General features: G+C 61.2%; 50 protein-coding genes (1 of these 50 running past the window's edge). 38 read left to right on the top strand and 12 right to left on the bottom strand.

The features are described 5' to 3' along the window. Window positions 1–366, top strand: the final stretch of a protein-coding gene (locus tag WA943_RS01660) for a class I adenylate-forming enzyme family protein (RefSeq protein ID WP_424468056.1). The gene continues 1,389 nt to the left of window position 1, outside the view; only the last 366 of its 1,755 coding nucleotides appear in the window; its start codon lies off the left edge, out of view; it ends in the stop codon at window positions 364–366. Window positions 367–372: 6 nt separating this feature from the next. Here WA943_RS01660 and WA943_RS01655 read toward each other — a convergent pair whose 3' ends face one another. Beyond that, on the bottom strand, window positions 373–1,989 hold the full coding sequence (locus tag WA943_RS01655; RefSeq protein ID WP_424468054.1) for an FMN-binding glutamate synthase family protein: 1,617 nt from the start codon (window positions 1,987–1,989) through the stop codon (window positions 373–375). A gap of 305 nt (window positions 1,990–2,294) precedes the next feature. Between WA943_RS01655 and WA943_RS01650 the strand changes: the two genes are divergently transcribed. The 6 genes from WA943_RS01650 (at window position 2,295) to WA943_RS01625 (ending at window position 9,629) form a co-directional block, all read left to right on the top strand. Beyond that, a complete protein-coding gene (locus WA943_RS01650; protein ID WP_424468052.1) occupies window positions 2,295–2,879 on the top strand; it encodes a bactofilin family protein in 585 nt (194 codons plus the stop codon). A 221-nt stretch (window positions 2,880–3,100) separates the two neighbouring features. After that, window positions 3,101–4,228 carry an acyl-CoA dehydrogenase family protein gene (locus WA943_RS01645; RefSeq protein ID WP_424468050.1) on the top strand — a complete coding sequence of 376 codons (1,128 nt, stop codon included), beginning with the start codon at window positions 3,101–3,103 and terminating at the stop codon, window positions 4,226–4,228. A gap of 28 nt (window positions 4,229–4,256) precedes the next feature. Continuing rightward, a complete protein-coding gene (locus WA943_RS01640) occupies window positions 4,257–5,501 on the top strand; it encodes an acyl-CoA dehydrogenase (RefSeq protein WP_424468048.1) in 1,245 nt (414 codons plus the stop codon). Window positions 5,502–5,528: 27 nt separating this feature from the next. Then, a complete protein-coding gene (gene gabT, locus WA943_RS01635; protein WP_424468046.1) occupies window positions 5,529–6,815 on the top strand; it encodes a 4-aminobutyrate--2-oxoglutarate transaminase in 1,287 nt (428 codons plus the stop codon). A gap of 253 nt (window positions 6,816–7,068) precedes the next feature. Then, entirely contained in the window at window positions 7,069–7,899 is an 831-nt protein-coding gene (locus WA943_RS01630) for a sensor histidine kinase (protein WP_424468044.1), read from the top strand. Beyond that, entirely contained in the window at window positions 7,896–9,629 is a 1,734-nt protein-coding gene (locus WA943_RS01625; protein ID WP_424468042.1) for an ATP-binding protein, read from the top strand. The genes WA943_RS01630 and WA943_RS01625 overlap by 4 nt, the downstream gene beginning before the upstream one ends. A gap of 18 nt (window positions 9,630–9,647) precedes the next feature. On the opposite strand, the gene WA943_RS01620 is transcribed toward WA943_RS01625, so the two are convergent. Continuing rightward, window positions 9,648–9,929, bottom strand: coding sequence for a general stress protein (locus WA943_RS01620; protein ID WP_424468040.1), 282 nt, complete (start codon window positions 9,927–9,929; stop codon window positions 9,648–9,650). A 368-nt stretch (window positions 9,930–10,297) separates the two neighbouring features. On the opposite strand from WA943_RS01620, the gene WA943_RS01615 reads away from it, so the two are divergent. The 8 genes from WA943_RS01615 (at window position 10,298) to WA943_RS01580 (ending at window position 17,551) form a co-directional block, all read left to right on the top strand. Next, window positions 10,298–11,212 (top strand): ABC transporter permease subunit, encoded by a 915-nt coding sequence (locus WA943_RS01615; protein ID WP_424468038.1) that lies wholly within the window; start codon window positions 10,298–10,300, stop codon window positions 11,210–11,212. A 3-nt stretch (window positions 11,213–11,215) separates the two neighbouring features. Next, window positions 11,216–12,511: a high-affinity branched-chain amino acid ABC transporter permease LivM gene (gene livM, locus WA943_RS01610; RefSeq protein ID WP_424468036.1), complete on the top strand. Its 1,296-nt coding sequence runs from the start codon at window positions 11,216–11,218 to the stop codon at window positions 12,509–12,511. Continuing rightward, entirely contained in the window at window positions 12,508–13,341 is an 834-nt protein-coding gene (locus WA943_RS01605; RefSeq protein WP_424468034.1) for an ABC transporter ATP-binding protein, read from the top strand. Before livM ends, WA943_RS01605 begins: the two co-directional genes overlap by 4 nt. Beyond that, entirely contained in the window at window positions 13,341–14,072 is a 732-nt protein-coding gene (locus tag WA943_RS01600; RefSeq protein ID WP_424468032.1) for an ABC transporter ATP-binding protein, read from the top strand. Before WA943_RS01605 ends, WA943_RS01600 begins: the two co-directional genes overlap by 1 nt. Then, the gene (locus tag WA943_RS01595; RefSeq protein ID WP_424468030.1) at window positions 14,069–14,422 is read left to right on the top strand and encodes a DUF6867 family protein; all 354 of its coding nucleotides are present in this window, start codon (window positions 14,069–14,071) and stop codon (window positions 14,420–14,422) included. The genes WA943_RS01600 and WA943_RS01595 overlap by 4 nt, the downstream gene beginning before the upstream one ends. Window positions 14,423–14,540: 118 nt before the next feature. Next, the gene (locus WA943_RS01590; RefSeq protein WP_424468028.1) at window positions 14,541–15,644 is read left to right on the top strand and encodes a branched-chain amino acid ABC transporter substrate-binding protein; all 1,104 of its coding nucleotides are present in this window, start codon (window positions 14,541–14,543) and stop codon (window positions 15,642–15,644) included. A 26-nt stretch (window positions 15,645–15,670) separates the two neighbouring features. Further along, window positions 15,671–16,456, top strand: a complete 786-nt coding sequence (locus WA943_RS01585) for a hypothetical protein (RefSeq protein WP_424468026.1) — start codon at window positions 15,671–15,673, stop codon at window positions 16,454–16,456. Between the two features lie 15 nt (window positions 16,457–16,471). Then, window positions 16,472–17,551 (top strand): DUF2855 family protein, encoded by a 1,080-nt coding sequence (locus WA943_RS01580; RefSeq protein WP_424468024.1) that lies wholly within the window; start codon window positions 16,472–16,474, stop codon window positions 17,549–17,551. Window positions 17,552–17,564: 13 nt separating this feature from the next. Here WA943_RS01580 and WA943_RS01575 read toward each other — a convergent pair whose 3' ends face one another. After that, complete coding sequence (locus tag WA943_RS01575) at window positions 17,565–18,248, bottom strand: lysoplasmalogenase (protein ID WP_424468022.1); 684 nt, start codon at window positions 18,246–18,248, stop codon at window positions 17,565–17,567. Window positions 18,249–18,285: 37 nt separating this feature from the next. Continuing rightward, a complete protein-coding gene (locus tag WA943_RS01570) occupies window positions 18,286–19,500 on the bottom strand; it encodes a TIGR03862 family flavoprotein (protein WP_424468148.1) in 1,215 nt (404 codons plus the stop codon). Between the two features lie 104 nt (window positions 19,501–19,604). On the opposite strand from WA943_RS01570, the gene WA943_RS01565 reads away from it, so the two are divergent. From WA943_RS01565 to WA943_RS01535, 7 genes are all read left to right on the top strand, one after another. Then, window positions 19,605–22,889, top strand: coding sequence for a carboxyl transferase domain-containing protein (locus WA943_RS01565; protein ID WP_424468020.1), 3,285 nt, complete (start codon window positions 19,605–19,607; stop codon window positions 22,887–22,889). Between the two features lie 138 nt (window positions 22,890–23,027). Continuing rightward, entirely contained in the window at window positions 23,028–23,480 is a 453-nt protein-coding gene (locus WA943_RS01560; protein ID WP_424468018.1) for a MarR family winged helix-turn-helix transcriptional regulator, read from the top strand. A gap of 111 nt (window positions 23,481–23,591) precedes the next feature. Continuing rightward, entirely contained in the window at window positions 23,592–25,316 is a 1,725-nt protein-coding gene (locus tag WA943_RS01555; RefSeq protein WP_424468016.1) for an N-acyl-D-amino-acid deacylase family protein, read from the top strand. A gap of 22 nt (window positions 25,317–25,338) precedes the next feature. Continuing rightward, window positions 25,339–26,376, top strand: a complete 1,038-nt coding sequence (locus WA943_RS01550; protein WP_424468014.1) for a TauD/TfdA family dioxygenase — start codon at window positions 25,339–25,341, stop codon at window positions 26,374–26,376. Between the two features lie 147 nt (window positions 26,377–26,523). Next, window positions 26,524–27,690 (top strand): acyl-CoA dehydrogenase family protein, encoded by a 1,167-nt coding sequence (locus WA943_RS01545; RefSeq protein ID WP_424468012.1) that lies wholly within the window; start codon window positions 26,524–26,526, stop codon window positions 27,688–27,690. 11 nt (window positions 27,691–27,701) lie between these two features. Beyond that, window positions 27,702–28,484: an enoyl-CoA hydratase/isomerase family protein gene (locus tag WA943_RS01540; protein WP_424468010.1), complete on the top strand. Its 783-nt coding sequence runs from the start codon at window positions 27,702–27,704 to the stop codon at window positions 28,482–28,484. A 12-nt stretch (window positions 28,485–28,496) separates the two neighbouring features. Further along, a complete protein-coding gene (locus tag WA943_RS01535) occupies window positions 28,497–29,258 on the top strand; it encodes an alpha/beta fold hydrolase (RefSeq protein WP_424468008.1) in 762 nt (253 codons plus the stop codon). A 209-nt stretch (window positions 29,259–29,467) separates the two neighbouring features. Here the strand turns inward: WA943_RS01535 and WA943_RS01530 are convergent, their stop codons facing one another. Next, window positions 29,468–31,561, bottom strand: coding sequence for an autotransporter outer membrane beta-barrel domain-containing protein (locus WA943_RS01530; RefSeq protein ID WP_424468006.1), 2,094 nt, complete (start codon window positions 31,559–31,561; stop codon window positions 29,468–29,470). A 198-nt stretch (window positions 31,562–31,759) separates the two neighbouring features. Here WA943_RS01530 and WA943_RS01525 point away from each other — a divergent pair, with 198 nt between their 5' ends. Further along, the gene (locus WA943_RS01525) at window positions 31,760–33,355 is read left to right on the top strand and encodes a tetratricopeptide repeat-containing sulfotransferase family protein (RefSeq protein WP_424468004.1); all 1,596 of its coding nucleotides are present in this window, start codon (window positions 31,760–31,762) and stop codon (window positions 33,353–33,355) included. On the opposite strand, the gene msrB is transcribed toward WA943_RS01525, so the two are convergent. Next, window positions 33,342–33,833 (bottom strand): peptide-methionine (R)-S-oxide reductase MsrB, encoded by a 492-nt coding sequence (msrB, locus tag WA943_RS01520; RefSeq protein ID WP_424468002.1) that lies wholly within the window; start codon window positions 33,831–33,833, stop codon window positions 33,342–33,344. The genes WA943_RS01525 and msrB overlap by 14 nt on opposite strands. An 11-nt stretch (window positions 33,834–33,844) precedes the next feature. Continuing rightward, window positions 33,845–34,462, bottom strand: coding sequence for a peptide-methionine (S)-S-oxide reductase MsrA (gene msrA, locus WA943_RS01515; RefSeq protein ID WP_424468000.1), 618 nt, complete (start codon window positions 34,460–34,462; stop codon window positions 33,845–33,847). Window positions 34,463–34,726: 264 nt separating this feature from the next. Between msrA and WA943_RS01510 the strand changes: the two genes are divergently transcribed. Both WA943_RS01510 and WA943_RS01505 read left to right on the top strand, forming a co-directional pair. Further along, entirely contained in the window at window positions 34,727–35,161 is a 435-nt protein-coding gene (locus tag WA943_RS01510) for a hypothetical protein (protein WP_424467998.1), read from the top strand. Between the two features lie 183 nt (window positions 35,162–35,344). Continuing rightward, on the top strand, window positions 35,345–37,705 hold the full coding sequence (locus WA943_RS01505) for an efflux RND transporter permease subunit (RefSeq protein WP_424467996.1): 2,361 nt from the start codon (window positions 35,345–35,347) through the stop codon (window positions 37,703–37,705). A 285-nt stretch (window positions 37,706–37,990) separates the two neighbouring features. Here the strand turns inward: WA943_RS01505 and WA943_RS01500 are convergent, their stop codons facing one another. Both WA943_RS01500 and WA943_RS01495 read right to left on the bottom strand, forming a co-directional pair. Further along, a complete protein-coding gene (locus WA943_RS01500; RefSeq protein WP_424467994.1) occupies window positions 37,991–41,089 on the bottom strand; it encodes an efflux RND transporter permease subunit in 3,099 nt (1,032 codons plus the stop codon). Beyond that, the gene (locus tag WA943_RS01495; protein WP_424467992.1) at window positions 41,086–42,183 is read right to left on the bottom strand and encodes an efflux RND transporter periplasmic adaptor subunit; all 1,098 of its coding nucleotides are present in this window, start codon (window positions 42,181–42,183) and stop codon (window positions 41,086–41,088) included. The genes WA943_RS01500 and WA943_RS01495 overlap by 4 nt, the downstream gene beginning before the upstream one ends. A 90-nt stretch (window positions 42,184–42,273) precedes the next feature. Between WA943_RS01495 and WA943_RS01490 the strand changes: the two genes are divergently transcribed. Continuing rightward, window positions 42,274–43,014, top strand: coding sequence for a TetR/AcrR family transcriptional regulator (locus WA943_RS01490; RefSeq protein WP_424467990.1), 741 nt, complete (start codon window positions 42,274–42,276; stop codon window positions 43,012–43,014). On the opposite strand, the gene WA943_RS01485 is transcribed toward WA943_RS01490, so the two are convergent. Next, entirely contained in the window at window positions 42,987–43,781 is a 795-nt protein-coding gene (locus WA943_RS01485) for a dioxygenase (RefSeq protein ID WP_424467988.1), read from the bottom strand. The genes WA943_RS01490 and WA943_RS01485 overlap by 28 nt on opposite strands. Window positions 43,782–43,969: 188 nt before the next feature. On the opposite strand from WA943_RS01485, the gene WA943_RS01480 reads away from it, so the two are divergent. The 10 genes from WA943_RS01480 to WA943_RS01435 all read left to right on the top strand — a co-directional run bounded on the left by WA943_RS01480 (window position 43,970) and on the right by WA943_RS01435 (window position 54,431). After that, window positions 43,970–44,659: a TetR/AcrR family transcriptional regulator gene (locus tag WA943_RS01480; protein ID WP_424467986.1), complete on the top strand. Its 690-nt coding sequence runs from the start codon at window positions 43,970–43,972 to the stop codon at window positions 44,657–44,659. Then, complete coding sequence (locus tag WA943_RS01475) at window positions 44,656–45,576, top strand: VOC family protein (protein WP_424467984.1); 921 nt, start codon at window positions 44,656–44,658, stop codon at window positions 45,574–45,576. The genes WA943_RS01480 and WA943_RS01475 overlap by 4 nt, the downstream gene beginning before the upstream one ends. 199 nt (window positions 45,577–45,775) lie before the next feature. After that, entirely contained in the window at window positions 45,776–46,645 is an 870-nt protein-coding gene (locus WA943_RS01470) for a fumarylacetoacetate hydrolase family protein (RefSeq protein ID WP_424467982.1), read from the top strand. A 27-nt stretch (window positions 46,646–46,672) separates the two neighbouring features. After that, a complete protein-coding gene (locus tag WA943_RS01465; protein ID WP_424467980.1) occupies window positions 46,673–48,184 on the top strand; it encodes a bifunctional 3-(3-hydroxy-phenyl)propionate/3-hydroxycinnamic acid hydroxylase in 1,512 nt (503 codons plus the stop codon). Between the two features lie 230 nt (window positions 48,185–48,414). Next, window positions 48,415–48,864, top strand: coding sequence for an RrF2 family transcriptional regulator (locus tag WA943_RS01460; RefSeq protein WP_424467978.1), 450 nt, complete (start codon window positions 48,415–48,417; stop codon window positions 48,862–48,864). 66 nt (window positions 48,865–48,930) lie between these two features. After that, window positions 48,931–49,950, top strand: coding sequence for a sulfate ABC transporter substrate-binding protein (locus tag WA943_RS01455; protein ID WP_424467976.1), 1,020 nt, complete (start codon window positions 48,931–48,933; stop codon window positions 49,948–49,950). Window positions 49,951–50,034: 84 nt separating this feature from the next. After that, window positions 50,035–51,369, top strand: coding sequence for an OprO/OprP family phosphate-selective porin (locus tag WA943_RS01450; RefSeq protein ID WP_424467974.1), 1,335 nt, complete (start codon window positions 50,035–50,037; stop codon window positions 51,367–51,369). Between the two features lie 221 nt (window positions 51,370–51,590). Further along, window positions 51,591–52,451: a sulfate ABC transporter permease subunit CysT gene (gene cysT, locus WA943_RS01445; protein ID WP_424467972.1), complete on the top strand. Its 861-nt coding sequence runs from the start codon at window positions 51,591–51,593 to the stop codon at window positions 52,449–52,451. An 11-nt stretch (window positions 52,452–52,462) separates the two neighbouring features. After that, a complete protein-coding gene (gene cysW, locus WA943_RS01440) occupies window positions 52,463–53,326 on the top strand; it encodes a sulfate ABC transporter permease subunit CysW (protein ID WP_424467970.1) in 864 nt (287 codons plus the stop codon). Next, a complete protein-coding gene (locus WA943_RS01435) occupies window positions 53,298–54,431 on the top strand; it encodes a sulfate/molybdate ABC transporter ATP-binding protein (RefSeq protein WP_424467968.1) in 1,134 nt (377 codons plus the stop codon). Before cysW ends, WA943_RS01435 begins: the two co-directional genes overlap by 29 nt. A gap of 127 nt (window positions 54,432–54,558) precedes the next feature. On the opposite strand, the gene WA943_RS01430 is transcribed toward WA943_RS01435, so the two are convergent. After that, window positions 54,559–54,840, bottom strand: a complete 282-nt coding sequence (locus WA943_RS01430) for a cytochrome P450 (protein ID WP_424467966.1) — start codon at window positions 54,838–54,840, stop codon at window positions 54,559–54,561. Beyond that, the gene (locus WA943_RS01425; protein ID WP_424467964.1) at window positions 54,840–55,103 is read right to left on the bottom strand and encodes a hypothetical protein; all 264 of its coding nucleotides are present in this window, start codon (window positions 55,101–55,103) and stop codon (window positions 54,840–54,842) included. The genes WA943_RS01430 and WA943_RS01425 overlap by 1 nt, the downstream gene beginning before the upstream one ends. A gap of 279 nt (window positions 55,104–55,382) precedes the next feature. Between WA943_RS01425 and WA943_RS01420 the strand changes: the two genes are divergently transcribed. After that, entirely contained in the window at window positions 55,383–56,555 is a 1,173-nt protein-coding gene (locus WA943_RS01420; protein WP_424467962.1) for an acetyl-CoA C-acetyltransferase, read from the top strand. Between the two features lie 68 nt (window positions 56,556–56,623). Continuing rightward, the gene (locus WA943_RS01415; RefSeq protein ID WP_424467960.1) at window positions 56,624–57,469 is read left to right on the top strand and encodes a MerR family transcriptional regulator; all 846 of its coding nucleotides are present in this window, start codon (window positions 56,624–56,626) and stop codon (window positions 57,467–57,469) included. Window positions 57,470–57,671 lie beyond the last annotated feature (202 nt).

Below are 57,671 nucleotides of genomic sequence, written 5' to 3'. Positions count from 1 at the left end.
GCGCGTCTCGATGAGGAAGGCTTCTGCTACATCATCGACCGTGCCAAGGACATGCTCATCCGCGGCGGCGAGAACATCTATTGCGTCGAGGTCGAGAACGTTCTTTACGAGCATCCGGCGGTCATGGACGCGGCGATCGTCGCCGTGCCGCATCGCACGCTCGGCGAGGAGCCCGGCGCTGTCGTTCACCTGAAGCCCGGCGCGACGGCGACCGAAGAAGAGCTGCGTCATTTCGTGGCCGCTAAACTTGCGGCCTTCAAGGTGCCGGTGAAGGTTGTCTTCTGGCCGGAAACCCTGCCGCGCAATGCCAATGGCAAGATCCTGAAGACGGAACTTAAGAAGGTTTTTGCCGACGCGACGGCGTAATCGAACTCAAGCCCTGAGCGGGTCGAAACTGTCGGCATGGGCCATGGCCCAGCTTGCCTTGTAAAACTCGCTCAGGCTTTCGCCGCCATTCAGCAACTCGCCTTCGCCGACGAAGTAGTGGAGTTGCGAAAAGAGTTTGACCTCGGTCGAGCTGACGCGGCGAACGAGATGATGCGCCGCCAGCTGGTCCGGGTGATCGAGACCGGCGGCGGCGAGCATCTCGGCAAGCGCTTTCAACGTGTTGTGATGGAAATTTGCCACGCGCGCCGCCTTGTCCGGCACGTCGAGGGCGCGCTGGCGCAGGGGGTCTTGCGTCGCGACACCGGTCGGGCATTTGTTTGTGTGGCAGCTTCGCGACTGGATGCAGCCTATGGCGAACATGAAGCCGCGCGCGGAGTTCGCCCAGTCGGCGCCGAGCGCCAGAATGCTTGCCATGTCAAAGGCGCTGATAATCTTGCCGCTGGCGCCGATGCGGATCTTGTGGCGCAGATTGGTGCCGACCAGCGTGTTGTGAACGAGCAGCAGGCCTTCGCGCAGCGGCATGCCGAGATGGTCGGAGAATTCGACAGGTGCTGCGCCTGTGCCGCCTTCGCCGCCATCGACGACGATGAAGTCCGGCAATATGCCGGTTTCGAGCATGGCCTTGACCATGCCCATGAATTCCCACGGATGGCCGATGCACAGCTTGAAGCCGATGGGCTTGCCGCCTGACAGTTCGCGCAGGCGGGCGATGAAGCGCATCATGGCGACGGGCGTGTCGAAGGCGCTGTGGCGCGCGGGCGAAACGCATTCCTCGCCCTCGGCGACGCCGCGCGCATGGGCGATTTCGCTCGTCACTTTCGCGCCCGGCAATATGCCGCCATGGCCGGGCTTAGCACCCTGGCTCAATTTGATTTCGATCATCTTCACCTGATCGCTCGCAGCGTTTGCCGCAAAGCGTTCGGGATCGAATGTGCCGTCCGACGCGCGGCAGCCGAAATAGCCGCTGCCGATTTCCCAGATGAGATCGCCGCCGAATTCGCGGTGATGCGCGCTGATGCCGCCTTCGCCTGTGTCATGGGCAAAGGCGCCGAGCATGGCGCCCTTGTTCAGCGCGCGAATGGCCGCGCCGCTCAGGGAGCCGAAGCTCATGGCCGAGATGTTGAGGACGGAGGCGGAATAAGGCTTCTTGCAGTCCACGCCGCCGATTTCGATGCGGAAGGTTTTCGGGTCGGTCACGGGCATGGCGCGGTTCGAGTGGCCGATGAATTCGTAACCGGCGCGATAGACATCCATCAGTGTGCCGAAGGGTTTTTCGCCGCCTTCATTCTTGGCGCGTGCGTAAACGAGCGAGCGCTGGCTGCGCGAGAAGGGCAGCGCATCGTCGTCGGCTTCCAGCAGGTATTGGCGGATTTCCGGCCTGATGTCCTCCATCAGATAGCGGATATGGCCGATGATCGGATAGTTGCGCAACACGGCGTGCTGGCGCTGCGTGAGGTCGATCAGGCCGATGACGCTCAAGAGCCCGCTTATGGCAGCGATGGGCCATAGCCAGGCCCAGTGGCCGATCAGGCTCGCACTGACAATGGCGATCAACAGGCAGGCGGTCAGCGTCACGTAACGATTGAGGAGCGAAAACGTCATGGGAAAAGCATCTCCGGCATCGCCGTGAAAACGCAACGGCCGACGCGGCGGGAAAAACTGCGGTGCCGAGTCTAGGGCGAAGTGTGCGTCTGCGCCAGCCCTCCATCGGGGTTTGCAAGGCGCAAACCGGCACGGTGCGCCCGCTCGCTCCAATTTGGAGAAAATGCCCGTGGCGGATTTCGCGGCTTTTTGGTGCTCGCTCCGAATTGGATGCAGCTTCACTTGTCCATAAACGAGCATCGGATGCAGCTTGCGCTTCGGACGTGTGCCGGTGGATCGATGACGGCAAAACATAGGAGTCGAAGATGAAGAGCGATCAGATCGAGAATTTCCCCGGCATGCCGGCGTCCAGCCCCGCCAAGGAGACACCGAGAAAAAGCCCGGCCTCCACCATGCGCATGATGCGCGCGGGCAGCGAGGACATTGTCGTCGGCGAAAACAGCTCGCTTGAAGGTTCCTTCGAAACGCAAGGCTCCATGTTCGTCGATGGTCATCTGACGCGGGCGGATCTCAAGACCTCGCTGCTGTCGATCGGCACATCCGGCTCCGTCGAGGGAAGCGCCAGCGTGTCGCGCGCGGAAATCGCCGGTTCCTTCGACGGGAAACTGATCGTGAGCGGCGAAGTCATTCTGCGCTCGTCGAGCCATATCACCGGCGAAATCCAGTGCGGCAAGCTCATCAGCCATCGCGGCGCGACGGTGAAAGCCCATGTCGCGGTGGTGGATGACGAGGTCGATCCGACTTACACGACCGATGAGGCCAGGCCGTCGCGGGCCATTGCATTGCAGCGTAAAATAACGCCCGCCTTCATTCGCCGCGCCACGACATTCTGCTACGGCGTCTTCTGCACGCTTGGCACGATCGGGATCGTTTCGCTCCTCTCGCGCTAGGCGCGGCAAGGTGCCCGACAAGGGCTGAAGTTCCCCGATTTAGGGCCGGATCGCCAAGCGCGGTCCGGCCTTTTGCATTTGCGCTTTTGGAAGCCCGCGCCGACGCTACGTTCGCGCGGGCGCGCTCGCGTTTCGGCAAAACGCGCGCTAGGCTCCCTCATCAAAATCAGCAGGCCGGACGGCGCACACGCCGAACCGGCGAGTTTTTCGGGGAAGCTTTAATGGATTTCGATTTTTCGGACGATCAGAAGCAGTTGAAGGATCAGGCGCGACGCTTTCTTGAAGCGAAATCCTCGCCCAAATCCGTGCGCGTCATTCTCGAAGGACCCGAGCCTTACGACAAGGCGCTGTGGAAGGGCCTTGCCGAGATGGGCTTTATGGGCACGGCGATCCCCGAAGAGTTCGGTGGTCTCGGCGCAACCTATCTTGAGCTTTGCGTGATTGCCGAAGAGCTTGGCCGCGCGGTGGCGGCTGTGCCGTTCTCGTCGTCGATCTATCTGGCTGCGGAGTTTCTGCTTGCCGCGGGCACGCAGGCGCAGAAGGAAGCCTATCTGCCGAAGCTTGCAAGCGGCGAACTCATCGGCTGCCTCGCGCTGTCGGAAGGCATCGGCAATCCGACGCCGAAGACCATTCAGGCAAGCGTTGCAGGGGCCAAGCTCACCGGCACGAAGCTGCCGGTGCTGGACGGCAATGCGGCCGATTTTGCCGTCGTTGCGGCGCGCACGGGTGCAGGCAATGACGAGCGGGCGATTTCGCTTTTCCTCGTCGATCTGAAAGCCGCCGGCGTCAAGCGCGAAAATGTCGAGACGATCGATCCGACGCGCAAGCAGGCGAAGATCGAATTTTCCGGCGCGGCGGTCGAGCCGCTCGGCGCGGCAGGCGAGGGCTGGCGCATTCTGAACGAAGTGCTCGACCGTGCAGCCGTGCTGACCGCTTTCGAGCAATTGGGCGGCGCAGATCGCGCGCTTGAAATGGGCCGCGACTATGCGCTCGATCGCATGGCCTTCGGGCGGCCCATTGGCTCGTTCCAGGCCGTGAAGCACATGCTTGCCGACATGTATGTCTCGGCGACGCTGGCGCGCTCCAATTGCTATTACGGCGCATGGGCGCTTTCCACCGGCTCGGCGGAACTGCCGGAAGCGGCGGCGACGGCGCGCGTCAGCGCCACGCAGGCCTATCAGCATTGCTCCAAGAACAACATCCAGGTCCATGGCGGCATGGGCTTCACCTGGGAGTTCGACTGCCATCTTTTCTATCGGCGCTCGAACCTGCTCGCCCTTTCGCTCGGTAGTCTTTCCGTCTGGGAAGACAAGCTCATCGAGCGTCTGCGCGCGAAGAACGCCGCCTGATCGCCATCTGGATTTGAAGGAATAGAACATGAATTTTGACGACACACCGCAGGAAGCCGCTTTCCGCAAAGAAGTTCGCGCATGGCTCGACGCCAATGCGCCCAGACAATATGAAGCCGGTTTGAAGTCTTCGGGCTTCGGCCATACGGCGCTTGAAGGCGTCGATGTGATGAAGGCATCGAAGGACTGGCAGAAGAAGAAATATGATGCCGGTTGGGCTTGTCTGCATTGGCCCAAGGAATATGGCGGCCGCGGCGCGACGCCCATCGAGCGCGTCATCTGGCAGCAGGAAGAGGGCATCTATGCCGCGCTCTCCTCGCTCTTCATCATCGGCCACGGCATGTGCGGCCCGACGATGATGGCCTATGCGAGCGAGGAGCATAAGAAGAAGTATCTGCCGCCGCTTGCTGCTGGCGAAAACATCTGGTGCCAGCTTTTCTCCGAGCCTGCGGGCGGTTCCGATCTTGCGGGTCTGCGCACGAGGGCGGAGAAAGACGGCGATGACTGGGTCATCAATGGCCAGAAGATCTGGACGTCTGGCGCGCATTATTCCGACTACGGAATTCTGATCACGCGCACAGATCCGACTGTGCCGAAGCACAAGGGCCTCACCATGTTCTTCCTGGACATGAAGTCGCCCGGCATCGAGATCCGCCCGATCAAGCAGGTGAACGGCCAGTCGGGTTTCAATGAGGTTTATTTCACCGATGTGCGCATTCCCGACAGCCAGCGTCTTGGCAAGGTTGGCGAGGGCTGGGCCGTGTCGTTGACGACGCTGATGAATGAGCGTCTGTCGATTGGCGCAGGGATGCCGACGGGTTTCCCGGAGCTTCTGGATTTCTGCACGAAGCTCGAAACGGCGGATGGCCCGGCGATTGACAATCCGGCTGTGCGCTCCAAGCTCGCAACCTGGGCGGTTCGCACCAGCGGCCTCAAATATACGGCTTTCCGTTCGATTTCCGCGCTTTCCAAGGGCGAGACGCCCGGGCCGGAAAATTCCATCGGCAAACTGGTCGCCGGTCCGACCATGCAGGAAATCGCGACTTATGCGCTGGACCTGCAGGGCGAGGCCGGGGCGCTTTTGAGCCCCGATCAGGCAGCGGCCAATGCGCGCTTCCAGGCCATGCTGCTTCGCTCGCCTGCAACGCGCGTTGAAGGCGGCACGGACGAAATTCTGCGTAACATCATTGCCGAACGGGTTCTCGGTTTGCCGGCGGATATTCGTGTCGACAAGTCGGTGCCGTTCAATCAGATTCCTACGAAGGGCAGATAACCCCTACGTCAAACATGGGAGCCGTCGATGACGAAGAACAGCGATCTTCTCGCCCGCCGCGAGCGGGCGGTGCCTCGGGGCGTCGCGACGGCTTATCCCATCTTCGCTGCGCGAGCGGAGAATGCCGAACTCTGGGACGTTGACGGCAAGCGCTTCGTCGATTTTGCGGGCGGGATTGCGGTGCTCAATACGGGGCACCGGCATCCGAAGGTGATTGCCGCCGTTGAAAAGCAGCTTGCGCTCTATACGCATACGGCGTTTCAGGTTGTCGCCTATGAGCCCTATATCGAACTTGCCGAGAAGCTGAACGCGCTTGCGCCCTTCAAGGGTCCGGCGAAAACCATTCTCTTCACGACCGGCGCGGAAGCGACGGAAAATGCCGTCAAGCTCGCCCGCGCCGCGACCGGACGCTCGGCAGTCATCGCCTTTGCGGGCGGCTTTCATGGCCGCACCATGATGACCATGGCGCTGACCGGCAAGACGCTGCCTTACAAGAAGAAGTTCGGGCCGATGCCCGCCGAGGTTTTCCATCTGCCGTTCCCGGTTGCCGAGCATGGCGTGACGGTGGCCGAGAGTTTGCGCGCGCTGGAGTTTCTGTTCCGCGCCGATGTGGAGCCTGATCGCGTCGCCGCCATCATGATCGAGCCGGTGCAGGGCGAGGGCGGGTTTTATGAAGCGCCGACAGAGCTTCTCGTGGCGCTGCGCAATATCTGCGATCAATACGGCATTCTTCTCGTCGCAGACGAGGTACAGACGGGTTTTGCGCGGACCGGCAAGATGTTTGGCATCGAACATTCGGGCGTCGAGCCGGACATGATCACGATTGCAAAATCGCTGGCGGGCGGCTTTCCGCTGTCCGGCATCATCGGCCGCGCGGCGATCATGGATGCGGCGGAGCCGGGCGGGCTTGGCGGCACCTATGCGGGCAGTCCCATCGCCTGCGCGGCGGCGCTTGCCGTGCTCGACGTGATTGCGGATGAGAAGCTGCTGGCGCGGTCCAATGCCATGGGCGAGCGCATCAAGGCGCGGCTTGCCAAGATCGCGGCGCGCAATGACGTCGTGCCGATTGCAGCCATACGCGGCAACGGCGCGATGATCGGTTTCGACATTGTGAAAAGCCGCGGCGCATATGATCCCGATGCCGACGCGACGAAGCGGGTGACGACGGCGGCGCTCAATGAAGGACTCATTCTTCTGTCCTGCGGCGTGTTCAGCAATGTGATCCGCATTCTCGTTCCGCTGACGGCGTCGGATGCAGTTCTGGATGAGGGGCTCGACAAGCTCGACAGGGCGCTTGTTGCCTCGCGTCTCTAGCCGGCGCGACGCTTGCTCACACGGCAGGTGCGACAGATTGGTTCGTTAACCGAACAATCCAGCATGAAAGCGCGGTTTCTCTGCGTTTTCATTCAATATTAAGCATAGAGAGCAGGCGTTGTTTACGCTGCCTCAATGTTCGTGACCATATTCTGCAGCCATAAGAGGCATGCAGACGATCATGAATGCGCGGCGCGATCCCCTTAGAAAGACCGGACTTCTCTCCCGATATTCATCGAATCTCGGGGAGTTGATGTCACGCAGGCAATCGGAGCACGCGCTGCGCGCCGCGAAAGTTGAATCCGATCTTGCCAACCGGACCAAATCCGAATTCCTCGCCAATATGAGCCATGAGCTCAGGACGCCGCTCAATGCGATTATCGGCTTTGCCGATCTGCTGCGCCATTTCGCCAATGAGGGGCGCGATCTCGGCAAGAGCATGGAATATGCCGACCATATCGCCGGTGCCGGTCGTCATCTGCTCAACATCATTTCCGACATTCTCGATATTGCGAAAATCGAGAGCGGTACGTTCGATCTGAATTTCGAAGAACAAAGCGTGCGCGAGACGATCGACGCCAGCCTCATTCTGATCCGCGACCGCGCGCGGGCAAAGAAGCAGTCGCTCGAATTCAGGGCCGCGTCCGATCTACCCATATTGTATGTGGACGGACAGCGTCTGAAACAGATCCTCATCAATCTTCTTTCCAATGCCTGCAAGTTCACGGATGAGGGCGGGCGCATTCTCGTTGTCGCGCAGCGCAGCGCCGCGGGCGGTGCAACAATTGCCATCGCCGATACGGGCGTCGGCATGACGGATGAGCAGCTTGCTCTCGCGCTGAAGCCTTTCGGCCAGGTGCAGTCGGCTTATTCACGCTCGCATGAGGGCACGGGTCTGGGGCTGCCGATTGCGGCCGCACTGACGCGCCAGCATGGCGGCGAGTTTCACGTGTCGAGCAAGCCCGGCGCGGGAACGACCGTCGTCATCACGCTTCCGCCACTGCTTGCGAAGGCGGTGGCCAATGATAGTCAGACCACGATTATTTCGGGCAAGGGCGCCCAGCAACCAGGTCAAATTCAATGACGCAGAATGCAATTCCTTCGCCCAACGGCCTTCCTTCAAAGCCGTCGCCGCTTGCGCCCTTGACGCAACTGATCGAACGACGCGGCACGCCCGCCGCCGTGCCGCATCGCATAGCGCATATCGTTTCCGTGTCTGGCTCGCAGGCGGTTGCCGTTCTGGAGCGCCCGATCGGGGATGTGAATTCCGAACGCGATCCGCGCATCCAGATCGGCGCGCTGGTCAAGATCACGACGCCATCGACATCGGTGGTCGGGCTTATTTCCGCCGTCAGTTCGCCAACGCCGACGATGGATGCGGGCAGCCCTGAGATCGGTCTTATCGAACTCAATCTTGCAGGCGAGCTTGTGGTCGATCCGGAGACGAACCGCCTTGCCTTTCGGCGCGGCGTCGCCTGTCTGCCCAGCCTCGGCGATCCGGTTCTCTTTGCCGACCGGCACGATCTGACGCGCGTCTATGCGCAGCCATCCGTTGCAAGTATCAAGGTGGGGTCGCTCTATCAGGACCCGGCCGTTCCCGCGCGTCTGCTGATCGACGATCTGCTTGCCAAGCATTTCATCGTCGTCGGCACGACGGGCTGCGGAAAATCCTCAGCGCTTACCTGCATCCTGCAGCGTGTGCTGGCCGAGCATCACTATGCCCATATCGTGGTTCTCGATGTTCACAATGAATATCCCAGCGCCTTTGGCGATGAGGCGGAGCTTATCGATCCGAGCAATCTCAATCTGCCGATCTGGCTTCTCAATTTTCAGGAGCTGACGGAGGCGCTGACCAGTTCGGATGCCTATCGCGACGCCGAGGCGGAAATTCTGAGCGATGCAGTTGTCATCGCCAAGCGGCGTTTTCTCGATGCGTCGTCGGTGCGCAGCACAAGCCTTGCGCGCCGCAGCTCGGAATCCAGTTCCGTCACTGTCGATACGCCGACGCCCTATCGCCTTTCCGATGTGGTCGCCTATATCGACGAACAGCTCGGCAAGCTCGAGCGCACGCAGTCGACGGTTCCCTATCGCCGGTTGAAGGCGCGGATCGAAACGCTTGTCAGCGACCAACGCTACAGCTTCATGTTCGGCAGTCTGACGGTTCAGGACACGATGACCGAAACGCTCGGGCGCCTCTTTCGCGTGCCGAGCGACGGGCGACCGATCACGGTCATCAATCTTTCGACGGTGCCTGCCGAGATTCTCGACGTTGTCATTTCGGTGATATCGCGCATTGCCTTCGATCTTGCGGTCTGGAGCAAGGGCGGCTTGCCGATGCTTCTCGTCTGCGAGGAGGCGCATCGCTATGCGCCTGCGGGCGCGTCGGACAAATTCGCGCCGACACGTCAGGCCCTGTCGCGGATCGCCAAGGAGGGCCGCAAATACGGTCTTTCGCTTGCGCTTGTCACCCAGCGCCCGTCGGAGCTTGATCCGACCGTGCTTTCACAATGCAGCACCGCCATTGCGATGCGGCTTTCGACGGAAAAGGATCAGGCCGTCATGCGCGCCAACACGCATGACGGGGCGCTTGATCTGCTGGATTTCCTGCCATTGCTCAGCGACCGTGAAGCCATTGCCTTCGGGCAGGGCGTCTCCATGCCGATGCGCATTCGCTTCGACGATCTCGGTAGCAGCGCCAAACCGCGAAATCAGAGCGCCGGCTTTTCGGCACATTGGAAGTCACCGAACATGGACCGCGAGCAACTGGAAGCGATCGTCTCGCGGTGGCGTCTCAGCGGCCGCGAGCGCAGCTAGGGAGCATGAGGCCCCGCATCATTCCTTGCTCGGGGTGTCTTCATTTTCTTCGGGCGCGGCGTCCGCGCTCTGGTGGCTTTCATGCCCGCCCTTGCGGCCTGCCTGAGCGGCGCGTTTGGGATCGTTCTTGAAGTTCCCGCCGCTGGCCTGACCGCCTTTCTGGCCCGCAATCGCCGCGCGCTCGGGATTATTGCGGAAATTGCCGCCGCTCAGTCGCCCGCCTTTGCGGCCCGCCTGCGCGGCCCGCTCCGGATTGGCGGCGAAATTTCCTGAACCGCCGCGATGAGGTGTGGTCGTCATCAAACTTGTTCCTTTCAGCTCTCACTGGCTCGTGTGGGAATTGAAGGCGCCACGCGAGCGTGAAGGCCCGGCGCAGTTGCCTGTAGTTTGAACAGGTCGTGGCGGGAAAGGTTCCTGCATTTGGCGCGATGAGGGGCGCAATGGGCCCGCAAAGCGCAAAATTTCCGTTTTAGCGGCTGAACTGCGCATAACATCGGTTGTCGCGCACGGCTCTGCATGCGGAATGCTGCGCCGCATGCTGCCGCCAAGCCATTGAATCGCTTGTTCTATCGGCCATTGAATGGCAGTGTTTGCGCGCTGGCGCCTTCCGCTTTACGCGGAATGTGCGGCGGGGGGCAGACAGGCGAACGGGGAGCCCGACAGGGCAGATGGCCTATTTTCTACAGCAGCTTATCAACGGCATAACGCTCGGCGCGACCTACGGGCTCATCGCAATCGGTTACACGATGGTCTACGGGATCATCGGCATGATCAATTTTGCGCATGGCGACATCTATATGATCGGCGCCTTCATCTCGCTTGTCGGCTTCATGCTGCTGGCGGCCTTCGGCATTACGAGCGTGCCGCTTGCCTTCTTTCTTGTGCTCATCTTTGCGATGTTCTTCACGGCCGTTTACGGCTGGACGGTCGAGCGTATCGCCTATCGCCCGCTGCGTCGCGCGCCGCGCCTTGCGCCCCTCATCTCGGCTATCGGTGCGTCGATCGTGTTGCAGAACTTCGTCCAACTGTCGCAGGGCGCGCGGGTGAAACCCTTGCAGCCGATGGTGCAGGGCTCGTTCCAGCTTTTCTCAGACGGCGATTTTCAGGTCACGATTTCCTATCTGCAGATCATGATCATCGCGCTCACCGTCACGCTGATGGCGGTTTTCACCTTCATGATCCGCTACACGAGCCTTGGCCGCGCGCAACGCGCCGCCGCGCAGGACATGACCATGGCCTCGCTGCTCGGCGTCAATGTCGACCGAACCATTTCAGCGACCTTCATCATCGGCGCGATGCTTGCCGCCGTCGCCGGGCTGATGGTGACGCTCTATTACGGCGTCATCGATTTCTATATCGGCTTCATCGTCGGCATAAAGGCCTTCACGGCGGCAGTGCTGGGCGGCATCGGTTCGCTGCCGGGCGCGATGCTTGGCGGCATGCTGATCGGCCTCATCGAAGCCTTCTGGTCGGGCTATTTCAGCATCGAGTACAAGGATGTCGCGGCCTTTTCGATCCTCGTTTTCGTTCTGATCTTCCGTCCGACCGGCCTTCTCGGCAAACCCGAGATTGAGAAGGTCTGATAGATGGACGCAAGTGCCGCACGACCGGACATGGGCGCGCTGTTGCGCGATGCGACTGTGGCATCGGTCGTTGCCGCGCTGCTTGCCTTTCCGCTGCTCGGCTTCCAGCTCGATGCCTCCGCGCAAGGCCTCGCGCTCAATGTTCGCCTGATCTGGGTCGTTTATGCCGCCGCCGCTGTCTTTGCAGGGCGGCTTGTTTTTTCGCTGGGCGGGCATTTTCTCGCACCGAGGATTTCCGCGCGCTTTGCGCCGCGCGTCAGGGCAAAGCCTGCGGTGCCGGGCCTCACGCGATTTTATATTGGCGCGGGCATGATGGCGCTGGCGCTCGTGCTGCCATGGCTTCCCTTTTCCGACCGCAACCTCATCGACAAGGCAACGTTGATCCTCATCTATGTGATGCTTGGCTGGGGTCTCAATATTGTCGTCGGCCTCGCCGGGCTTCTCGATCTTGGCTATGTCGCCTTTTATGCGGTCGGCGCTTATTCCTATGCGCTGCTCTCATCCTATTTCGGCTTGTCGTTCTGGATCTGCCTGCCGCTGGCGGGGCTTTTTGCGGGCGCGTTCGGCGTCGCGCTCGGATTTCCGGTGCTGCGGTTGAGAGGCGATTATCTCGCCATCGTCACGCTCGGCTTCGGCGAGATCGTGCGCGAGGTTCTCATCAATTGGGGAGAACTCACGGGTGGACCGAACGGTATTACAGGCATTCAGCGGCCGAGCTTTTTCGGCCTGCCCATGGTGCCTGCAACACCGGGTGGCGGCGTCACCTTTGCCGATTTCTTCGGCATTCCATTCTCGCCCTATCAGCGCATTATTTTTCTCTATTATCTGATCCTCATTCTGGCGCTGGCGACCAATCTCTTCACCATGCGCATCCGCCGTCTTCCCATCGGTCGCGCCTGGGAGGCGCTGCGTGAAGACGAGATCGCCTGCCGTAGCCTCGGCCTCAATCCGACGATGATAAAGCTCTCGGCCTTTGCCATCGGCGCGTCCTTCGCCGGTTTCGCAGGCTCGTTCTTTGCGACGCGGCAGGGTTTCATCAGCCCGGAAAGCTTCACCTTCATCGAAAGCGCGATCATTCTCGCGATCGTCGTGCTTGGCGGCATGGGCAGCCAGATCGGCATCGTGCTTGCCGCGCTTATTCTTGTCGGATTGCCGGAGTGGTTCCGCGAGCTGGCGGAATTCCGCATGGTCGCCTTCGGCGCGGCGATGGTGCTCATCATGGTGTGGCGTCCGCAGGGGCTTCTCTCGCATCGCGAGCCGACGCTGCGACTTGGCGTTCCAAAGGAGGGCGGCGCGTGAGTTCGGAACCGCTTCTCTCGGTCGAGCATCTCACCATTCGTTTCGGCGGGCTTGTCGCGATCAACGATCTTTCGTTTTCGGCGCGGGCGGGCGAGATCACTGCACTGATCGGGCCGAACGGCGCGGGCAAGACGACCGTCTTCAATTGCATAACCGGCTTCTACAAGCCTGATATCGGCCGCATCGCTTTCAATCGCGAGGATGGCGAGCGTTTCTTGCTGGAGCGGCTGGACGGGTTTCGCATTGCGCAGGCGGGCGTCGTGCGCACGTTTCAGAACATCCGGCTTTTTCCGGGCATGAGCGTCGGCGAAAATCTGATGGTTGCGCAGCATGTGGCGCTGATGCGCGCATCGCTTTTTTCGGTCGCGGGATTTTTGCGACTGCCGCGCTATATCAATGCCGAGCGTGCAGCCATTGAGCGCGCGCGCTACTGGCTCGACAAGATCGGTCTCGCGCGTGATGCAGATACGCTTGCGGGCAGCCTGTCTTACGGCTCGCAGCGCCGCCTCGAAATCGCGCGCGCCATGTGTGCGGAGCCGCGTCTTCTCTGTCTCGATGAGCCTGCCGCAGGTCTCAACCCGAACGAGTCTCTGGCGCTGAACGATCTGCTGTTGAGCATTCGCGACGAGCACAAGATCAGCATATTGCTCATCGAGCATGACATGAGCGTCGTCATGCAGATTTCCGACCGCATCAACGTGCTGGAACAGGGACGCCTCATTGCCGAGGGGACGCCTGCCGATATTCGCGCGAATCCGGAAGTCATCCGCGCCTATCTCGGCGTTGAGGATACGTCGGATGCCGTTGCCGCCATCGAGGGGGGCAACTGATGCTGAAGCTTCGCGGGTTGCGTTCGGGCTATGGCCGCATCGAGGTTCTGCACGAAATCGATCTCGATGTTCCTGAAGGCGAGATCGTGTCGTTGATCGGCGCCAATGGCGCGGGCAAGACGACGCTGCTGATGACGATCTGCGGCCAGCCGCAGGCGCGGGCGGGGCAGGTGCTTTTCGATGGACGCGATATTACGCGGCTTCAGACCTTCGAGATTGCGCGGGCGGGGATTGCCCATTCGCCGGAGGGGCGGCGTATTTTTCCGCGCATGAGCGTTCTTGAAAATCTGCAGATGGGCGCGATCGTTGCCGATCCGCGGCACTTCAACGACGACCTTGAGCGCGTGCTTGGGCTTTTCCCGCGCCTCAAGGAACGCATTGATCAACGAGGCGGCACGCTGTCGGGCGGCGAGCAGCAGATGCTTGCCATTGCCCGCGCGCTGATGAGCCGCCCGAAGCTTCTGCTTCTCGACGAGCCGTCGCTCGGCCTTGCGCCGCTTGTGACGAAACAGCTTTTTGAAAATATCGCCGAGATCAATCGCGCGCAGAAGATGACGATCCTTCTCGTGGAACAGAATGCGTTTCAGGCGCTAAAGCTCGCTGCTCACGCCCATATCATGGTCAATGGACGCATCGAGCTGAGCGGTTCGGGCGCGGCATTGCTGAAGGACCCTGCCGTTCGTGCCGCCTATCTGGAAGGCGCGCGTCCGCAGACGGAGGTGCGCCCATGAGCGACTATGCGCTCATCTTCGGCACCTCGCCGCTCGTTTCGCTGGGCATCACGCTGGTCCTTGGCGGCGGCTGCGCCGTGATGACGGGCCGGGCGCTGGCGCTGAACTGGCGGCCTGACTGGCAGCTTGTCGTCTATGCGCTTCTGCTCGGCGTTGCCGATCGTTTCCTCATTTTCGCGCTTTTTCAGGGCGAGCTGCTTTCGCTGTCGGGCTATTTCGCCGATGCGCTTGCCCTTGTGCTGATCGCGGCCACCGCTTTCAAGGCGACACGGGCGCTGCAGATGGTGCGGCAATATCCATGGCTCTATCGCAGGCGAGGGTTTTTGAGCTGGGAAAAAATCGGCGGATAGAGCCAATTGGCGCCGATGGCGGTCGAGACGGGCGTCTGCGGACGAAATGTCGTTTCCGCCCGGGCTTTCTTGTGTTTAGTCTGGCCGCATAATTTCGGGGATTGTTCAGGGGACACTTATGAAACGCTTGGCTTTGGTCGCTATCGCCGCCTTGTCGGTTGGTCTTTTCGCCTGCGGCAAGGATAAGAACACAACGGTCATCGGCGTTGCCGGGCCCGTGACGGGCAGCGAGGCGGTTTTCGGCGAGCAGTTCATTCATGGCGCGCAAAAGGCTGTGGCCGATATCAACGCTCGCGGCGGCGTGCTCGGCAAGCAGCTTGAACTCGTCATCGGCGACGATGCCTGCGACCCCAAGCAGGCGGTGAGCGTCGCCAACGACATGGCGTCCAAGGGTGCGGTCATGGTGGCGGGGCATTACTGCTCCGGCTCTTCCATTCCGGCGTCGGACGTCTATGCGGAATCGAACATCATCCAGATCACGCCTGCGTCGACCAATCCCCAGTTCACCGAACGCGGCTTGAAGAATGTCTTCCGCGTCTGCGGTCGCGACGATGCGCAGGGGCCGACGGCGGCTGCTTATGTGACGACGCATTTTGCGGGCAAGCGCATTGCCGTGGTCGACGACAAGTCGACCTATGGTCAGGGGCTCGCCAGCGAATTTGCCAAGGCGCTGAACGCCGCCGGCACGCAGGAAGTGCTGCATGAATCGATCACGGCAGGCGAGAAGGATTACAGCCCGCTGATTTCCAAGCTGAAGCAGGCCAAGGCCGAAGTGCTTTATTTCGGCGGCTACAAGACGGAAGGCGGCCTCATTGTTCGCCAGATGCGCGAGCAGGGCCTCTCCACCATTCTGATCGGCGGCGACTCTCTCGTGACCGATGAATATTGGTCGATCACGGGTGCTGCGGGCGAGGGTACGCTGATGACGTTCGGTCCCGATCCGCGTCTCGATCCGGCAAATGCCACGCTTGTGGAGCAGTTTCGCGCAGACAAGTACGAGCCGGAAGCCTATACGCTCTACACTTATGCTGCGATCCAGGCCTGGGCGCAGGCGGCGGAGAAGGCAGGCACGACGGACAGCACCAAGGTTGCAGAGGCGCTCAAGTCAGGCCACTTCGACACGGTGCTCGGCAAGGTCGGCTTTGACGCCAAGGGCGATATGGATGCGCCGGGCTATGTTTTCTACGCCTGGAAAAACGGCAAGTATGCTTACGCCAAATAATAACTGCCGGGGGGCAGAACTTCTTCATGTCAAAACTTCGTCTGCCTGAACTATCGCGCCGCAATCTCGTGCTGGGCGGCGTCGGCCTTCTTGGCGTGCTTGTCGTCGGTTTTCTTATCTGGAGGTTCGCTGCGTCTGGCGCGGTTGAGGCTCCTGCAGTGAGCGCAGTGCAGGAGCCCTATATCGTGACGGGCTTTCGCTCCGCGCAATTCGGTGCGGATGAGGATGGCGTGCGTGCGGCCATTGCCAAGGATTTCGGGCTCAGCGGCGATGCCGTCAAGACGGGCACGAGCCCGGTCGAGAAGACGAGGCTTCTGGCCGTCCGGGTCAAGGATGTGCTGCCCGAAAGCGGCGATGCCGAGGTCGTCTATATTCTCGGCCACAAGTCGAAGACGCTGATTCAGGTCAATATTATCTGGGGCTCTCAGCTCACGCCGAATGTCACGGCTTCCACGCTTGGCATCACTGCGACGGTTCTCAAGCAATATTTTGCCAAGCAGGCTTTCGTGCCGGACAGCATTAAGAGTGGCGTGAAGCTGCCGAACGGGGCGCTGCTTGTCTTCTCGGGCCTCGACACGCAAGGCCATCTCGTCAATCTCGTGTTTCAGGAAGCATTGCTGAAGCCTGCCGAAGAGGCGAAGTCCGGCGAGCCTGCAAAACCCGCCGCCAAGGGTAAAGGCAAGGCGAAAGACGATGCGGCCGCGACAGCGGAGACGGCGACCGCGCCTAAAAAACTCGTTGCACTCCGCCTCTCCTACATCAAGGATGTTCGTCAGCCCGACATCTTCAAAGTCGAAAAAGGCCAGTTCTGACGCGCGGGATGCACCATGCCGGATACAGCCGCTGATTTCATTGTCGGGCGCAACAATCTGCGCCAGCACAAGCTTCTCAACACGCCGGTACCTGCGATCAGGCAGGGAGAGGTTCTGCTGAAGGTCGACAAGTTCGCCTTCACATCGAACAACGTCACCTACGCCGCCTTTGGCGATGCGATGAAGTATTGGGATTTTTTTCCGGCGCCGGAAGGCTGGGGGAAGGTGCCGGTCTGGGGCTTTGCCGATGTGGTCGCGTCAAAGCATGACGAGATTGCGGTGGGCGAGCGCGTGTTTGGCTATCTGCCCATGTCGAGCCATGTCGTGGTGGCGCCTGCCCATGTGAAGCCTGCCGGTTTCATCGATGCGTCCGCGCATCGTGCGGAGCTTGCGCTGGTCTATAACCAGTATAATCGCGTCGCGGGCGATCCGGGTTATGTCGCGGCTTATGAAGATCAGCAGGCGCTTCTGCGTCCGCTTTTCATGACCGCATTCTTCATCGACGATCTGCTGGCCGATAATGATTTCTTCGGCGCGAAGGCTGTGGTGCTTTCAAGCGCGTCGAGCAAGACGGCGCTTGGCGTCGCCTATCTCCTGTCGCAGAACCGCGATGTGGAAGTGGTCGGCCTCACCTCGCGAAGTAATATCCCCTTTCTCGAAAGCACGGGCTATTACGATCGTGTCGTCGCCTATGACGATATTGCGTCGCTGCCTTCCGATCTGCCGGTCGTCTTTGTCGATATGGCGGGCAATGCGAAGGTGATCGCCGACCTGCACAATCATTTCCGCGATGCGATGACCTATAGCTGCGTCGTCGGCGGCACGCATTGGGAAGCGCGCGGCGTCGGCAAGGCGCTGCCGGGGCCGAAGCCGGTTTTCTTTTTCGCGCCGACGCAGATTGCCAAGCGGACGAAAGACTGGGGTCCGGGCGGCATCGAAAAGCGTTTCGCGGAAAGCTGGAAGGCTTTTCTGGGCTCCGTCGCCAAGTGGATGCGTGTCGTCAAAGGCAGCGGCGCAAAGAGCGTCGAGAGCGTTTATCTCGACATGCTCGACGGCAAGGTGAAGCCCGACGAGGGGCATATCCTTTCTCTGTGAAGGCCCGCTGCAACTAGCCCAGCATCGCCAGCAAGCTCGCCGCGATCAGCACCTGACCCGCGTAATACGTCACCCAGATGATCGGCCCCCGGAATGGCACCGGCTGGCGGAACTTGTCGACGGCGATGACGGCGTCGGAAAACACAAAGAGCAATGCGCCGAGCCCGGCAAGCGGGGCAGGGAGCGCGAAGGCGGCGAGCGCCATCAGGGTGATCACGCCCATATAGGCGACGACAGGCGGCAGGTAGCTGCCGAGCTTTGGCTTCAGCCAGAGCAGTGTGCCGATGGACAGAGCGATGAGCGCCACCATGCCGGCGATCTGCGCGCCATCCGGCTCGCTCACGCGCGGCAGCATGACGGCCAGATAGAAAAAATGTCCGATGAGGAAAGCGATCAGCCCGCGCTGAAAGTTTTTCGTGTCGCCTTTCAGTGCGAGGAAATAGTCGCCGGTGCTTCCCAGCGCCAGTGCGGCGGTGAGGCAGACAAGCGCGAATGTGGGCGCATTCTCATGGCCAAGGCTCAGCAGCGGCAGCGGCGCGAGTGCGGCGATCGAGATGGTTTTCAGGCTGGTGCGAAGTGGCCCGGCAGGTGTCGCGACCACGGCTAGATAGCCAAGCGATGCAATGGCTGAAAGTGCCGCAAGCGCCCATCTGATCGTATCCAGCTCGTCGCCAAATGTGAGCGCAGCGTTCAGCATCGTCTTCCCCCGTCGCAATTTTTCCGATGATAACCGCTCAGCGCGATGCGAGCCAGATGCTTGCGCCCGCGCCTGCCGAGCGACCGGTGGCAAAACAGGCTGTGAGGAGATAGCCGCCGGTCGGTGCTTCCCAGTCGAGCATTTCACCGGCGCAGAACAGGCCGGGCTGCGCCTTTGCCATGAAGTGCTCGTCCAGCGCGTCGAAGGAGACGCCGCCAGCGCTTGAAATGGCTTCGGTGATGGGGCGTGGACTGATGATTTTCAGCGGAAGCGCCTTGATGCCGGCGGCAAGGCGCGCGGGATCGTTGAAGGCGTCGGGGGCAAGGCATTCGCGCAGCAGTGCGGCCTTTACGCCGTCGATGCCTGCCACCTTGCGCAAATGGTTTGCCATGGAGGTCTTGCCGCGCGGGCGCGACAATTCACGGGCGAGGCGTTCTTCGCTGCGGTCGGGCGCGAGGTCGAGAGTGAGGGTTGCGGTGCCGTCGCGCTCTATCGCGTCGCGCAGTGCCGCTGAATGGGTATAGACGACGCTGCCTTCGATGCCGTGTTCGGAGATGACGAATTCGCCGCGATGGGTTTCACCATTAAATGTCAGCGCGACGGATTTGACGGGCGCGCCTGCGAAGCGCTCCTTCACATAGGCGCTCCATTCGACATTGAAGCCGCAATTTGCCGGACGGAGCGGGTTCACGGCGATGCCGCGTGCCGCAAGCCAGGGCGCCCAACCTCCATCCGAGCCGAGCTGTGGCCAGCTTGCGCCGCCAAGCGTCAGCACGGTCGCGTCGCTCGTGAAGCGGACTTCGCCTGCGGGCGTGTCGAAGATGAGCGCGCCGTCGTCAGCCCAGCCTTTCCAGTGGTGGCGCACATGGATGGTGAGGCCCGCCGCGCGCAGGCGCTTCAGCCAGGCGCGCAGCAGGGGCGCTGCCTTGAAGTCGGTCGGGAAGATGCGGCCCGAGGAGCCGGTGAAGGTTTCGACGCCCAGATCCTTTGCCCAATCGGTGATCTGGCCCGGTGTGAAGGCGCGCAGCGCGGCCTCAAGTTGCGGGCGATCATTGCCAAAGCGCGTCAGAAGCGTTTCAAAGTTTTCCGAGTGAGTGATGTTCAGGCCGCTTTTGCCTGCCATCAGGAATTTGCGGCCGAGCGAGCGCATGGCGTCGAAGAGATGCACTTGCGCGCCTGCCGCCAATAGCGCCTCGGCGGCCATGAGCCCTGCGGGGCCGCCGCCGATAATCGCTACGGTTTTTGCCGAAATTGCCAAAGTCTGTTTCCGTTCCTGCCAATAAGGCTAGCGTGTAGCGTGTTGTACGTTACGTTAAGACACGCAAAAATTATGTATCGAGAAGTACCGGGGAGCTCATGACTATCACTCATTTGCTGATCGCCAATAGGGGCGAAATCGCCATCCGCATCGCGCGCGCCGCCGCTGAGCTTGGTTTGAAGACCACCTCCGTCTTTTCCGAAGATGACGCGCTGTCGCTGCATACGCGCGCAACCGACGATGCGCATGCGCTGAAGGGTCATGGGGCTGCGGCCTATCTCGACATTGCGCAGATCGTGGCAGCGGCGCGCGAGGCGAAATGCGACGCGGTACATCCCGGTTATGGGTTTCTGAGCGAGAACGCCGATTTCGCCCGTGCCTGCAAGGAGGCCGGTCTTGTTTTCGTCGGGCCGAATATCGAGGCGCTTGAGCTTTTCGGCGACAAGATCAAGGCGAAGACGCTGGCGCTCAGCGTCGGCGTTCCGCTGCTTCCCGGCACGACGGGGCCGACGAGCCTCGAGGCCGCGCGGGCTTTCTTCGAGGCGAATGGTTCGATGATGATCAAGGCGGTCGCCGGTGGCGGCGGTCGCGGCATGCGGCCCGTGCGCGCGGCCTCTGAAATCGACGAGGCTTATGCGCGCTGCCAGTCGGAAGCGAAGGCGGCGTTTGGCAGCAGCGATGTTTATGTCGAAAAGCTGATCGAGAAAGCACGGCACATTGAGGTGCAGATCGTCGGCGATGCGACGGGCGAGATTTCGCATCTTTATGAGCGCGAATGTTCGATGCAGCGCCGCAATCAGAAGCTGGTCGAGATCGCGCCGAGCCCGAGCCTCAGCGCATCCTTGCGCGAGAGGCTTTATGCCGCCGCTGTCACGCTCGCCAAGGCTGCCGGTTATGACAATCTCGGGACTTTCGAGTTTCTGGTCGATGCCGCCGACATGGAAACCTTCGCCTTCATCGAAGCCAATCCGCGTCTTCAGGTCGAGCATACCGTCACGGAAGAAGTGACCGGCGTCGATCTTGTGCAGACGCAATTGAAGATCGCGGGCGGTGCGAGCCTGAAGAAGCTCGGGCTGACGCAAGCCGAAATTCCCGCGCCGCGCGGCTATGCGATCCAGCTTCGCATCAACATGGAAACCATGGATGCGGAAGGCAATGCAAAGCCCGCGGGCGGCGTCCTCTCTGTTTTCGAAGCGCCGTCAGGCCCCGGCATTCGCGTCGATACATTCGGCTATGCGGGCTATCGCACAAGCCCGAGCTTCGACTCGCTGCTTGCAAAGCTGATCGTTCATTCGCGCTCGACCGATTACGCCGATGCGGTGCGCCGCGCCGCCCGCGCTCTGAGCGAGTTTCGGATCGAAGGTGTTGCGACGAATATTTCATTCCAGCGCAGCCTGCTTGCGCATAAGGCATTTGCGGCCAACGACATCACGACGCGTTTCATAGAGACGCATGCGGGCGAGCTTGTCGCGCCGCCTGCCGATGGCGCGCAGCGTTTTTTCGCCAGCACGGGCGAGGGCATCGTGGCCACGCAGGCGCATGTGAAGGGGCCGGAGAACAGCGAGCCGGTCGGTGCGCCGATGCAAGGCAAGGTCGTCAATATCGACGTTGCGGAGGGCGATACGGTTCATCGCGGCCAGCAGATCGCCGTGCTTGAAGCGATGAAGATGGAGCATCTCGTCAAGGCCGATCAGAGCGGCATTGTGCGCCTCGTCGCTGCTGTGCCGGGCGAAGTTCTCTTCGAAGGCCAGCCGCTTGTCTTCATCGAGGCAAAGGATGTCGGCGCGCAAAAGGCCGAGGTGGAAGAGATTCTCGATCTCGATCGCATTCGTCCCGATCTCGCCGAAGTGCGGGCGCGCATTCTGACCGGGCTCGATGAAGGCCGCCCTGATGCAGTCGCGCGTCGTCGCAAGACCAATCAGCGCACGGCGCGCGAGAATGTCGCCGATCTCTGCGACGAAGGCAGCTTCATCGAATATGGCTCCATGCAGCTTGCCGCGCAGCGTCGTCGTCGCTCGATGGAGGAACTGATCAAGATGAGCCCGGCCGATGGCATGCTTGCCGGTTTCGGTGCGGTCAATGGCGCGCATTTCGACGAGGAAAAATCGCGCTGTCTTGTGCTGGCTTACGACTACACCGTCTTTGCGGGCACGCAAGGGTCGATGAACCACAAGAAGAAAGACCGGATGTTCCATCTCGCTCAACAGTGGAAGACGCCTATCGTCTTTTTCACTGAAGGTGGCGGCGGGCGTCCGGGCGATACGGATGGGCAAGGCGTTGCCGGTCTCGACACGCCGAGCTTTCTTGCCTATGCGCAGCTATCTGGCTTCGTGCCGCGCATCGGCATCAATTCGGGTCGCTGCTTTGCGGGCAATGCGGCGCTGCTCGGTTGCTCCGACGTCATCATCGCGACGAAGAATTCCAATATCGGCATGGGCGGCCCGGCGATGATCGAGGGTGGCGGGCTTGGCGTCTTCACGCCGGATGAAGTCGGCCCCGTCAGCGTGCAGGCGCCCAATGGCGTCATCGACGTGCTGGTGGAAGACGAGGCGGAAGCGGTTGCGGCGGCGAAGAAATATCTGGCCTATTTCCAGGGACCGCTCGCTGATTGGGAATGTGCGGACCAGCGCATTCTCCGTCATCTCATTCCTGAAAACCGGCTTCGCATTTATGACATTCGTGCGGTGATCGATGCGCTTTGCGACAAGGGCTCGGTGCTGGAGCTGCGGCGCGATTTTGCACATGGCATGGTGACGGCGCTTGTGCGCGTTGAAGGCCGCCCCATGGGCCTCATCGCCAACAATCCGACGCATCTTGCCGGTGCCATCGACGGCGACGGCGCGGACAAGGCGTCGCGTTTCATGCAGCTTTGCGATGCGTTCGGGTTGCCGATCCTGTCGCTATGCGACACGCCGGGTTTCATGGTGGGGCCGGATGCGGAAAAGACGGCGCTGGTTCGCCGCGTCAGTCGCATGTTCGTGACGGCGGGCAGCCTCAGCGTGCCGATGTTCACGGTTGTTCTGCGCAAGGGCTATGGCCTTGGCGCGCAGGGCATGGCGGGCGGAAGTTTCCATGCGCCGTTCTTCATCGTCTCATGGCCGACGGGCGAGTTCGGCGGCATGGGGCTCGAAGGGGCTGTGCGTCTTGGTTATCGCAAGGAAATGGAAGCGCTGACGGACCCCGTCGAGCAGAAGGCGTTTTTCGACAAGATGGTCGCGCGCTCCTATGAACATGGCAAGGCGATCAACATGGCCTCTGTGCTTGAGATCGATCAGGTCATCGACCCGCTGGAAACGCGCCGCTGGATCAAGCGCGGCCTTGCCTCGGTGCCAAAGCCCGTCGCGGTTGAGGGCAAGCGGCGGTCGTTTGTCGATACGTGGTAGGATTCATTCGAGATTGTCACCCCGGCTTTATGCCGGGGTCGAGGGCGGCTTGCTCGGTATTTGCGGCTACTGGACCCCGGGACAAGCCCGGGATGACAATGAATATGAATTGAGCCCAATCGAGATCGCTATTTGCCCATGACCAAATCCGACAAGCGTCATCTCAGCGTCCGCGCGATCATCGTGTTCTATCGCGAGTTCGAACGCGCGACGCGCGACGCCGATATCAGCATCGCTCAATATCGCACGCTGCTTTATCTGAAGGGCGGTGCGCAGAGGGCGGGCGCGATTGCGGCGGCGGGTGCGGTGAAGAAGCCGACCATTTCGGCCATGCTGAACGCCTTGCGCGACAAGGGTTGGATTGTCGACGAGGCCGATCCGGCGGATGGGCGCGCTGTCTCCGTCGCGCTCACGCCCGCAGGCCGGGCGCGCATCGATGCGCTGGAGGAGACGCTTGCCGACCGCATATCGGCCATTGTGGCTCCGGCTGAGCTTGCCGAGCTTCTGACGGCGCTGCCTGCTGCGTATCTGAGCCTTCACAGCACGACGGAAGAGCGGGTGAAGGATATCGAGAGCCAGTTTATCGGGTGAGGAGATTTGGCCCCGGTTTCAAAAAGGTGCGGTATCTGCTCGTAACTTGACGCCGCCTCCTTCCTGTCCATATAGTTAGCCTAACCTAACTAAATACGTGGAGGAAGCGCCATGACCCATCGATATGACCTCGTCATTCGGGGCGGCATGATTGCCGATGGGACGGGCGCGGCGCTTCGCGAAGCCGATGTTGCGATTGCCGGTGGCAAAATCGTCGCTGTCGGCACGGTCGCAGGATCGGGCCGTGAAGAGATCGACGCCAGGGGCCGTCTTGTGACGCCGGGCTTTGTCGACATCCATACGCATTATGACGGGCAGGCCACCTGGGACGAGCGCCTCGCGCCGTCGAGCTGGCATGGCGTGACCACGGCGGTCATGGGCAATTGCGGCGTCGGCTTTGCGCCGGTACGCCCTGCCGATCACGACCGTCTCATCGAACTCATGGAAGGCGTCGAGGATATTCCCGGCGCGGCGCTGCATGAGGGGCTGAAGTGGAACTGGGAGAGCTTCCCCGAATATCTCGATGCGCTGGCCGCGCGCCGTTTCGACATCGACATTTGCGCGCAGCTTCCTCATGGCGCGCTGCGCGTTTTCGTCATGGGCGAGCGCGGCGCGAAGCTTGAAGCGGCGAGCGATGACGACATTGCCGAGATGCGCGTGCTGACCGAAGAAGCCATGCGTGCGGGCGCCATCGGCTTTTCCACCTCGCGCACCTTGAACCACCGCACCGTCAAGGGCGATCCGACGCCGAGCTTGCGCGCCACCGAAGCCGAACTCACCGGCATCGCGCTTGGCATGCGCGACGCGGGCACGGGCGTCTTTGAAATGATCTCCGATTTTGACACGCCCGATCAGGCGACCGAATTTGCGATGATCCGCCGCCTCATCGAAATTTCCGGTCGTCCGCTTTCGCTGTCGCTCGGGCAAAGCCATCGCGATCCGCAAGGCTGGCGGAAACTTCTCGGTTGCATCGGCGAAGCGGCGCGTGACGGACTGCCGATTCGTGCGCAGGTTGCGCCGCGTCCCATCGGTACGCTTTATGGGCTTCAGTCGAGCCTCAATCCTTTCTCGACGCATCCCTCCTTCAAGGCGATTGCGGGGAAGAGCCTTGCTGAAAAAGTTGCGGCATTTCGCGATCCTGCGTTCCGTGCGCGTCTTCTTGGCGAAGCGCCGGGCAATCCAGCGCTTGCCAAGCGTCTCATGGATTTCACGCGCATCTTCGCGCTTGGCAAGACGCCGGATTATGAGCCGCCGCGCGAGCGCTCCATTGCCGCGATGGCTGAGGCGCAAGGTCGCGATGCAGCCGATCTCGCTTGCGAGATGCTTGTGGGCGATGAAGGCCGCGCCTTCCTCTTTGCGCCTTTCTCGAACTATGCCGAATATAATCTCGATGCCTGCGGCGAGATGATGGACGACCCGAACACGGTCATGGGTCTTGGTGATGGCGGCGCGCATGTCGGCCTGATTTCCGACGCGAGCTTCAGTACCTATCTGCTCTCCCATTGGGGTCGCGACCGGGCGCATGGGCGTTTCGATCTTGCGCGTCTGGTGAAAAAGCAAACGGCGGATACGGCGCGCGCTGTCGGCCTCATGGATCGTGGCGTCATCGCGCCCGGCATGAAGGCAGACATCAACGTCATCGATTTCGACAATCTGTCGATCGACGCGCCTGCCATGGCCTTCGATCTGCCTGCGGGCGGCAAGCGCTTGTTGCAGCGGGCGCGCGGCTATGAGGCGACCATTGTTTCCGGCGAGATCGTCTATCGCCATGGCGAGGCGACGGCGGCGCTGCCGGGCCGTCTGGTGAGAGGGCCGCAAGCAGCGCCCGTAAACTGATATTTCCGGGGAGGGAGAGATCATGTCGTTCACACCGAAGAAACTTGAAACTCATGTCGACTGGCGTTCGTCCAGCGTCGCCGATCCGACGCAATGGACGGTGACGCTCAGCGAGAGCGATCATCGCGAACTCGATCACGCGCTGACGGTTGCAAAGGGCGTGTCGGAGGAACTTCTCGATATTGGCCGCGAGGCTTTTCCGCTCGACGGGCTTGTCGAAAAACTTGCCGATGTGGAGCGCGAGCTGATCGACGGGCGCGGCTTTGTGCAGATCAGCGCGCTCGATGCGACGCGTTACTCCGACGACGATCTGACGATGCTCTATTGGGGCATCGGCATGCATCTCGGCGATCCCTGGCCACAGAATAAATATGGCCACATGATGGGTGACGTCACCGATCAGGGAAAAGCGCTCGACGATCCGACCATACGCGGCAATGAGATCGGTCTTGTCGGCCTCGACTATCACACGGATGGTTCCGATCTCGTCGGGCTCATGTGTCTGCGCAAGGCGAAGTCCGGCGGGCTATCCTGCGTTGCCAATGTCGTCGCGATCTATAATGAGCTGGTGGAGAGGCGCCCCGATCTCATTGCGGCGCTTTACGAGCCGCTGCCCTGGGATTATCGCGGCGAGCAGCCGAAAGGCGGGGCGGAATTTTATTCGCGGCCCTGCTTCACGGAACATGACGGCCGCATCTTCGTCCGTTTCATTCCGCAATATATCAAGGCTTCGCAGCGCCACGCGGCGGCACCGCGCCTTTCCGCCATAGCCGTTGAGGCATTGGACACCATTGCCTCAATGGCGCGCGATCCGCAGTTCAACGTCTATATGGACCTGCAGCCTGGCGCGATGCAGTTCATCAACAATTATCACGTGCTGCATGGGCGCATGCCTTACGAGGACGATGTGGCGAACGGCTACAAGCGTCATCTGAAGCGCCTCTGGCTTGCGACGCGTTATCTCAAGAACCGCCCGGAGCATTTCGCCAATGGCGCGCAAGGCCATTGGGCGAAGAACAAGTCTGTCAGCCGGATTGCGGCGGTGGGGCAGGCGGTCTGATTGGAAATGATACTGTCATCCCGGGACTTGTTCCCGGGACCCATCTTCCTTCACTCGTTGCCGATGCGCCATGGATCCCGGGAACAAGTCCCGGGATGACACCGGGCATGATTGGCGCGACACTCATAAAAAGCCGGGGAGGGCATCATGGATTTCGACCTGAGCGAAGAGCACAGGATGCTGAAGGACCTCGTCGCCCGTTTCGTGCGCGACGAGTTGATGCCTCTGGAATCGAAGGTTCTCGCGCGTGACGCAGCGGGCGAGGGTGCGCATCTTTCGGCGGAAGAAAAAGTCCATATCGACAAGGTGACGAAGGAGCTTGGGCTCTGGGGCCTCGATGCGCCGGAAGATGTCGGCGGTTCAGACTTGCCGACGGTTGCCATGATCGGCGTCAATGAAGAGCTTGGCCGCACCATCACGCCTTACGTGTTGCCGCCGGACAGTCCGAATCTGCGCATGCTGATGGCGACGGTGAATGACGAGCAGCGCGAGCAATATCTCGCGCCCTACGCGCGCGGCGAAACGATTTCGGCCATCGGCATTTCCGAGCCGGGCGCGGGCGCGGACCCGGCGTCGATGACGACACGGGCAGTGCGCGAGGGTAACGGCTGGGTGCTGAACGGTCGCAAGATATGGACGAGCCGCGCGGCGGAAGCCGACTTCACCATTGTCATGGCGGTAACGGATAAGGAGAAGGGCGCGCGTGGCGGCATCTCCGCTTTTCTTGTGGATCGCGACACGCCGGGCTTCAAGGTGCTGCGCCGCATTCCGATGATCGGCGGCGCTTTTACCTATGAGGTGGTGTTTGAGGATTGCCGGTTGCCGGCCTCCAAGCTCCTCGGCAAGGAGGGGCAGGGCTTTGCGCCGATGCAGATACGCCTCTCCACGCGGCGGCTTGAGATGGCGTCGTGGTGCATCGGCATCTCGCAGCGCGCCCTTGAGATGATTTGCGAATATGCGCCGCAGCGCTCCACCTTCGGCCAGCCGCTCGCGGCACGTCAGGCGATCCAGTGGTGGGTGGCGGATGCCGCCATGCGCATCAAGGCTTGCCGGTTGATGGCCTATGAGACGGCGTGGAAACTCGATCAGGGCCGCGACGTGCGCACCGATGTTTCGATGATCAAGGTCATGGGCACTGAAATGGCCTGGGAGATTGTCGATCACGCGATGCAGGTTTTCGGCGCGATGGGCATGACCAAGGAAATGCCGTTGCATCTGATGGCGAGCCAGGTTCGCAACATGCGCATCTATGACGGCCCGTCGGAAGTGCATCGCTGGGTCATCGCGCGCGAGTTGCTTGGCTTGAAGCGTTGAGGGAGAGACAGATGGTTGCGGAAAGCTATGGCGATATTTCGGTTGCGCTGACGGGCCATGTGGCCGAGGTCGAGATTCATCGCCCGCCCTTCAATCATGTCAGTGTCGATCTCATGCGTTCGCTGGCCGATGCGTTCGATGCTTGCGATGCGGATGAGCGCGTTCGCGCGATTGTTCTCGTCTCGGAGGGCAAGGTGTTTTGCGGCGGCGCCGATCTCGTGCGCAGCGACGGGCTCGCCAGCGGCAAGCCGACCATGGTCAATCCGCTCTATGTCGAAGCGGTGCGTCTGTTTTCCTGCGTCACGCCGATCATTGCGGCCGTGCAGGGCGCGGCGATCGGTGCGGGGCTCGGACTCGCGCTTGTCGCCGATTTTCGTATCGTCTCGCCCGAGGCGCGCTTTGCGGCGAATTTCGTCAAGCTTGGTTTCCATCCGGGTTTCGGGCTTTCGCATACATTGCCGCGCGTGATCGGCCTTCAACGCGCAAACCTGATGTTCCAGACGGGACGCCGCATCAAGGGCGACGAGGCGCTTCAATGGGGCCTTGCCGACGAGCTTGTGCAGCAGGACCAGCTTCGCGCGCGGGCGCATGAACTGGCCGCAGAGATTGCCGAGAACGCGCCGCTTGCCGTGCGCTCCACGCGGGCAACGCTGCGGCGCGGGCTGGCGGAAGCGGTGAAGGCCGCGACCGATCACGAATTCACCGAACAGGCGATGCTGATGAAGACGGCGGATTTCGCCGAAGGCGTCCGCGCCGTCAACGAGCGACGGGCGGGGAAATTCACCGGAAAATAAACGGGAGCGGGAATGGCGAAGCTTACGCGAGGTGGTGTCAGCCTTCACTACGAAGTGCATGGGACGAGCGGTCCCGTCATTCTTCTCAGCCACGGCTATTCCGCGACGAGCGAGATGTGGCGCGGCCAGATCGATGCACTGACGAAAGGCCATCGCCTCGTTCTCTGGGACATGCGCGGCCACGGCCAGTCCGACTATCCGCAAGATCAGGCGGCGTATAGCGAAGCGGCGACGGTGGCTGACATGGCCGCGATCCTTGATGCGGTCGGCGCGGAGCGCGCAATTGTCGGCGGGCTTTCGCTTGGCGGCTATATGTCGCTTGCTTTCAACGAAGCGCATCCCGAGCGCGTGATTGCGCTGCTCATCATCGATACGGGTCCGGGTTTCAAGAAGGACGAGGCGCGGGCAGGCTGGAACGAGACGGCGCTGAAGACGGCGGCGCGTTTCGAGGCCGAGGGTCTTTCGCGGCTTCAGTCATTGAGCAAGGAAATGGCGACGAGCACGCATCGCTCCGCCGAGGGTCTGGTGCGGGCGGGGCGCGGCATGCTCACGCAACGCGACGCGCATGTCATCAATTCGCTGCCGGGGATCGCGGTGCCGTCGCTCGTCGTCGTCGGCGCGAACGACACGCCGTTTCTTGCCGCCGCCGATTATATGGCCGCAAAGATTCCCGGCGCAAAGAAGGTCGTCATTCCGGATGCGGGCCATGCGGCCAATATCGATCAGCCGGAGGCGTTCAATCGCGCGGTGGTGGGGTTTCTCGGCACGCTTTGAATGCGTGGCGAGAACTCATCCATCGATGTCATCCCGGGACTTGTTCCCGGGATCCACCTTCAACGCTGTATGCTGAGGCAAGATGGGTCCCGGGAACGAGTCCCGGGACGACGCTGAGTTTGTAGGGCGCGCACCAAAACAAACTGACTTTAAAAAAAAACACCCCGGCGCGGAGGCCGGGGTGTTCTGTCGTTGTTATGTTGCGACGGTCAGAAGGACAGGATCGCACGCAGCGAGAGCGTGTTGTGTTCCTGGTCGCGACCATAGGTTCCGGTATAGGCAAGCTTCAGTTCGAGATCGTTCGACATGCTCGCGGCGACACCGAGGCCGGTGACAACGGCGGTGCCGTTGCCATTGCGGAACGGGGTGCCGGTGAGCGAGCTTGGCGTGCCGACGAATTGCGCCGTCACATTGCTCTCGTCGTTGCCGATGCCGCCTTTGACGCCGAGCCGCACTTCGGGCGTGATCGCGCCCCAGCTCTGCTCGATCCGGTAGCTCGCCTTTGCGCCCAGTTCGACAGCGCCCGCACGGATATGCGTGTCGGAGACCTGGAGGTTGGCGATGCCTGCGCCCGATTCCGTGTAGCCGTTGATGCGGCTGTCGGTGTAGGAGACGCTGAGATAGGGACCGGTTTTCAGCGAAGCCGTGACCGGCACGTCGAAGCCGCCGACGACATTGATGCCGTAGGTGAGGCCTTCGGAGTCGCCATGCGCGGTGGCCGGGCCCTGCACACGGTCATATTTGTAGTCGTTCCAGCCGATGAGACCGACGGCGTCGAGGTAAAGCGCCTCGGTGAAGCTGTGCGACACATAGACCGATGCCGCGTATGTCGCGATGTCGGAGTTTCCGAGGCTCGCGCTCACATCGGCATTTGCCTTGGCATAGCTCAAGGCGCCGCCAAGCCGCGTTTGGGGCGTTACCAGATAGTCGCCGCCAAGCGTTGCGCTGAAGCCGTCATAGCTGAGACCCGCAATATTGCCTGCCGCGCCGCGCCGCCCGGTGAAACCGGAAACGAGGCCGAAGCCGCGCCAGCCGTTCGCGGCCCATGTGCGGCGCACCGGCGATCCATTGCCGAGTGCCGGTGTGCCATCGGCGGAAGCGAGCCGGAAGAGCGAGCGACCGGCATCCGTCATGGTGTTGCCGGACGAAGCGTCGGCCAGCATCAGGCCTGCCGCGCCGGTCATCGATGAGGAGGCGATGCCCGAAGGGCCATCATTGCCAGCAATGCGCAGGTTCGACAGTTCGGTGAGGATGTCGCCCGTGATCTGCGTCGGCACCGCGTTGCCGATGGCTGAGAGGCTTTCCGCCGTCGCCTGAGGCATCCCCGTGGCGAAGGTGAAGTTCCTGATTGTCAGAATTTCCTCAGCCGTCAGCCCGGTGAAGAAGGCCGAGTTAATGGGCAGGGGATTGCCGTTATTGGTAATGAGCTGCGCAAGCTGTTCACCGAGCGCAATGTCGCCTGCCTTCGACGCCAGATCGTCCTGGAAGGTGGCGATGTCGGCCGTCAGCACGTTGAAGACGACGAGACGGACCGTTTCGCCCGGCGCGACGGAGATCGGGAACTTCCAGATCGGATTGTCGTCGCCGGCGGTGTAGTCCAGAACGACTTCCGTCGCCGTATAGGTGTTGTTGCCGAAGATATGCGTGATGACGGGGTCGCTGCCAGTTAACTGGGTCGAGACGAGATAGGTGTTGTTCGGTCCGACTGCCACCCATGTCGTATTCGAATCCGAGCCGAGATTGTTCGCCCAGGCCAGCGTTCCGGTCACCGCTGCGCCGGTATTGTTGGTGAAAGTGTCCACCCAACGCACCGCATTGGCGACACCGGCATCGGTGAAGGGCGTGGTGATCATCGTCGTCGCGTTGCCCGGTCCATGCGTGACCTGCACGTTGCGGTTGACGGTGAGGCCGCCGAAATGGGTCATGCCTTCAAGGCCGATGCCGCCATAGCCGTCATAGGCGTCGTTGGCCGTCCTGCCTGTGACGGGGTTTCCCGCTGTGCCGTGGCTATTGCCGCTTGCGTCGGAAAGGGCACCGGGTGCTGACGAGGTGGAGTTGAAGCCATTGGGCAGCGTGTTGTTGTCAATGGTGTCGCCGGGGCCGGTCGGGTTGTTGGTATCGAAGGCCTTGCCGACATAGCTGCTGCAGCAGCCGGTCTCGAAGTTGCCGCCGCCGTTGATGCCGTTGACATAGAAGTTGAAGAGCTGCTGCTCAGCTTGTGACGGCGTCGACAGGCTGGCGAGTGCAAGCGCCGAAGCGCACAAAAAAAGCGCCGAACGACGGCGCGAAATAGTCTTGGACATTAGGCCCCACTTAATAAGCAACACACTGCATGGTCTCTCATGCTGGCTTAGCTTATATCGGTCGCGCGTGAGGTGGTGCAGCTACAATTTTTCTATGGGTCGGGTGCTGATGGAATCGAGTTTGCGACGATGCATTTGTGCAACATTTTGTCGGACGAAAGCCTATGTCGCGTTCAGTGCGCTGAGGTCAGTGTGCCAATGAAGATCAAACCCGGCTTGCGCAAAGCCAACCCGAATCAGTTGCCGCTCGACGACGCTGCATTGAAGCTGTTTCTTGAACGTGCGACCGAGCATCACAGCGCGGGCCGTTTCGACGAGGCTGCACGTCTCTACGAGCATGTGCATGCGTGCAATCCGCAAGCTCTTGCCGCACCCTATTTTCTCGCGCTGATGGATGTGGAGTTCGGGCGGCTTGAAAGCGCGCTTGAGCGGTTACGCTACGTCACCAAATTCGATCCGGGTTCCTTCGAGGCGCAGTTCAGCCTTGCCTATGTGTTGCAGGAACTTGGGCGATGGCCGCAGGCGATCGATGCCTATCGACGCGCCATTGCAATCAAGCCCGATGTGGCTCTGTCGCGCCTCAATCTTGCGGCGGCGCTCGAGGTGATGGGCCGTCTCGACGAGGCCATTGCCACACTTCGTGAGCTGGCGGGCGAAAAGCGGGCACGTCTGCGCGCCCTCATTCGCATCGCCCAGATCAAGCCCGCCTCGATCACGGCGGAGGATCTCATTTATCTGGTGCGGGCGGCGGAGAATGCCGAGACGGGCGTAGGCGCGCGGATCGCAGCCCTCTTTGCGCTGGGCGAGGTCTATGAAAAGCAGAGCCGCTATGACGATGCCTTCGCCGCTTTTGCGGAGGGGAACCGTTTGCGGCGCGAGAATATTTCTGCAGCGGTGGAAGAAGAGGGCGTCATCGCCCCGCCGGGATCGCGGATCGCACATGAGATGCCGGAGGTGGCGGCGACGCGGCACGCCAAGGCGCTTTCGATGATCAAAGAGAGGGTCTCGCCCGGCTTTCTTGCACGCTATGGAGATGGCGGATCGGCGTCGGCGGCACCCATCTTCATCGTCGGCATGCCGCGTTCCGGCTCGACGCTGCTTGAGCAAATCCTTTCAAGCCATCCCAAGGTTCTTGGCGTGGGCGAATCTTCCGCGCTCGGCGAGACGCTTGCGGGACGTTTTCCTTACGGCACGGCTGAAAGCGCGGAGACGATTGCGCCGGATCACTTCCGCAAGCTTGCCGACCATTATCTCGAACGCCTGCGCGGGCAGGGCTGGCGAAAGGAGCCGTTCGTCATCGACAAGATGCTCGGCAATTACATGCATATCGGCGTCATCCATCTGATGTTTCCGCGCGCGACGATCCTGCACAGCATGCGCGATCCGGTGGACACATGCCTTGCCGGTTTCCGCAAACTGTTCCGCTCGGGCAATGAGACGACTTACGACCTTGCCGATATAGGCGCGCAATATGTGCGCTACCGCGAAATGATGGCGCATTGGGACGAAGTGTTGCCGGGCCGCGTCGTGCATGTGAGCCACGAAGCGCTGGTGAGCGATCCCGATCATCAGATCCGCTGGCTCGTCGAGGAGGCATGCCATCTCAAATGGGACGATGCTTGCCTGCGTTTCTACGCGACGAAGCGTCCCGTGCGTACGGCCAGCATTGCGCAGGTGCGCCAGCCCATTTTCAAAAGCTCGGTCGAGCGCTGGCGGCGATATGAAAAGTATCTCGGGCCGCTGTTCGAAGCGCTCGGGCCTTATGCGCCGCCGCGTTCGCCTAGGCCGGAATGAATTTCATCGCCACGCCGTTCATGCAATAGCGTTTGCCGGTCGGCGCGGGGCCGTCATCGAAGACATGGCCGAGATGTCCGCCGCAGCGGCGGCAGTGCACTTCGATACGCGTCATGAAAATTGAATTGTCGTTCCTTGTTTCGACGGCATTGGGCAGCGGCTGGTAGAAGCTCGGCCAGCCGGTGCCGCTCTCGAATTTCGTTTCCGAGGCAAAGAGCGGCAGGTCGCAGCCGGCGCAAGCGAATGTGCCCCGCCCATGTTCATCGTTCAGCGGGCTGCTGAAGGGCCGCTCCGTGCCTGCCTTGCGCAACACGTCATATTGCTGCGGGCTCAGTTGCTTCTTCCATTCGGCGTCGGTTTTCTCGATCTCGAATTTTCCCGCCGCGTCGGCGTCGGTTCCGCGAAAGCGCGAAATGGCTACAAGGCCGAGAAGGCCCGCAAGCGCCGTTCCGCCCAGAAATTTGCGCCGCGATGTCATGGCGTCCTCCTTCACTTTCCCGCCTCGTCGCCCCAGATTTTCGTCAGCGCCGGATCGCGGCCGCAGCCGATCCGGTAGGTCGTGTAGCGCACGGGGTTCTTCTTGTAGAATTCCTGATGATATTCCTCCGCCGGATAGAATGGCCCCGCCGCCACGATCTCGGTGACGATGGGCGCGCCTTTCAGCACGCCGGATTTCTCGATTGCCGCTTTGGAGGCCAGCGCGAGTTTCATCTGCTCTGCGTCGTGGGTGTAGATGGCCGTGCGATAGGAGTGGCCGAAATCGCAGAACTGGCCGTCCTTCGTGGTCGGATCGATATAATGCCAATAGGAAGTGAGCAGCTTCTCGTAGCTCGTTCTTGCCGGATCGTATGTCACCTCGATCGCCTCGGCGTGGCCTGTCGCTTCTGATGAGACCTGTTCATAGCTCGGATTGACTTCGGGCCCGCCCGTGTACCCAACGCGGGTGGCCACGACGCCGGCCACATCGTCGAAATGGCGCTGCATGCTCCAGAAGCAGCCACCGGCGAAAGTGGCAATGGGGTAGCTCGCCATCTTCGGTGCCTCGGCAAAGGCGGGCGCGCTGAAGAGGCAGAAGAGAAGTCCTGCAAGGCCCAGAAATCGGCTCACGTCATCCTCCATTCCGGCTCCACTTTGGAGTCTGTCGGCTCGCCTCTGATGATACGCGCGTGCGGCGCGCTTCGATCTCACATTGCTTCACGTATTCGAGAGTTCACTCTGGGCATGCGCGCGGAAAACATGGTTAACGTCGCGGCGGCGGGCCCTGACGACTTACAAAAGCCTCAATATTAGCTGTGCCAATCTCGGTCGCCATGCTACGAATTTGGCTCAATTTGCCGCCCGTCCGCGGGTTGTCCGAGTGAGGAATGCCGAGTGCCTCTGGATAGATATGCAACAGGCGATTGCTCGCCGGCCTTTGGCCGGTTCGAGGCGATGCTGCTGCGTTTCGGTCCTTGCTTCTTCGCCCTTGCCGTCATTTTCGCCGTTTTCGCCGGGCCGCTGCCTGCCAGGGCTGAAGCTCTGCCCGCTTTTACGGGCGCATCCTTCCTGATTTCGATGCCGTCTCATGGGCAATCCGTGGCGCCAGCCGAGGCTGTGCGACCGGGTGTCGAGGCAATCCGCCGCATTTCGCGCAGCCTCGCGGTGCGGACGACGGATACGCAATTCGTTATTTCGGTGGCCGGACCCGCGGTTTCTGCGGAAATTATTGCCATTGCCCCCCTCGTGACCCTGCGGGGTCTTCTTATAGAAGCCGGGGGAACGGGTGCGCTTGTCCGTGCGCCACCATTGACGACACACATTTTGTAAGCAGATCGAAGCATCACCGCACGACGATCTTGTGGCACCCCTCTCTGGACAGGTATAGAGGGGCCTGCGACATGGTCGTTGGGCCAAGAAAATCGAGAAAAAGAGAGCAAAAGCTCCATAAGTTTCTGAGATTGCCGATGCAGTCCGCGGCGTGAAGACTGCACGTCCCTAGGGGAGGTTCCTTTGCAGCGTATAGAAAATATCGTGTTCAGCTTGCGTGCCGTCATTTTGTTGGCACTGGCTGCCTTCACGGTCGTCATGCTTTTCTTTGCCGTCCAGCTCCGCATGGATGCTGGTTTTCTGAAAATGCTTCCGGTGGGTAACCCGTTTATCCAGACCTATTTCCAGTACGCCGAAGGTTTCGGCGGCGGCAACCGGGTCATCGTCGTTCTTGAGAACAAGAAGGGCGACATTTTCCAGCCCGACTTCCTCAAGACGCTGAACGATGCCACGCAGGATGTGTTCTACATCCCCGGCGTCGCACGCCATCGCGTCACCTCGCTCTGGACGCCGAATACGCGCTACATCGCGGTGACCGAAGAGGGCCTCGAAGCTGGCGACGTTATCCCGGCGAATTTCAAGCCGACGCCTGAAGGCATCAAGGTCGTGATGCAGAACACGCTGCGCGCCAACCTTGTTGGACGCCTCGTGTCGACCGACTTCCGCTCTGCAATGATCGCGACCGAACTTCTCGAAGTCGATCCCGAGACGCAGCAGCAGCTCGATTATTTCAAGGTCGCGCATCTTCTCGAAACGAATATTCGCGACAAATATGTGAGCGACACGGTTGACGTGAAGATCGTCGGCTTTGCCAAGCTCGTCGGCGATATTGCCGATGGCGCGCGGTCGGTCGTCATGTTCTTCATCGTCGCGTTCATCTTCACCTGCCTGATGCTCTGGCTCTATTGCCGTTCATGGCTCCTGACCATGGTGACGGTGGGCTGCTCGCTCTGTTCGCTCATCTGGCAATTCGGCGTTCTGCATCTCATCGGTTATGGCCTCGATCCGCTCGCGGTTCTGGTGCCGTTCCTCGTCTTCGCCATCGGCGTCAGCCATGGCGTGCAGCAGATCAACATGGCGGGTGCCGAAATCGCCGCCGGTCTCGACAAGAACCAGGCCGCTCGCGCGACCTTCACGTTCCTGCTGCGTCCGGGCTCTGTGGCGCTGCTGACCTGCCTTGCCGGTTTCGCGACGCTCTACATCATTCCCATCGGCATGATCCGCGAACTTTCGGTCACGGCTTCGATCGGTATCGGTTTCAAGATCATTTCCAACCTCATCATGCTGCCGCTCATTGTTTCCTACGTCGCACCCGGTGCGGAATATGGTGACAAGGTGCGTCGCCTGATGGAAACGCGCGCCAAGTTCTGGCCGTACCTCGCGACCTTCGCGAAGCCCGGCTTTGCTTTCGGCTTCATCGCGTTCTGCGTCGTGCTCGGCGCCGTCGCTCTCTACGAAAGCCGCGAACGCCAGATCGGCGACGTGCATGCGGGTGCCGGCGAGCTTTGGCCGAATGCGCGCTACAACACGGACAGCGAGTACATCGCGGACCATTTCAAGCTTGGTCTCAACGTGATGAACGTCATTGTCGAGTCGAAGGATGTGGCTTGTGTCGATTACAGCAAGCTGCATTTCATCGACACCTTCGGCTGGGACATGCGTAACGTGCCCGGCGTGCAGTCGGTGGTTTCTCTGCCGATCGTTGCGAAGGTCATCAACAGCATGTGGCAGGAAGGCAACCCGAAATGGGCCGCTCTTCCGCGCGATCCGACGGCTCTCGCCCAGGCGACCGCCAGCGTTTCGAGCTCCACGCTTCTCGTCGACCAGCGCTGCCTGACGCTTGGCGTGCAGATCTACGTTGCCGACACCAAGGCGGAGACGATCAAGAACGTCACCGCAGCCGTCGAAAACTGGATCAACGATCCGGCGCATCAGCGCGACGACCTGAAGCTGCGTATCGGCACGGGTAACGTGACGATCGTGTCGGCGACCAACAACGTCGTCGAACATGCCGAGCTTCCGATGCTGCTCTACGTCTATGCAGTGGTCATGACGCTCGTGATCTTCGTTTACCGCGAGTGGCGCGGCGCACTCTGCTGCGTCATCCCGCTGGTGCTGGCGACGATCATCGGTAACTGGTTCCTGACTGCGGCCGGTATCGGTCTCAAGATCTCGACGCTGCCGGTGCTCGCCATCGCGGTCGGTATCGGCGTGGACTACGGCATCTACGAGTACAATCGAATACAGCGCTATATGCGCATGGGCGTCTCGCCTCATGCGGCCTATCTCCAGGCGCTGAACGACGTTGGCTCGGCGACCATGTTCACCGGCGGCACGCTTGCCATCGGCGTCTCGACCTGGTCGTTCTCGGCGCTGAAGTTCCAGGCCGACATGGGCATGCTCCTGACGTTCATGTTCATCGTGAACATGGTCGGCGCGGTGACGCTCCTGCCGTCGCTGGTTGCGGCCTTCGAATATATCTGGCCGCTGAAGCGCAAGCCGCTCACCGAAGACGAGGCTCGCGCGATCCGTCACACGCACTGATCGCTACCTCAACGAAACGCAAAGGGCGGCCCTCGGGCCGCCCTTTTTGTTTGTGGTGATCTTCAGCTGGCGGTGTCGCCCCGGGCTTGTTCGGGGGCCCATGATCGCGCGCGCGGCGTCTGCGGCTCCTGGATCCCGGCATGAAGCCGGGATGACAGCATGAGAGGGCCGGGAGAGGGGCTTCGCCAGCCTCAAAGGTAAAAGGGCGGCCCTTGCGAGCCGCCCTTTCTTTTGGCCATCGCGTCTTGAGGGAAGACGCGCGACCGCAGGAGTTCGTTGCCGGTACTAGTCCGCCGGGCTCGGGCTCAGTGCGCCCGTTTCTTCCTCGCCCTCTTCCATCAGGTTCTTCGGTGCGAGCAGCAGGTACATGGTCGGCGTCACGAGACGCGACAGGAAGGTTGAGGAGAGAAGGCCGCCGATGATGACCCAGGCAAGCGGCGAGTAGAGGCCGGAGCCGCTGATCGCCAGCGGGAGCAGGCCGCCGACCGCCGTCGCCGATGTCAGGAGCACCGGCAGGAAGCGGATTTCGCCCGCCTGCTCGATTGCTTCCATCAGCGGCGTGCCTGCCCGGCGCAACTGGTTGGTGAAATCGACGAGCAGGATCGAGTTCTTGATCTCGATGCCGATCAGCGCCACGAAGCCGATCACGGCGGTGAAGGAGAGCGAATAGCCCGACAGGAGCAGCGAGGCGATGCCGCCGAAAATGCCGAGCGGGATCACGCCCGCCACGACCAGTGTCGCGCGGAAGGAGCGGAATTCGAGGATCAGCACGGCAAGAATGCCGAAGATCGCCACGAGGATCGCATTGGTGAGGCCGGAGAAGCTTTTCGACGCCGCTTCCGCTTCGCCGCCCTTTCGGAAGTCGTAGCCCGGCGGCACGGGAACCTTGGCGAGCTGCTTGAAAATCTCGGTGGTTACCTTGGCTGTGTTGTAGCCCGTCTTCGTATAGGCGGTGATGGTGACGAGACGTTCGCGGTTATAGCGGTCGATGCGGCCGGGGCCGGAATCGAGACGCGGCGAGGCGAGAAGACTGAGCGGTACGGAATCGCCGCTCGTTGTCGGCACAAAGATATCGCCGAGAGCGGAGACCGAATGGTGGCTGTCCAGCGGCAGGCGCACGGTGATGTTGTATTGCTCGCCATTCGACTCGCGATACTGGCCGACCGTTTCACCGACAATGGCAAGGCGCACGGTGCGATCGATTGCGCCCGCAGGCACGCCGACCATTGCTGCCTTCTCGCTATTGATGCCGAGATTGAGGTCTGTCCGGTCGAGGCGCATGGGGTTTGCGACATCGCGGACGCCCGGCGTGTCTTCCATGATGCGTGCGGCGCGTGCCGCGATTTCCTTCAGCACGGCAAGATCGGGTCCGACGATGCGCACGGCGACCGGCGCCTCGATGGGTGGGCCGTTCTGGAAAATGCGCAGGATGATCTGCGCGCCGGGATAGCGTGCAAATTCCGCGCGAAGCTCGTCCATGAGCTTCGGCGTTTTCACTTCGTCGAATTCAGTGAGCTCGGTGAAAACCTCCGCCATGTTGGCGCGCGTGTCGTTGGAGCGGACATTGTAATAAATCTGCGGATTGGAGTGGCCGAGGTTCGACATCTGCCAGCGGATTTCAGGATGCTTGCGCAGCACATTTTCCACATAGTGCAGTGCCTTTTTTGTTTCTTCCTGTCCGGTTCCCTGCGGCGTCTCGATCTGCACGAGAAACTGTTTGCTGTCGGCCGGCGGAAACAGGCTGAAGCCGATGGCGGGAATGAGCGCGAGGCTTGCAAAGCAAAGCGCCATCGCGCCGATCACCGTGGTCTTGGGATGTGCGAGCGCCCGGTGAAGCAGCGGGCGATAGATGCGATGAATGCCGCCCATGACGAGGCGCAGGAAGATATTGCCTTCCGGATGCGACTTGTTGCTGAGGAGGCGGCTTGAGAGAAAGGGAATGATCGTCAGCGACACGAAGAGCGAGGCGATGATCGTGAAGACGACGGCGACCGGCAGCGAGCGGGTGAACTTGCCGGCACCTTCCGGCAGCGACAGCAGCGGCAGAAACGCAAAGAGCAGCGCTGCCGTACAGCCGACGACTGCGATGGAGATTTGCGATGTCGCGGCAATGGCTGCTTCGAGCCGTCCTTTGCCCTCTCGAATATGTCTTTCGATATTTTCCACAACCACTATGGAATCGTCGACGAGCAGTCCGAGCGCCAGCACGAAACCCGCAATAGAGAGCTGGTTCAGCGAGAAGCCCGCAAAGTCGAGCATCGACAATCCGATGGCGAGCGAGAGCGGGATCGAGACCATGACGATCAGCGAGGCGCGCGGCCCAAGCGGCAGCAGGGTGATGATAACGAGGCCGACGGCTATGGCGAAGTCGCGATAGAGATGGCCGAGCCTTTCGCCGACGGCGACCGACTGGTCGAAGCCGCGTTCAAGTTTGATGTCGGGCGGAAGGCGCGTCTCGAATTTGTCGAGCACCTTGTAAACGCCGTCGCGCATTGCAAAGACGTTCTGCGCATCCTTCTGGTTCGCCGTGACGAAGATCGCGCGCTTGCCATTGTACCAGGCGAGGTGGCCCGCTTCTTCCTGCGCCCATGAGACTTCGGCGACGTCGCCGACGCGGACATTGCGTCCGCCATAGGAGCCGATGACCGTGTCTGATATCTCCTGCAGGCTCTTGTAGCCGCCGGTCGTCTTGATGTTGAAGCGCCGCGCGCCTGAATGGATCGGGCCGCCGGGAATGTCCGTGCTTTCCGCGCCGATGGCGTTTGCTATAGCCGTTACCGGAATTTTCAGCGCGGCGAGGCGGCCAAAATTGACGGCGACACGAACTTCCGATGGGGGCAGGCCCCAGAGTTTCGTCTCGCGCACGCCCGGCGCACGGTCGATCTCGTCGCGCAAGTCCTTGGCCACGTCTTCAAGTTCGCGCGGGCTCGCCGTCTCGCTCACCAGCGCGATCTGGATCGTGTTGGTCAGCGAGGAGCGGAATTTGTCGACCTGCAGACGCTGAATGCCGGAGGGCAGGCTCGCGCGCAGCGCGTTGATCTCGCGCACCACATCGTCATAGCGTTTGTCGGGATCGGGGATCGACCAGTTGAATTGCACGGTGATACTTGCGACGCCGTCTTCGGCGCGGCTTGCAATATTGTCGAGATCGTCGAGGCCGTTCACCGCATCTTCGATCGGCTTCACGATCAGCCGTTCCATGTCGGCCGGATTGGCGCCCGGCATGATGACGGTGATGACGGCAATCGGGATCGGGAAGTCCGGGTCTTCAGCGCGCGGAATATGCTTGAATGTGTTGAGGCCCATCATGGCCAGAAGGCCGAAGAGGACGAGGGTGAACTGCCAGTTGCGAACGAAGAAGCCGCTGATCTTGCCCAGGATCATGTGCGCGGCTCCGTCTTCTGTGCTTCGCTGGCCAGATCGGTGACGATCTTGACCTTCGCTCCGTCGCGCAGATAAGGCGCGCCCGCACTCACGACCTGTGTGCCTGCGTCGAGGCCCCGGTCGATCAGTACGTCGTCACCTTCAATGCCCGCGATGGACACGCGCGTCAGATGGGCGGTGCCGGTTGTCTGGTTGATGACGTAAACGGTTGCCGTTGCGCCGTGGCCTTCGAGAATGGCGGAGGCGGGAATGGCGACCTGATGCTTTGCAACCGTGCCTTGCGGGCGGATGCGTGCCTGACCCATGAAGCCGCTTTCGACGCCGCCGGGGACGCCTTCAAGCGCCAGTTCGACTTCGAATGTGCCGCTTCTCGCGTCGCTCATCGCGGCGATGCGACGAACCGTGCCCGTGATGTTTTCAGTGGCGAAGGCATCGAGCGTCACGCGGGCGCTGTCGCCGATGGCGATGCGCGAGACGTCGCGGTCGCTGAGGCTCGCTTTCAGAATATAGGCCGCCGATCCCTGGCTCACTGTCAGCACAGGGCCGCCGGGCGCGACGATCTCGTTGACGTCTGCATGACGCGCAAGCACCACGCCGTCGGATGGCGCGGTGATGACGGCGAGGCTGCGGTCGAATTCGACGCGCTTGCGATCCGCCACCGCCATGTCGAGGGCGCTTTGGGCGTCCTGCACCTTCTGTTTGCTGATGAAGCCCTTTTCGAGCAGAGGCTCAATGCGGGCGAGGTCGCGGCGCGCCTTGTCGGCGGCGGCATTGGCGCGGGCCGATTGCGCTTCGATTTCACGCTGGTCGAGCTCGGCCAGCACGTCGCCCTTTTTGATCCGGTCGCCGGCATCGACCTTCAGGACTTTCAGCAATCCGCCGATCTTGAAGGAAAGCGCCCCCTCCTTGTCGGAGCGGACCATGCCGTAAGCGGTCACATCGGCGCTTTCGGGGGCTTGGCGCACGGTGGCGATGAGAACGGGGGTGGCCGGTGCGACTTCCGCCGCCTCTTTGGGCTCCTCGTTCTGCCCGCAGGCAGCGAGGGCGACAAGAGACAGGGCCGCAGCGGCCCAAAATTTGCGCGAAACCAGCATGCCCGTGACCCCCAATGTATTACTGAACAGCGTTTATTTAGTGGGTTCCGGGCGCTGGTCAAGTCCTCCCTAACGGTGTTAGGTAGGGAAATGACGTTAAAAAAAGCCGGCAAGGCAAAAATATCCGCTCGCCCGGGCCTCAAGCTGCCCCGCAGACGTCTGCCGCCCGCAGAGCGCCGGACACAGATCATTGAGGCTGCGAAGGCGCTGTTCGGCGAGGGCGGCATCGAGCAGGTTTCGATGCGCAACATCGCCCGGCGTGTAGGCATCACGCAGGCGGCGATCTATCAGCATTTTCAGGACAAGGACGCGATCCTCTTTTCCATCGCCGAGGATTTCTTCACGCTGCTTATCGAGGGAAGCCTGAAGACGGCTCAGGAAGTCGCCGACCCCGTGCAGCGGTTGCGACGCTCCATGCATAATTATGTCGCCAGCGGTCTGGAGCATCCCGAGGAGTATCGGCTGGTTTTCATGACCCATGCGCCGGGCCTGAGGCGGCAGGGCGGGCATCGGCCCGTGCCTGGTGAAACGCCGCCGATCCAGCCGTCAAAGGGCCGGATTGCCTATGGGCATATGCAGGATCAGGTGCGCGAGCTTGTCGCCTCCGGCCTCATCCGCAAGGGCGACCCGGAAGTGATGGCCGAGGCGATCTGGGCGGCGGGGCATGGCATCGTCGCGCTTCTCATCACCCATGTGGATTTCCCCTGGTCCCGGGAGACGCTGGCCGAAACGCAGATCAACATGCTGTTTGAGGGGCTGTTGCCCGATGACAGCCCGTCTCGCGCGGTGAATGCCGGGAAGCGTCAGGCGGGCAAGCGCCCGAAGGCGTAAACGTCCATACCGAGCGAGCCATAGGTAAAGCTGTGGTGGAGCCGTTCCACCGGCTCGCCGGGCAGGCCCGCGCCGAGCGCTGCAAAGAATGGCAGGAAGTGATCGTCGGTCGGGTGGGCGCGGGCGGGCTGTGGCGCGCGGTCTTCATAGTGAAGCAGCGCGTCTGTGCGGCCAGCCGCGACGTTTTCAAAAACCCATTCGGTGAAGGCTTCAGCCCAGGGTGCCGGGGCGGCGTCGGGCGTCGGGCGCTCAAGTTCGCGCAGGTTATGCGTGATTGAGCCGGAGCCGAGGATCAGGATATTTTCCTCGCGCAAGGGGCGGAGCGCTTCGCCCAGCGCATAGTGCCAGGCGGGGTCGCGATCCGGCGAGATTGAAAGCTGCGCGACCGGCACATCGGCTTTCGGAAACATCAGGCCGAGCGGCACCCATGCGCCATGATCGAGGCCGCGCTTTGCATCCTCGACGCTTTCGATGCCGGCTGCGGCAAGGGCGCGCCGGATCATGTCGGCAAGCGCAGGCGAGCCGGGTGCGGGATAGAGCATTTCATGGAGCGCGCGGGGGAAGCCGCCGAAATCGTGGATGGTTTCGGGGTGCGGGTTTGAGGTGACGGTCGGTTCCGCTTCCTCGAAATGTGCCGAGACGACGACGATACCCGCAGGCTTGCCGAGGCGTGGGCCAAGCTGCGTGAGGAAGCGGCGGGCGGGCCCGTCTTCCAGCGCCAGCATGGGCGAGCCGTGAGAAACAAAAAGACTGGGGGCATGCGTCATGGCTGAAACTCGCTTTCGGGCGTGAAGCGCTTCGCGCTGACACCATAGATAGTCGTTGCCGCAGGCGCGGTGAAGCAAGCGCCTTGCAATGCATTGTTGCGGGAGCGATGCAAATCGCCCGGATTCCACCATATTGACTAAACAGTCATTTTATGACCAAATAGTCATATCGGGATGGAGTGCGGTCGATGGCTGGCAAAACAGCGGCGATGCAGAAGGTTGATGAGGCGGGTTCGCGGCGACGCGAACGCATGCGGCTTCTGCTGGTCGAGGCGGCGACGCGGCTCTTTGCGCGGCAAGGCGTAGATGCGACGACCATCGACGAAATCGTCGATCTTGCGGGCGTCGCGAAGGGCACCTTCTATAATTATTTCACCGACCGGGCCGACATTGCGCGCGCTGTCGCTTCCGTCATTCGTCATCAGCTCAATGCGGCGGTCGAGGAAATCAATCGCGGCATAGACGACCCGGCGGAGCGCGTGTCGCGCGGCGCGCGGCTTTTCTTGGCGCTTGTCGTGCGCGATCCCGTTCATGCCCGCATGCTTGCGCGTATCTATAATGGCGGCATCGAGGCGGCGGGCGGCGCCAATCAGCATCTCATCGGCGATCTCAGGCAAGGAATTGAATCGGAGCGTATGCGCGTGCCGAGCCTCGATGCGGCGCTGCATGTCGTTATCGGCATAACGACGGTCGCCATGCGCCATCTGCTCGATACGGCTGCGGGCGAAGAGATTGCGCGCGGCGAGGGCTATGCGCGCGACATGACGGTCGCTCTGCTGCAGGCGCTCGGCCTCAAGGCCGACGAGATCGAACGCATTCTCAAAAGACCATTCTCGATTGACGGTGTGACGCTTCTTGGACACGGGAGGTTTCTATGATCCGCGTTACCGATATTGCCTATGTGCGTTTTCGTGCGCCTGATCTGGGCGAGATGGAAACATTCCTGAGTGAATTCGGAATGAGCGTCGCCGCGAAGAGCGACAGCGTTCTTTATGCGCGCGGCAGCGATGCACGACCCTTTTGTCACGTCACCGAAAAGGGCGAGCCGGGATTTGTCGGTCTTGGATTTTATGCCGAAAATCTTGACGATCTTTCGCGTCTTGCCTCCGAAAATAATGTCGCGGTCGAGGATAGTGCCGCGCCGGGCGGCGGAAAGATTGTGCGGCTCACCGATCCCGATGGTTTCCCGGTCGATGTCGTTGCCGGTCAGGCGACCCCGGACGCTCTGCCGACATGGCGCAAGCTCGTTCACAATGACGGCGATGCGCGCATCCGCGCCGGATCGGCGTTGCGGGTCGCGCCCGGCCCATCGCAGGTGAAGCGTCTCGGCCATGCCGTCATCAACGTCACCGATTTTCGCAAGAGCGAGGCCTGGTACAAGAGCAGGCTCGGCTTTGTGACATCGGATGAAATCGCGCTCGCGCCCGACATGCCGCTCGGCGCTTTCCTGCGCTGCGACCGCGGGCCGATCCATGTCGATCACCACACGCTTTTTCTCGTCGGCACCGGCAAGCGCGGGTTCAATCACGCCGCTTTCGAGGTCGCCAATATGGACGATCTGATGGCGGGCCATCAGCATCTCGTCGATGCAGGCCGTCGCCATGAATGGGGCGTCGGGCGGCATATTCTCGGCAGCCAGATTTTCGACTATTGGCGCGATCCATGGGGCCACACGGTCGAGCACTGGACCGATGGCGATCTCTTCAACAATGAGACGCCACCCAATCAGCTCGGGCTTGAGGATCTGATGGGTAACCAGTGGGGGCCGCCTGCGCCGCCGAGCATGGGAAGCTGATTTTATATAAGACGTACAAAGAATAACTCTGACGAGCTGACTGCAATCGCGGCGTCGTCCCGGGACTTGTTCCCGGGACCCATCTTCTCTCAGGGTGCCGTCAGCGCCCATGGATCCCGGGAACAAGTCCCGGGATGACGGATAGTGAATGGATTGGATGATTGCGCCAGACGCGATCTCACAGAACAAGGAACCTTCCATGAAGCTTGCAACCTTCACCCATCAGGGCGCCACGCGCATAGGCGTCGTTCGTGACGACGGCATTGTCGATCTTGCTGCTGCCGCGCCGGAACTGCCGCGCGAGATGATCGGCTTTCTCGGCGATGCAAAGGCGATGGCGCGGGCGAGGGATGTCGCGGGTACGGCGAAAGCCATTCCGCTTGCCGAGGTGACGCTGCGCGCGCCGATTCTCAATCCGGGCAAGATACTCGCCATAGGTCTCAACTATCGCGACCATGTCGAGGAGAGCGGCATGAAGCTTCCCGAACATCAGGTCTGGTTCAACAAGCAGCATAATTGCGTGCAAGACCCTTACGGCACGATCAATCTTCCGGCCGTCTCTTCCATGCTCGATTATGAAGCGGAGATGTGTTTCGTCATCGGCAAGCGTTGCAAGCATGTGCCCGCCGAGCGCGCGCATGAAGTCATAGCGGGCTATTTTGTCGGCAACGACGTTTCAGTGCGCGACTGGCAGCTCCGCACCAATACATGGCAGATCGGAAAATCCTTCGACACCCACGGACCCATCGGTCCGTGGATCGTGACGTCCGATGAAGTGGGCGATCCGCATGCATTGGGCATCCGGGCGTGGGTCAATGGCGAGTTGCGGCAGAACTCCAACACGAAGCATCTGATCTTCAACTGCTTCGACGAGATCGCGCATCTCACTCAGGCTTTCACGCTCGATGTCGGCGACATTATTTTCACCGGCACGTCGAGCGGCGTCGGCATGGCGATGAAGCCGCCGGTGACGCTCAAGGTTGGCGATGTGGTGAAGGTCGAGATCGACAAGCTCGGCTATATCGAAAATCGGGTCGTTCCTGAAAATGCCGAGACCGTGATCGGCTGACGGAAACATCTGTTTTTGGAGAACGACATGAGCGGGCGCGTGGAACAAACCGATGTACTGATTTCCGGGCTTGGGCCCGTCGGTGCGGTGCTTGCCATCTATCTCGCGCGGCTCGGGATCGGCGTCATCGCCGTTGAGCGTGACACGCAGGTCTATCCGCTTCCGCGCGCCGCTCATCTCGACCATGAGACGATGCGGCTTCTGCATCTTGCGGGCGGCGCCGATGCCGTGCTCGCGGCGAGCCAGCCCTTGTCGACTTATGAGTTTCGCGCCGCCGATGGTGCGCTGCTGATGGGGTTTGCGCCCGGACGCGGGATTGCACCGACCGGCTTTCCGCCAAGCTCGATGTTTCATCAGCCGACGCTGGAGCACGCATTGCGCGCGCGACTCACGGCGCTCGATCTTGTTTCCGCGCGGGTCGGCCATACGCTTGTCGCTTATGCGGCGCATGAGGATGGCGTGCGGGCGCAGATTGAGGGGCCGGACGGCCCTTATGAAGTCGAGGCGAAGTTTCTCGTCGGCTGCGATGGAGGCGCGAGCCTTGTGCGCAAGCATGCGGGCATCGAGCTTGAGGATATGGGCTTTGATGAGCCCTGGCTTGTCGTGGATGCGCGGCTGAAGAATGGTTTGCGCAATCTCAGCACGGTCGGCTTGCAGCTTTGCGATCCGGCGCGTCCCGTCACCTCGATGCCGATGGCGCCGGGGCGGCATCGCTGGGAGTTCATGATGCGGCCGGGCGAAACGGCTGAAGATGTTTCAAGCGATGCGCGCATTGACGAACTCGTTGCGCCCTTTGTCGATCCGGCGCATGTCGAGATCGAACGCCGCGCGGTCTATCGGTTTCATGCGGTGCGGGCGCGCGAATGGCGCAAGGGCCGCGTTGTGCTCGCGGGCGATGCAGCCCATCAGATGCCGCCATTCATGGGGCAGGGGCTTTGCTCGGGCGTGCGCGACGCCGCCAATCTTGGCTGGAAGCTTGCCGCCATATTGCAGGGTCGCGCCGTGCCCGTGCTGCTCGACAGCTATCAGGTAGAGCGCGCGCCTCATGTCCAGTCGATCACGGAGATAGCGGTCTTCATGGGCCAGCTTGTCTGCACGCAGGATGACGCCCGCGCCGCCGCGCGCGATCGCGATATGACGGCAAAGCCCGAGGCGGATCGCTTCAGCGCCATGCCGGGGCTTGCCGGATTGGCGAGCGGCATCGTGGCGGGCCATGCTTCGGCGGGCGCTGTATTTCCCGAGCCCTGGCTCGGCGAGGGCGCATCGCGCAGACGGCTCGATGAAGATGCGGGCCTCGCGCCGCTTCTGGTCACGCGCGGGCCGGTTGCTGCGAGCCTCACGAGCCGCTTTGCAGCGGGTGGCGGATTTGCGATCGAGGCCGGCGCGCTTGCCGATGCCGAGGGCGATCTTGAGGCATTGATGGCCGGTGCCGGAGCGATCCTGGTTCGGCCGGACCGGCATGTCTTTGGCTGTGGCGAGGCGGCGGGCCTGCTCGATGCTTGGGATGCCTATCTCGCCAGTGGAACCGCAGCAGCCTGATCGGCTTTATTCTGTCCGCGCCATTTCTGCGGTTTCCGGCTTGAAGCCATTTCGGTTCATGCACATTTTTGGCATAATTGCTTCGGTCAGTCGGGAAACCGGCTGAAATGCTGAGACTCCTATTTAACAGTAAATTTTATGTATTACCTAACGATTCCCACCGCGGCGTGTGAATTTATGTTTGACACGCCGCTTTGTCGCTGTTTACCCTACAACCTTGATAGACAATTATGCTGTCGCAAAAAGCAAAATACGCGTTGAAAGCCATGCTCGCTCTGGCGGACCAGAAAAACGGAGAGTTGCTGCAAGCCGGAGATATCTCCGAGCAGCATCATGTTCCGCGCAAGTTTCTGGAACTCATTCTGCTGGAACTGCGCAAGCAGGGCCTCATCCACAGCCATCGCGGCAAGCATGGCGGCTACACGCTGGCAAAGCCTGCCGACGCGATCACCTTTGGCCAGATCGTTCGCATCATGGATGGGCCGCTCGCGCCGATCCCTTGTGCGAGCCTGACGGGCTACAGGCGTTGCGTCGATTGCAAGGATGAGAAGGCCTGCGCCATTCGCCGGACGATGCGGGAGGTCCGCGATGCGGCCGCCAGCATTCTCGACGGCATGACGCTGGAACAGGCTTGTCGCGGGGGCGTTGGGTCAGAACGGAACCAGGCTCTCGGTCTCTGACCTAAAAATTTTGACGATTAATACTAGTAGATTGATAGACAATCAGGGCAACAGGGAACACTGAACATGACCCTTTCCAAATTCGTCGCACGCAGTGCGCTGCTTATCGGCGGTTTGCTACTTTTGATCGCCTCGAGTTTTGAAGTGAAGGCCGGCACGACGCTGCTCAATGTTTCCTACGATCCGACGCGCGAACTTTATGAAGCGGTGAACAAGTCTTTTGCCGCGGACTGGAAAGCCAAGACGGGCGAGACCGTCATCATTCGCCAGTCGCATGGCGGCTCCGGCAAGCAGGCCCGTGCCGTCGTTGACGGGCTCGGCGCTGACGTGGTGACGCTGGCGCTCGCTGCCGATATCGATCAGATCGCAACCGTCGGCGGCAAGCTTCCGGTGAGCTGGCAGAAGCGTCTGCCCGATAACAGCTCGCCCTATACCTCGACGATCAATTTCGTCGTTCGCAAGGGCAATCCCAAAGGCATCAAGGACTGGAACGATCTGGTGAAGCCGGACGTGCAGGTCATCACGCCGAACCCGAAAACCTCGGGCGGTGCGCGCTGGAACTTCCTTGCCGCCTGGGCCTATGCGGATGCGCAGGATGGAGGCGATGAAGCCAAGACGCGCGCTTTCATCAGTTCGCTTTACAAGAATGTGCCCGTGCTCGACACCGGCGCGCGCGGCTCGACGACGACATTCGCCCAGCGTGGCCTCGGCGATGTGCTCATCAGTTGGGAAAACGAATCCTATCTGATCCTCAAGCAGTTCCCCGGCGAGTTCGAAATCGTCTATCCCTCGATCTCGATCCTGACCGAACCGCCGGTTGCCGTGGTTGACGGCAATGCCGATGCCAATGGCACGCGCAAGGTGGCTGAAGCCTATCTTCAGTATCTCTACACGCCGCAGGCACAGAAGATCATCGCGGCGAATTTCTATCGTCCGCGCAATACGGCGGCGGCCGATCCGAAGGATCTTGAGCGTTTCCCGCAGATCAAGCTTGCGACCATCGACGACAAGTTCGGTGGCTGGCGTCAGGCGCAGAAGAAGTTCTTCGCCGATGGCGGCATCTTCGACCAGATCTACCGCCCGTAAGAGTGGCGCGATCCTGGCGGTTTCAACATTTCAATTCATCGACGCGGGCTCGCAATAGCGAACCCGCCTGAGAGGGGCTGACCCATGAACAGGTTTTCACTTTATCTCGGCGCCAGCGTTGTGGCGCTGACGCTTGCCGGACCGGCGCTCGCAAACGATGCGGATATTCAGAGCCGGGTGGACGATCTTGAAGCGACCATCGAAGCACTGCGCGCTGAAATCGCCGAGATCCGCAAGACGCCGGAATTCAAACCGTCGCCGAACTTCACGGACAGCAAGGGCGAATATGCCTTCAAGTTCCGTGGACAGATTGCTGCCGACGCCGCCGTCTTCGACAACAAGACCGGCGCCAATGATTTCAACAGCGGCACGCAGCTTCGCCGCGCCCGCCTCGGCATTGACGGCACGATCCAGAGCGACTGGCTTTATCGTCTTGAAATCGATGTCGGCAATGCCTCGCGCGACGACAGCGCGACGGGCGAGGTCGATGTGAAGGACGCCTATATTCAATACAAGGGCATCGACAAGACCGTCTTCACCATCGGCCAGCACAAGACGCCGAACACGCTGGAACAGGCGATCCCGAGCACCGATACGCTCTTTGTCGAATCCCCGCTCTTCGTCGAAGCCTTCACCAACCGCGTCACGGCAGGCGGCGACTACAAGGCGGGCATCTCGGCGAAATATTCCGACGTCAACTGGACGGCCACAGTCGGTGTCTTTGGCGAAAACTATTCGATCAATGGCGGCGGCAATACGGGCGGCACGGCAACGCCTGTCTATAGAGACGAAGGCTGGGGTCCGGCGGCGCGCTTCACCTATGCGCCCATCAACGGCGTCGACAAGACGCTTCATCTCGGCGTGTCGGGCTACTGGCGCGATACGGGCGGGCGCACATCCGGCCTTCGCTTCCGCACGGGCCCTGAAATTTCGGTCGACAGCACGCGTCTGGTCGATACCGGCAATATCAATGCGAAGAGCTATTCCTTCATCGGCGGAGAGCTTGCCGGTCAATACGGCCCGATCTTCTTCCAGTCGGAATATGGCCGCACCAGCACAAACCGCATCGCCGCTTCCGATGTGACGTTTGACGGCGGTTATGTGCAGGCGTCCTGGGTTCTCACCGGCGAGAACCGCGAATACAAGGACGGCGCTTTCAACCGCATCAAGCCGAAGAACCCTTTCTCGCTGAAGAACGGCACATGGGGCGCGTGGGAAATCGCAACGCGTTACAGCACGCTCGATCTCAACGACGAGAACATTGTCGGCGGCAAGGAGACCAATTACAGCGTCGGGCTGAACTGGTATCCGAACCCCTATCTGCGCCTCCTCGTCGATTATGTGCACTTCGATGCAACGAAGGGTCTGGCCCAGGACAAGGGCGATGCTCTCGTGAGCCGCGTCGCGGTCATCTGGTAGCAGCGCGATCCCGGCGTTTCGTCTCGCATTTCAGGGCCTTGCCGGTCGGTTCCTCGCCCGGCAAGGCTCGAAACGCAACGAAACGGCCCTGGTTTTCATAGTCGGCCATTAAATCTACAAGTCAAAAAGTGCAATTAAGGCCTAGGCCGGATTTTGGCGTGAAACCGCTTACACTTTTGCGGATCGCGCATTAAAGTGCCCGCCTTACAGGAGCCCCCCGTATGAGCCTTGCCGTCCTGACCGATCGACTGCCGCGCCGGACGCCGTCCGTCCTGCCGGGCTTCGGCCTGACGTTCGGGTTCACGATGACCTATCTGAGCCTCATCGTGCTCATTCCGCTGGCGGGGGTCTTCATTCGCTCGGCCGGTCTCGGCTGGGACGGGTTCTGGACGCTGGTCGGCGAGGCGCGGACGATCTCGGCGCTGAAGCTCAGCTTCGGTGCGGCGTTTATCGGCGCGAGCATCAATGCGGTTGCCGGCCTGCTCGTGACCTGGGTGCTGGTGCGCTACACATTTCCCGGCAAGCGCATTGTCGATGCGGTGATCGATCTGCCTTTCGCCTTGCCGACGGCAGTGTCCGGCCTCGCGCTTGCCGCGCTTTATGCGCCCAATGGCTGGATCGGTTCGATCTTCGCGCAGGCGGGCATCAAGATCGCCTTCACGCCTGCGGGCGTTGTCGTGGCTTGCGTCTTTATCGGGTTGCCGTTCGTCGTGCGTACATTGCAGCCGGTGCTTGCCGATCTCGATGCCGATCTTGAGGAAGTGGCGGCGACGCTTGGCGCGACGCGTTTCCAGACGGTTCGCCGCATCATATTTCCGGCCCTTCTGCCGCCGCTGCTGACGGGCTTTGCGCTCGCCTTTGCGCGCGCCGTCGGCGAGTACGGATCGATAATCTTCATTGCGGGCAACCTGCCTTACAAGTCCGAGATCGCGCCGCTCCTCATCATCATCCGGCTTGAGGAGTTCAACTATGCAGGCGCAACGGCCATTGCCGCGATCATGCTGATGCTCTCCTTTCTGGTCCTGCTTGTCGTCAACCTTTTGCAAGCATGGAGCCGGCGTCGCACCGGCTTTGCGGGCTGAGGAGCAAAGTCATGACCGACCACGCATCCAAAGGGCGCGGCTCGCCCATCACCGAAGGGCCGCTTGCAAAGTGGCTGCTGATATTTCTGGCGATCGCCTATCTCGCCGCGTTTCTTCTGCTGCCGCTTCTAGTCGTCTTCGTCGAGGCGCTGCGTCATGGCATTTCCGCCTATGCCAGTGCGCTGGTCGAGCCTGATGCGCTTGCTGCTGTGCGTCTCACGCTTCTCGTGTCGGCGATTGCCGTGCCCGCGAATATCGTTTTCGGACTTGCTGCGTCATGGGCGATTGCGAAGTTTCAGTTTCCGGCGAAAAGCTTTCTGATCACGCTGATCGATCTGCCCTTTTCCGTATCTCCTGTCATTTCCGGCCTTGTCTATGTGCTGCTCTTCGGTGCACAGGGTTTCTTCGGCCAGTACCTTCAGGCACACAATATCCAGATCATCTTTGCCGTGCCGGGCATTGTTCTGGCGACGATCTTCGTTACATTTCCCTTTGTTGCGCGTCAGCTCATTCCGCTCATGCAGGCGCAGGGAACCGATGACGAAGAAGCCGCATTATCACTAGGAGCCTCAGGGCTTCGCACTTTCTGGAGCGTGACACTGCCCAATGTTAAGTGGGCACTCCTCTATGGCGTGCTACTATGCAATGCACGCGCGATGGGCGAGTTCGGTGCCGTTTCGGTTGTTTCCGGCCATATCCGTGGCCTCACCAATACCATGCCGCTTCACGTGGAGATTCTCTACAATGAGTACAATTTCGTTGCAGCCTTTGCGGTTGCCTCGCTTCTGGCACTCCTCGCGCTTGTCACCCTCGTCTTCAAAACCGTCCTCGAATGGCGGTACGGTCGTGAGCTTGCGGCATCCGCAGGGCACTGAGCCGCAGCGTCCGGAGCGAGATGCCGCGCGCGAAAAGCAGGCACCGGTTCGCATCGATGTCGAAGAACTGCGCAAGACTTTCGGCTCCTTCCCGGCGCTGAACGGCGTTTCGCTTTCTGTCGAGCCCGGTGAATTGCTGGCGCTGCTCGGGCCTTCGGGATCGGGCAAGACGACGCTGCTGCGCTCCATCGCTGGATTGTCTGCGCCTGAGGAAGGCCGCATTCATTTCCACGGTGAGGATGCGACCAATCTCTCCTTGCGCGCGCGTCGCGTTGGCTTCGTCTTCCAGCAATATGCGCTGTTCCGTCATATGACGGTGTTCGACAATATCGCATTCGGCCTGCGTGTTCGTCCGCGTGCTGAGCGACCGCGCACCAAGGAAATCGCGCGGCGCGTCAATCGCCTGCTTGAAATGGTTCAGCTTGAAGGTTTGGGCAAGCGTTTCCCGAGCCAGCTTTCCGGCGGCCAGCGCCAGCGCGTCGCGCTTGCCCGCGCGCTTGCGATCGAGCCTACAGTGCTGCTTCTCGACGAGCCTTTCGGTGCGCTCGATGCGAAGGTGCGCAAGGAGCTTCGCCGCTGGTTGCGCCAGATCCATCAGGAGACGGGCCTGACCACGATTTTCGTGACGCACGATCAGGAAGAGGCGCTGGAGCTTGCCGACCGCGTCGTCATCATGCGCGCCGGTCAGATCGAGCAGATCGGCACGCCCGCCGAAATCTATGACGAGCCTGCAACGCCCTTCGTTTGCGAATTCCTCGGCAATGTCACCAGGTTCGACATCACATTGAAGGATGGCGAGGGCGAAGTGCTGGGCGAGCTTCTGCCGGTGGCAGAAGGTGCGGCCTATCGCGACGGTCCCGCCGTTGCCTATGTGCGTTCGCATGAGATCGAAATCGCGGCGGGCGACCGTGCGGCGGGACGTTCCGCCATCGTGCGCGCGATCCGTCCGTTTGGTGCATCTGTGTCCGTCGATCTCGATGTCGAGGGACATGCCGAACAGATCGAAGCGGAAATCCCGCGCGAGCTTTTCGAGGTCGGCGAAATCCGCCAGGGCCAGAAGGTTCGCGTGCGGGCGACTGCAGCGCGTATCTTCAAGGCGGAGTAGGCGCAACTCACTATCGTTCGTCATCACCCGGCTTGACCGGGTGATCCATCTTTACGTTGCAACGGAAGGAAGATGGATGCCCCGGTCAAGCCGGGGCATGACGTGGAGGAGAGAGCGGTCCAGCCGCTCACGCCGCCTTGCGTTTCATCGTGTAGCGGATCGGAAGACGCTTCAGGCCGGACACGAAGTTCGCTTCGACCCATGCCGGATCGCCCGATAGCTCGATCGTGTCGAGCCGCGACAGCAATTCGCGATAGAGCGAGCGGATTTCCATCTTTGCCAGATGCTGGCCAAGACAGACATGCGCGCCATAGCCAAAGGCGATGTGCTTGTTCGGACTGCGTTCGATGCAGAACGAGAAGGGGTCTTCGAAGACGTCCTCGTCGCGATTGCCCGACCAGTAGCACATCAGCAGATTGTCGCCTTGACCTTCCGTTCCGTCTCGATGGTCGTCAGCGTCAGGCGCGGATCGTTGATGAAGAGTTCGTTCTGCCTTTCGATTTCGGCGATGTCGGCATGCTTCGACACTGTCCAGAAGGGGCGGTAGTCGTCCGGCTCCGTCCAGTGAACGGGGTCCTCGCGGCGCAGATTTGTGAACAGCGTGTGGAACGCTTCCTCGCTGGCATAGGTTTTCGGGGCCGCAATCGCGTTGTCGATGGATTTGTTTGTCATTGGTTTCGTTTTCCTCCCCGGAAGGGGCGCCATACCCGCGTCGCGGATGTGGCTTTTCCCCTACGTCATTTCCTCCGTCGCCGTTTTGCCTTTGCAATCGGGCTTTTCATGACGATATGAGAGGTAGCAGTTCGCAGACAAGACTTGCCGACACAGGCCCCCAAACGGACTGGACAAGCGCCGTTCCATGCTCAAGATGGCGCTCAATCGAATTCATTCGTGATAATGCGGGCAGGCCGAATGACGGCTTTCCGCGACCAATGACAGGGAGATAGCCTCATGGCTGAAGCTTATATCGTCGCGGCAGTACGCACGGCCGGTGGCCGCAAGGCCGGTCGTCTCAAGGATTGGCACCCGGCCGATCTCGGCGGCAAGATTCTCAACGCGCTTGTCGACAGCACGAAGGTTGACCCGGCTCTCATCGAAGACGTGATCGTCGGTTGCGTCGATCAGGCCGGTGAGCAGGGCATGAATATCGCGCGCAACTCGGTGCTGGCATCGAAGCTGCCCGAAAGCGTTCCCGCGACCTCGGTCGACCGCCAGTGCGGTTCCTCGCAGCAGGCGCTCCACTTCGCCGCGCAGGCCGTCATGTCGGGCGCGATGGACATCGTCATCGCCGCAGGCGTGGAAAGCATGACGCGTGTGCCCATGGGCATGCCGATCTCGCTGCCGTTCAAGAACGGCTTCGGCATCTACAAGAGCCCGAAGATCGAAGAGCGTTACCCGAACATTCAGTTCAGCCAGTTCGCCGGCGCTGAAATGATCGCGAAGAAGTACGGTCTCACGAAGGACCAGCTCGACGAATTCGCTTACAACAGCCACCAGAAGGCCATTGCAGCGACGCAGTCCGGCGCGTTCAAGGATGAAATCCTTGCGCTCGAAATCACGACCGCCGACGGCAAGACCGAGATGCACACGATCGACGAAGGCATCCGCTTCGACGCCAACCTCGACGCGATCAAGGGCGTGAAGCTCCTCGTCGAAGGCGGCGCGATCACGGCCGCCAGCTCCAGCCAGATCTGCGACGGCGCCTCGGGCGTGATGATCGTCAACGAGAAGGGCCTGAAGCAGCTCGGCGTCGAGCCGCTCGCCCGCGTTCACCACATGACCGTTGTCGGCGGCGATCCGGTCATCATGCTGGAAGCTCCGATCCCCGGCACCGAGCGCGCGCTCGCAAAGGCCGGCATGAAGATCGACGATATCGACCTTTATGAAGTCAACGAAGCCTTCGCATCGGTTCCGACCGCATGGCTCCAGAAGCTCAATGCCGATCCGGCGCGTCTCAACGTCAATGGCGGCGCGATCTCGCTCGGCCATCCGCTCGGCGCCTCGGGTACGAAGCTGATGACGACGCTCATCTACGCGCTGAAGAACCGCAACAAGCGCTATGGTCTCCAGACCATGTGCGAAGGCGGCGGTCTTGCCAACGTCACGATCATCGAGCGCCTCTAAGCCTCGAGCGATCTGCGAGTGAAAAGGCGGGGCAGAAATGCTCCGCCTTTTTCTTTTGGCGCCTGGCCGTGCGCACCGATGGGGGTATCGCGGCGGCGCGGCGTATCGGCTATATTGACCGGCGTGCCGTCGATATGTCGCTCAAGGCTTCCACGGCCATAAAGGCTTCGTTCACGCCCATGAAGATGAAAGAGCTCGAACGCGAAACCGGAATAGGGCGCGAGACGATCCGCTTCTATATCCGCGAAGGCTTGCTGCCCGAGCCTGTGCGCCCCAAGCGCAATGTGGCGAGTTACGGGCCGTCTCACGTCGCGCGGCTCAATCTCATCAAGCGCCTTCAGCAGGAACGGTTTCTCCCGCTCAGCGTCATCAAGACCATCGTCGCCACCGAAGAGGAAAATCCGGTCAAGGGTTTTGAGTCCTTCATCGGCCTCGAAAGCCGCCTCGGTCCGCTTCTCTCGGAGGGGCGGAACTTCGGCCCGCTGAAACTTGAAGATGCGGCGTCCGCGGCAGGCGTCAGCATGGACGACGTGCGCGCGCTGGCCGGGATCGGCTTTCTGACGATCGACGTGAAAGACGGCAGCGAATTCCTCAACCAGCGCAATGTGCGCCTGCTCGAACTTATCGGCGAATGGCGCGCAGCGGGCTACACGACCGAAGCGGGCTTTCCCATCGAGGTCTATCGCATCTATGCCGAAGTCACCGAGGTCCTCGCCCACCGCGCCGTCGCCCAGTTCTATAAGGCGTTCGGCGAAAAGGTTCCGACCGAAGAGGCCGTGCAAATGGCCGCGCATGGCATCCGCCTCATCAATGAAATGATGCCATTGCTCCGTATCGAGAAGATCATCCGCGAAGTCGAACGCGTCAGCGCGACGGGTGCCTTGACGCCGGATGAAAAGGACGGGACGGCGTAGGCGCCCGACCGTCTGACCACTCCCCACACCGTCATGGTCCGACTTGATCGGGCCATCCATCTTCCAGCCTTCCCGGCCCCTCACCCTCCCACGCGTTCCGCGCGGGCCCCTCCCTCTCCCGCAAGCGGGAGAGGGGTGAAAAGGCATTGCCGCACAAATATTCTAGCCCTCTCCCTCTGGGAGAGGGTTGGGTGAGGGTCTT

The organism is Parvibaculum sp. (assembly GCF_049651025.1).
Taxonomy (GTDB): Bacteria; Pseudomonadota; Alphaproteobacteria; order Parvibaculales; family Parvibaculaceae; genus Parvibaculum.
Note: the sequence above shows the minus strand (reverse complement) of the source record. Positions and strands in the feature narration are given on the sequence as shown.

What these genes read in the sequence shown, in the direction of transcription:
- WA943_RS01655 (WP_424468054.1), bottom strand. Translation starts at nt 1,989, where the DNA reads ATGACGTTTTCGCTCCTCAATCGTTACGTGACGCTGACCGCCTGCCTG.
- WA943_RS01650 (WP_424468052.1), top strand. Translation starts at nt 2,295, where the DNA reads ATGAAGAGCGATCAGATCGAGAATTTCCCCGGCATGCCGGCGTCCAGC.
- WA943_RS01645 (WP_424468050.1), top strand. Translation starts at nt 3,101, where the DNA reads ATGGATTTCGATTTTTCGGACGATCAGAAGCAGTTGAAGGATCAGGCG.
- WA943_RS01640 (WP_424468048.1), top strand. Translation starts at nt 4,257, where the DNA reads ATGAATTTTGACGACACACCGCAGGAAGCCGCTTTCCGCAAAGAAGTT.
- gabT (WP_424468046.1), top strand. Translation starts at nt 5,529, where the DNA reads ATGACGAAGAACAGCGATCTTCTCGCCCGCCGCGAGCGGGCGGTGCCT.
- WA943_RS01630 (WP_424468044.1), top strand. Translation starts at nt 7,069, where the DNA reads ATGTCACGCAGGCAATCGGAGCACGCGCTGCGCGCCGCGAAAGTTGAA.
- WA943_RS01625 (WP_424468042.1), top strand. Translation starts at nt 7,896, where the DNA reads ATGACGCAGAATGCAATTCCTTCGCCCAACGGCCTTCCTTCAAAGCCG.
- WA943_RS01620 (WP_424468040.1), bottom strand. Translation starts at nt 9,929, where the DNA reads ATGACGACCACACCTCATCGCGGCGGTTCAGGAAATTTCGCCGCCAAT.
- WA943_RS01615 (WP_424468038.1), top strand. Translation starts at nt 10,298, where the DNA reads ATGGCCTATTTTCTACAGCAGCTTATCAACGGCATAACGCTCGGCGCG.
- livM (WP_424468036.1), top strand. Translation starts at nt 11,216, where the DNA reads ATGGACGCAAGTGCCGCACGACCGGACATGGGCGCGCTGTTGCGCGAT.
- WA943_RS01600 (WP_424468032.1), top strand. Translation starts at nt 13,341, where the DNA reads ATGCTGAAGCTTCGCGGGTTGCGTTCGGGCTATGGCCGCATCGAGGTT.
- WA943_RS01595 (WP_424468030.1), top strand. Translation starts at nt 14,069, where the DNA reads ATGAGCGACTATGCGCTCATCTTCGGCACCTCGCCGCTCGTTTCGCTG.
- WA943_RS01590 (WP_424468028.1), top strand. Translation starts at nt 14,541, where the DNA reads ATGAAACGCTTGGCTTTGGTCGCTATCGCCGCCTTGTCGGTTGGTCTT.
- WA943_RS01585 (WP_424468026.1), top strand. Translation starts at nt 15,671, where the DNA reads ATGTCAAAACTTCGTCTGCCTGAACTATCGCGCCGCAATCTCGTGCTG.
- WA943_RS01580 (WP_424468024.1), top strand. Translation starts at nt 16,472, where the DNA reads ATGCCGGATACAGCCGCTGATTTCATTGTCGGGCGCAACAATCTGCGC.
- WA943_RS01575 (WP_424468022.1), bottom strand. Translation starts at nt 18,248, where the DNA reads ATGCTGAACGCTGCGCTCACATTTGGCGACGAGCTGGATACGATCAGA.
- WA943_RS01565 (WP_424468020.1), top strand. Translation starts at nt 19,605, where the DNA reads ATGACTATCACTCATTTGCTGATCGCCAATAGGGGCGAAATCGCCATC.
- WA943_RS01560 (WP_424468018.1), top strand. Translation starts at nt 23,028, where the DNA reads ATGACCAAATCCGACAAGCGTCATCTCAGCGTCCGCGCGATCATCGTG.
- WA943_RS01555 (WP_424468016.1), top strand. Translation starts at nt 23,592, where the DNA reads ATGACCCATCGATATGACCTCGTCATTCGGGGCGGCATGATTGCCGAT.
- WA943_RS01550 (WP_424468014.1), top strand. Translation starts at nt 25,339, where the DNA reads ATGTCGTTCACACCGAAGAAACTTGAAACTCATGTCGACTGGCGTTCG.
- WA943_RS01545 (WP_424468012.1), top strand. Translation starts at nt 26,524, where the DNA reads ATGGATTTCGACCTGAGCGAAGAGCACAGGATGCTGAAGGACCTCGTC.
- WA943_RS01540 (WP_424468010.1), top strand. Translation starts at nt 27,702, where the DNA reads ATGGTTGCGGAAAGCTATGGCGATATTTCGGTTGCGCTGACGGGCCAT.
- WA943_RS01535 (WP_424468008.1), top strand. Translation starts at nt 28,497, where the DNA reads ATGGCGAAGCTTACGCGAGGTGGTGTCAGCCTTCACTACGAAGTGCAT.
- WA943_RS01530 (WP_424468006.1), bottom strand. Translation starts at nt 31,561, where the DNA reads ATGTCCAAGACTATTTCGCGCCGTCGTTCGGCGCTTTTTTTGTGCGCT.
- WA943_RS01525 (WP_424468004.1), top strand. Translation starts at nt 31,760, where the DNA reads ATGAAGATCAAACCCGGCTTGCGCAAAGCCAACCCGAATCAGTTGCCG.
- msrB (WP_424468002.1), bottom strand. Translation starts at nt 33,833, where the DNA reads ATGACATCGCGGCGCAAATTTCTGGGCGGAACGGCGCTTGCGGGCCTT.
- WA943_RS01500 (WP_424467994.1), bottom strand. Translation starts at nt 41,089, where the DNA reads ATGATCCTGGGCAAGATCAGCGGCTTCTTCGTTCGCAACTGGCAGTTC.
- WA943_RS01495 (WP_424467992.1), bottom strand. Translation starts at nt 42,183, where the DNA reads ATGCTGGTTTCGCGCAAATTTTGGGCCGCTGCGGCCCTGTCTCTTGTC.
- WA943_RS01490 (WP_424467990.1), top strand. Translation starts at nt 42,274, where the DNA reads ATGACGTTAAAAAAAGCCGGCAAGGCAAAAATATCCGCTCGCCCGGGC.
- WA943_RS01485 (WP_424467988.1), bottom strand. Translation starts at nt 43,781, where the DNA reads ATGACGCATGCCCCCAGTCTTTTTGTTTCTCACGGCTCGCCCATGCTG.
- WA943_RS01480 (WP_424467986.1), top strand. Translation starts at nt 43,970, where the DNA reads ATGGCTGGCAAAACAGCGGCGATGCAGAAGGTTGATGAGGCGGGTTCG.
- WA943_RS01475 (WP_424467984.1), top strand. Translation starts at nt 44,656, where the DNA reads ATGATCCGCGTTACCGATATTGCCTATGTGCGTTTTCGTGCGCCTGAT.
- WA943_RS01470 (WP_424467982.1), top strand. Translation starts at nt 45,776, where the DNA reads ATGAAGCTTGCAACCTTCACCCATCAGGGCGCCACGCGCATAGGCGTC.
- WA943_RS01465 (WP_424467980.1), top strand. Translation starts at nt 46,673, where the DNA reads ATGAGCGGGCGCGTGGAACAAACCGATGTACTGATTTCCGGGCTTGGG.
- WA943_RS01460 (WP_424467978.1), top strand. Translation starts at nt 48,415, where the DNA reads ATGCTGTCGCAAAAAGCAAAATACGCGTTGAAAGCCATGCTCGCTCTG.
- WA943_RS01455 (WP_424467976.1), top strand. Translation starts at nt 48,931, where the DNA reads ATGACCCTTTCCAAATTCGTCGCACGCAGTGCGCTGCTTATCGGCGGT.
- WA943_RS01450 (WP_424467974.1), top strand. Translation starts at nt 50,035, where the DNA reads ATGAACAGGTTTTCACTTTATCTCGGCGCCAGCGTTGTGGCGCTGACG.
- cysT (WP_424467972.1), top strand. Translation starts at nt 51,591, where the DNA reads ATGAGCCTTGCCGTCCTGACCGATCGACTGCCGCGCCGGACGCCGTCC.
- cysW (WP_424467970.1), top strand. Translation starts at nt 52,463, where the DNA reads ATGACCGACCACGCATCCAAAGGGCGCGGCTCGCCCATCACCGAAGGG.
- WA943_RS01430 (WP_424467966.1), bottom strand. Translation starts at nt 54,840, where the DNA reads ATGTGCTACTGGTCGGGCAATCGCGACGAGGACGTCTTCGAAGACCCC.
- WA943_RS01425 (WP_424467964.1), bottom strand. Translation starts at nt 55,103, where the DNA reads ATGACAAACAAATCCATCGACAACGCGATTGCGGCCCCGAAAACCTAT.
- WA943_RS01420 (WP_424467962.1), top strand. Translation starts at nt 55,383, where the DNA reads ATGGCTGAAGCTTATATCGTCGCGGCAGTACGCACGGCCGGTGGCCGC.